General features: G+C 51.1%; 50 protein-coding genes (2 of these 50 cut by a window edge). 41 read left to right on the forward strand and 9 right to left on the reverse strand.

All coding sequences use genetic code 11. The annotated features are described in order from the left end of the window. The 4 genes from BLP63_RS06600 to BLP63_RS06615 form a co-directional block, all read left to right on the forward strand. Positions 1-754, forward strand: partial view of a BKACE family enzyme gene (locus BLP63_RS06600; RefSeq protein WP_092590121.1) — the 3' portion only. It extends 83 nt beyond the left edge of the window; the window shows 754 of its 837 coding nt (coding positions 84-837); its start codon lies off the left edge, out of view; it ends in the stop codon at positions 752-754. 132 nt (positions 755-886) lie between these two features. Then, positions 887-2,065, forward strand: coding sequence for an acetyl-CoA C-acetyltransferase (locus BLP63_RS06605; protein ID WP_092590122.1), 1,179 nt, complete (start codon positions 887-889; stop codon positions 2,063-2,065). A 53-nt stretch (positions 2,066-2,118) separates the two neighbouring features. Further along, positions 2,119-3,429 carry an MFS transporter gene (locus tag BLP63_RS06610; RefSeq protein WP_092590123.1) on the forward strand — a complete coding sequence of 437 codons (1,311 nt, stop codon included), beginning with the start codon at positions 2,119-2,121 and terminating at the stop codon, positions 3,427-3,429. A gap of 66 nt (positions 3,430-3,495) precedes the next feature. Next, complete coding sequence (locus BLP63_RS06615; RefSeq protein WP_092590124.1) at positions 3,496-3,732, forward strand: hypothetical protein; 237 nt, start codon at positions 3,496-3,498, stop codon at positions 3,730-3,732. Positions 3,733-4,015: 283 nt separating this feature from the next. On the opposite strand, the gene katG is transcribed toward BLP63_RS06615, so the two are convergent. After that, positions 4,016-6,211: a catalase/peroxidase HPI gene (gene katG / locus BLP63_RS06620; RefSeq protein ID WP_092590125.1), complete on the reverse strand. Its 2,196-nt coding sequence runs from the start codon at positions 6,209-6,211 to the stop codon at positions 4,016-4,018. 274 nt (positions 6,212-6,485) lie between these two features. Between katG and BLP63_RS06625 the strand changes: the two genes are divergently transcribed. The 8 genes from BLP63_RS06625 (at position 6,486) to BLP63_RS06660 (ending at position 15,279) form a co-directional block, all read left to right on the forward strand. Next, positions 6,486-6,824: a hypothetical protein gene (locus tag BLP63_RS06625; protein ID WP_139159792.1), complete on the forward strand. Its 339-nt coding sequence runs from the start codon at positions 6,486-6,488 to the stop codon at positions 6,822-6,824. A 119-nt stretch (positions 6,825-6,943) separates the two neighbouring features. Continuing rightward, positions 6,944-7,498, forward strand: coding sequence for a hypothetical protein (locus BLP63_RS06630; protein WP_092590127.1), 555 nt, complete (start codon positions 6,944-6,946; stop codon positions 7,496-7,498). A gap of 12 nt (positions 7,499-7,510) precedes the next feature. After that, positions 7,511-8,065 carry a hypothetical protein gene (locus BLP63_RS06635; protein ID WP_092590128.1) on the forward strand — a complete coding sequence of 185 codons (555 nt, stop codon included), beginning with the start codon at positions 7,511-7,513 and terminating at the stop codon, positions 8,063-8,065. Next, entirely contained in the window at positions 8,062-10,932 is a 2,871-nt protein-coding gene (locus BLP63_RS06640; protein WP_092590129.1) for a hypothetical protein, read from the forward strand. The genes BLP63_RS06635 and BLP63_RS06640 overlap by 4 nt, the downstream gene beginning before the upstream one ends. A gap of 10 nt (positions 10,933-10,942) precedes the next feature. Next, positions 10,943-11,872: a hypothetical protein gene (locus BLP63_RS06645; RefSeq protein ID WP_092590130.1), complete on the forward strand. Its 930-nt coding sequence runs from the start codon at positions 10,943-10,945 to the stop codon at positions 11,870-11,872. A 457-nt stretch (positions 11,873-12,329) separates the two neighbouring features. After that, positions 12,330-13,673 (forward strand): branched-chain amino acid transport system II carrier protein, encoded by a 1,344-nt coding sequence (brnQ, locus tag BLP63_RS06650; RefSeq protein WP_092590131.1) that lies wholly within the window; start codon positions 12,330-12,332, stop codon positions 13,671-13,673. A 272-nt stretch (positions 13,674-13,945) separates the two neighbouring features. Further along, positions 13,946-14,233, forward strand: coding sequence for a hypothetical protein (locus tag BLP63_RS06655; RefSeq protein WP_207646427.1), 288 nt, complete (start codon positions 13,946-13,948; stop codon positions 14,231-14,233). Positions 14,234-14,346: 113 nt separating this feature from the next. Continuing rightward, positions 14,347-15,279, forward strand: a complete 933-nt coding sequence (locus tag BLP63_RS06660) for an ArsA family ATPase (RefSeq protein WP_092590132.1) — start codon at positions 14,347-14,349, stop codon at positions 15,277-15,279. A 145-nt stretch (positions 15,280-15,424) separates the two neighbouring features. Here BLP63_RS06660 and BLP63_RS06665 read toward each other — a convergent pair whose 3' ends face one another. Further along, positions 15,425-17,050: an amidohydrolase gene (locus tag BLP63_RS06665; protein ID WP_092590133.1), complete on the reverse strand. Its 1,626-nt coding sequence runs from the start codon at positions 17,048-17,050 to the stop codon at positions 15,425-15,427. A gap of 410 nt (positions 17,051-17,460) precedes the next feature. On the opposite strand from BLP63_RS06665, the gene BLP63_RS06670 reads away from it, so the two are divergent. The 4 genes from BLP63_RS06670 to BLP63_RS06685 all read left to right on the forward strand — a co-directional run bounded on the left by BLP63_RS06670 (position 17,461) and on the right by BLP63_RS06685 (position 21,954). Next, on the forward strand, positions 17,461-18,174 hold the full coding sequence (locus tag BLP63_RS06670) for an ABC transporter ATP-binding protein (RefSeq protein WP_092590285.1): 714 nt from the start codon (positions 17,461-17,463) through the stop codon (positions 18,172-18,174). Beyond that, positions 18,167-19,777, forward strand: a complete 1,611-nt coding sequence (locus BLP63_RS06675) for a hypothetical protein (protein ID WP_092590134.1) — start codon at positions 18,167-18,169, stop codon at positions 19,775-19,777. Before BLP63_RS06670 ends, BLP63_RS06675 begins: the two co-directional genes overlap by 8 nt. Positions 19,778-19,912: 135 nt before the next feature. Beyond that, the gene (locus BLP63_RS06680) at positions 19,913-20,974 is read left to right on the forward strand and encodes a diguanylate cyclase (RefSeq protein ID WP_092590135.1); all 1,062 of its coding nucleotides are present in this window, start codon (positions 19,913-19,915) and stop codon (positions 20,972-20,974) included. A 59-nt stretch (positions 20,975-21,033) separates the two neighbouring features. Beyond that, entirely contained in the window at positions 21,034-21,954 is a 921-nt protein-coding gene (locus tag BLP63_RS06685; protein ID WP_242870827.1) for a DMT family transporter, read from the forward strand. A 194-nt stretch (positions 21,955-22,148) separates the two neighbouring features. Here BLP63_RS06685 and BLP63_RS06690 read toward each other — a convergent pair whose 3' ends face one another. The 3 genes from BLP63_RS06690 to BLP63_RS16695 all read right to left on the reverse strand — a co-directional run bounded on the left by BLP63_RS06690 (position 22,149) and on the right by BLP63_RS16695 (position 26,665). Continuing rightward, positions 22,149-22,538 carry a secondary thiamine-phosphate synthase enzyme YjbQ gene (locus tag BLP63_RS06690; RefSeq protein WP_092590136.1) on the reverse strand — a complete coding sequence of 130 codons (390 nt, stop codon included), beginning with the start codon at positions 22,536-22,538 and terminating at the stop codon, positions 22,149-22,151. Between the two features lie 99 nt (positions 22,539-22,637). Continuing rightward, positions 22,638-24,734, reverse strand: a complete 2,097-nt coding sequence (locus BLP63_RS06695) for an ABC transporter ATP-binding protein (RefSeq protein ID WP_092590137.1) — start codon at positions 24,732-24,734, stop codon at positions 22,638-22,640. Next, positions 24,731-26,665, reverse strand: coding sequence for an ABC transporter ATP-binding protein (locus BLP63_RS16695; protein WP_139159793.1), 1,935 nt, complete (start codon positions 26,663-26,665; stop codon positions 24,731-24,733). Before BLP63_RS16695 ends, BLP63_RS06695 begins: the two co-directional genes overlap by 4 nt. A 404-nt stretch (positions 26,666-27,069) precedes the next feature. Here BLP63_RS16695 and BLP63_RS06705 point away from each other — a divergent pair, with 404 nt between their 5' ends. The 8 genes from BLP63_RS06705 to BLP63_RS06740 all read left to right on the forward strand — a co-directional run bounded on the left by BLP63_RS06705 (position 27,070) and on the right by BLP63_RS06740 (position 35,326). Continuing rightward, positions 27,070-27,255 carry a hypothetical protein gene (locus BLP63_RS06705; protein WP_092590138.1) on the forward strand — a complete coding sequence of 62 codons (186 nt, stop codon included), beginning with the start codon at positions 27,070-27,072 and terminating at the stop codon, positions 27,253-27,255. A 362-nt stretch (positions 27,256-27,617) separates the two neighbouring features. Then, positions 27,618-27,932 (forward strand): hypothetical protein, encoded by a 315-nt coding sequence (locus tag BLP63_RS06710; protein WP_092590139.1) that lies wholly within the window; start codon positions 27,618-27,620, stop codon positions 27,930-27,932. A gap of 171 nt (positions 27,933-28,103) precedes the next feature. Then, entirely contained in the window at positions 28,104-30,059 is a 1,956-nt protein-coding gene (locus BLP63_RS06715; RefSeq protein WP_092590140.1) for a fructose-1,6-bisphosphatase, read from the forward strand. A gap of 403 nt (positions 30,060-30,462) precedes the next feature. After that, positions 30,463-30,969 carry an acetyl-CoA carboxylase biotin carboxyl carrier protein gene (gene accB / locus BLP63_RS06720; protein ID WP_092590141.1) on the forward strand — a complete coding sequence of 169 codons (507 nt, stop codon included), beginning with the start codon at positions 30,463-30,465 and terminating at the stop codon, positions 30,967-30,969. Beyond that, positions 30,966-32,345, forward strand: coding sequence for an acetyl-CoA carboxylase biotin carboxylase subunit (gene accC, locus BLP63_RS06725; protein ID WP_092590142.1), 1,380 nt, complete (start codon positions 30,966-30,968; stop codon positions 32,343-32,345). Before accB ends, accC begins: the two co-directional genes overlap by 4 nt. A gap of 2 nt (positions 32,346-32,347) precedes the next feature. After that, complete coding sequence (accD, locus tag BLP63_RS06730) at positions 32,348-33,376, forward strand: acetyl-CoA carboxylase, carboxyltransferase subunit beta (RefSeq protein ID WP_092590143.1); 1,029 nt, start codon at positions 32,348-32,350, stop codon at positions 33,374-33,376. After that, positions 33,366-34,319: an acetyl-CoA carboxylase carboxyltransferase subunit alpha gene (locus BLP63_RS06735; protein ID WP_092590144.1), complete on the forward strand. Its 954-nt coding sequence runs from the start codon at positions 33,366-33,368 to the stop codon at positions 34,317-34,319. The genes accD and BLP63_RS06735 overlap by 11 nt, the downstream gene beginning before the upstream one ends. Before the next feature lie 515 nt (positions 34,320-34,834). After that, positions 34,835-35,326, forward strand: coding sequence for a hypothetical protein (locus BLP63_RS06740; protein WP_092590145.1), 492 nt, complete (start codon positions 34,835-34,837; stop codon positions 35,324-35,326). A gap of 237 nt (positions 35,327-35,563) precedes the next feature. Here BLP63_RS06740 and hcp read toward each other — a convergent pair whose 3' ends face one another. From hcp to BLP63_RS06755, 3 genes are all read right to left on the reverse strand, one after another. Then, a complete protein-coding gene (gene hcp / locus BLP63_RS06745) occupies positions 35,564-37,273 on the reverse strand; it encodes a hydroxylamine reductase (protein WP_092590146.1) in 1,710 nt (569 codons plus the stop codon). 281 nt (positions 37,274-37,554) lie between these two features. Then, a complete protein-coding gene (locus BLP63_RS06750) occupies positions 37,555-38,658 on the reverse strand; it encodes a GerMN domain-containing protein (protein WP_092590147.1) in 1,104 nt (367 codons plus the stop codon). A gap of 262 nt (positions 38,659-38,920) precedes the next feature. Beyond that, complete coding sequence (locus BLP63_RS06755; RefSeq protein WP_092590148.1) at positions 38,921-39,466, reverse strand: hypothetical protein; 546 nt, start codon at positions 39,464-39,466, stop codon at positions 38,921-38,923. Between the two features lie 479 nt (positions 39,467-39,945). Here BLP63_RS06755 and BLP63_RS06760 point away from each other — a divergent pair, with 479 nt between their 5' ends. From BLP63_RS06760 to BLP63_RS06785, 6 genes are all read left to right on the forward strand, one after another. Continuing rightward, complete coding sequence (locus BLP63_RS06760; RefSeq protein WP_092590149.1) at positions 39,946-40,938, forward strand: SGNH/GDSL hydrolase family protein; 993 nt, start codon at positions 39,946-39,948, stop codon at positions 40,936-40,938. 162 nt (positions 40,939-41,100) lie between these two features. After that, positions 41,101-42,219, forward strand: a complete 1,119-nt coding sequence (gene ald / locus BLP63_RS06765; RefSeq protein WP_092590150.1) for an alanine dehydrogenase — start codon at positions 41,101-41,103, stop codon at positions 42,217-42,219. Positions 42,220-42,632: 413 nt separating this feature from the next. Further along, a complete protein-coding gene (locus BLP63_RS06770) occupies positions 42,633-42,854 on the forward strand; it encodes a sulfurtransferase TusA family protein (RefSeq protein WP_092590151.1) in 222 nt (73 codons plus the stop codon). Positions 42,855-42,894: 40 nt separating this feature from the next. After that, entirely contained in the window at positions 42,895-43,314 is a 420-nt protein-coding gene (locus BLP63_RS06775; protein ID WP_092590152.1) for a DsrE/DsrF/DrsH-like family protein, read from the forward strand. Positions 43,315-43,325: 11 nt separating this feature from the next. Beyond that, the gene (locus BLP63_RS06780) at positions 43,326-44,501 is read left to right on the forward strand and encodes a cysteine desulfurase family protein (protein WP_092590153.1); all 1,176 of its coding nucleotides are present in this window, start codon (positions 43,326-43,328) and stop codon (positions 44,499-44,501) included. Between the two features lies 1 nt (position 44,502). After that, positions 44,503-45,141, forward strand: coding sequence for an iron-sulfur cluster assembly scaffold protein (locus BLP63_RS06785; protein ID WP_092590154.1), 639 nt, complete (start codon positions 44,503-44,505; stop codon positions 45,139-45,141). 220 nt (positions 45,142-45,361) lie between these two features. On the opposite strand, the gene BLP63_RS06790 is transcribed toward BLP63_RS06785, so the two are convergent. After that, the gene (locus BLP63_RS06790; RefSeq protein ID WP_092590155.1) at positions 45,362-46,087 is read right to left on the reverse strand and encodes an IclR family transcriptional regulator; all 726 of its coding nucleotides are present in this window, start codon (positions 46,085-46,087) and stop codon (positions 45,362-45,364) included. A 471-nt stretch (positions 46,088-46,558) separates the two neighbouring features. On the opposite strand from BLP63_RS06790, the gene BLP63_RS06795 reads away from it, so the two are divergent. The 11 genes from BLP63_RS06795 to BLP63_RS06845 all read left to right on the forward strand — a co-directional run. Beyond that, positions 46,559-47,707 (forward strand): 2-methylaconitate cis-trans isomerase PrpF family protein, encoded by a 1,149-nt coding sequence (locus BLP63_RS06795; protein ID WP_092590156.1) that lies wholly within the window; start codon positions 46,559-46,561, stop codon positions 47,705-47,707. A gap of 24 nt (positions 47,708-47,731) precedes the next feature. Further along, complete coding sequence (locus BLP63_RS06800; protein WP_092590157.1) at positions 47,732-48,208, forward strand: tripartite tricarboxylate transporter TctB family protein; 477 nt, start codon at positions 47,732-47,734, stop codon at positions 48,206-48,208. Between the two features lie 10 nt (positions 48,209-48,218). Continuing rightward, positions 48,219-49,703, forward strand: a complete 1,485-nt coding sequence (locus BLP63_RS06805) for a tripartite tricarboxylate transporter permease (protein ID WP_092590158.1) — start codon at positions 48,219-48,221, stop codon at positions 49,701-49,703. A gap of 68 nt (positions 49,704-49,771) precedes the next feature. Beyond that, positions 49,772-50,770, forward strand: coding sequence for a tripartite tricarboxylate transporter substrate binding protein (locus tag BLP63_RS06810; RefSeq protein ID WP_092590159.1), 999 nt, complete (start codon positions 49,772-49,774; stop codon positions 50,768-50,770). A 135-nt stretch (positions 50,771-50,905) separates the two neighbouring features. Beyond that, a complete protein-coding gene (locus tag BLP63_RS06815; RefSeq protein ID WP_092590160.1) occupies positions 50,906-52,072 on the forward strand; it encodes a 2-methylaconitate cis-trans isomerase PrpF family protein in 1,167 nt (388 codons plus the stop codon). A gap of 63 nt (positions 52,073-52,135) precedes the next feature. After that, positions 52,136-53,179 carry a [citrate (pro-3S)-lyase] ligase gene (citC, locus tag BLP63_RS06820; RefSeq protein ID WP_092590161.1) on the forward strand — a complete coding sequence of 348 codons (1,044 nt, stop codon included), beginning with the start codon at positions 52,136-52,138 and terminating at the stop codon, positions 53,177-53,179. 23 nt (positions 53,180-53,202) lie between these two features. Beyond that, positions 53,203-53,496, forward strand: coding sequence for a citrate lyase acyl carrier protein (gene citD / locus BLP63_RS06825; protein WP_092590162.1), 294 nt, complete (start codon positions 53,203-53,205; stop codon positions 53,494-53,496). A 2-nt stretch (positions 53,497-53,498) separates the two neighbouring features. After that, positions 53,499-54,395, forward strand: a complete 897-nt coding sequence (locus BLP63_RS06830; protein WP_092590163.1) for an HpcH/HpaI aldolase/citrate lyase family protein — start codon at positions 53,499-53,501, stop codon at positions 54,393-54,395. Then, entirely contained in the window at positions 54,395-55,957 is a 1,563-nt protein-coding gene (gene citF, locus BLP63_RS06835; protein WP_330387107.1) for a citrate lyase subunit alpha, read from the forward strand. The genes BLP63_RS06830 and citF overlap by 1 nt, the downstream gene beginning before the upstream one ends. A gap of 180 nt (positions 55,958-56,137) precedes the next feature. Continuing rightward, positions 56,138-56,698, forward strand: coding sequence for an HD domain-containing protein (locus BLP63_RS06840; protein WP_092590164.1), 561 nt, complete (start codon positions 56,138-56,140; stop codon positions 56,696-56,698). A gap of 19 nt (positions 56,699-56,717) precedes the next feature. Continuing rightward, positions 56,718-57,671 carry the 5' portion of a 3-isopropylmalate dehydratase large subunit gene (locus BLP63_RS06845; RefSeq protein ID WP_092590165.1) on the forward strand. 330 nt of this gene lie beyond the right edge of the window, so 954 of the gene's 1,284 nt are visible here — the first part of the coding sequence; its start codon is at positions 56,718-56,720; its stop codon lies beyond the right edge, outside the window.

A 57,671-nucleotide genomic window follows, 5' to 3' on the forward strand; every position in this document is an offset into this window, starting at 1 on the left:
CCTTCAGCCCCGCGAAATTGCGGATGAAGTTTACGCATGCTGGAAGGCCGGTGCCTCGATAGCACATATCCATGTCAGGGATGATAACGATAAATCTTCCATGAGTCTGGAGAAATTCAGGGAAACCGTTAAATACATCCGGGAGACGGACTGTGATATTGTCATCAACCTGACTACCTCCGGGCAGCTTGGCTTGACGGATGAAGAGCGCATGCAGCATCTGATTGAGCTGAAACCTGAACTGGCCTCTTATGACTGCGGCTCAATGAACTGGCAGCACAGCTCTGTTTTCGAAAACAGCCCAAGGTTTTTGGAAAAGCTGGGCACTGTCATGCAGGATCAGGGCATTAAACCAGAAATAGAAATCTTTGATGCCGGAATGATGGCGAACGCGAAATACTATTTGAAAAAAGGCGTGCTGAAAGCACCGCTCCACTTCCAGTTTGTGCTCGGCGCAGCAGGCGGGATGGAAGCGACGGTCGAAAACCTTGTCTTTTTGAAAAGCCAGCTGCCGGAAAACTGCACTTGGGGTGCTCTGGGGATTGGCAAAGGCCATCTGCCAATCATGTATGCTGCGTTGGCACTCGAAGGCCATGTGCGTGTCGGTATGGAAGACAATATTCTCTATTCTAAAGGCGTGCTTGCAAAATCCAATGTTGAGTTTATTGAAAGAACCAAGCGCATTGTTAAAGAAATGAACAAGGAGATCGCGACGCCGGATGAAGCGCGTCAGATTCTTAGCATTGCGAAGTAAGAAGCGGTGATGAACGGTACGTTCGTCTAAGGTGCTATAAGCAGGGGAGGCAGTTGTGGCTTGGCGCTTTGGCACCAGTCCCTGACCTTCTGATAATAACGTTTTCACGGAGAAAGAGAGGACTATTACATAATGAAAAAAGCAGTGATTGTCAGTGCGGCGCGGACGCCTATAGGCAGTTTTGGCGGAAGTTTAGCCACTGTTTCGGCGGCTGAGCTCGGCGCTTTAGTCATAAGGGAATCCATTCTGCGGGCAGGGATTAACCCTGAGCAAGTGGATGAAACTATCATGGGCTGTGTACTTCAAGCGGGGCTTGGACAGGGTGTCGCCAGACAAGCGGCGGTCAAAGCGGGTATTCCCGTCGAAAAGCCGGCCTACACAGTCAATATGATCTGCGGTTCAGGTTTGAAGACAATTCAGCTGGCTGCTCAGGCCATAGCATCCGGGGACGCGGACATAGTCGTGGCGGGTGGAACAGAGAGCATGAGCCAAGCCCCCTATGTTTTAATGAATGCGAGAACAGGTTATAGAATGGGCAATGGCAGTCTGGTGGACAGCATGGTCAACGATGCTTTGACGGATGCCTTCACTGGGGTCCATATGGGGATTACAGCGGAAAATCTTGCAGAGCAGTTTAATATCAGCCGTGCGGAGCAGGACGCTTTTGCGGCTGCCAGTCAGCAGAAGGCTGTTGCCGCAGTGTCAGCAGGTATTTTCGATGAAGAAATTGTTCCTGTTGTCATCAAGACCCGAAAAGGGGAAGTCGTCATTGATAAAGACGAATATCCCAAGGCTGGCGTAACGGTTGAGAGCCTGAGCGCATTGAAGCCTGCGTTTAAGAAAGATGGCACGGTGACGGCGGGAAATGCATCTGGCATTAATGACGGCGCTGCGGCTATGGTGCTGATGTCTGCTGAAAAAGCTTTGGAGCTCGGCGTTGAGCCGCTTGCAGAGATTATTGGCTATGGTTCAGCTGGCGTAGATCCTCAGACCATGGGCTTCGGTCCGGTCCCTGCTGTCAGGAAAGCACTGGAAAAAGCGGGCATCCCTCTGGATAAGGTCGAGCTGATTGAAGCCAATGAAGCCTTTGCCTCTCAGGCGCTTTCAGTGGCGCGAGCATTGGAGTTTGACATGGAGAAAGTCAATGTTCATGGGGGTGCCATTGCGCTTGGACACCCGGTGGGCGCTTCAGGCGCGAGGATTCTGACGACGCTCCTGTATGAAATGAAACGGCGGGATTCCAAGTTGGGCCTCGCGACGCTGTGTATAGGCGGCGGGATGGGAACTGCGGTTGTTGTAGAGCGAAAATAGGGACATTCAATAGACTGAGACGAAAATTCCAAAGGAAGATGGAGGACGATTTAATGACGTCAAGCAAGAAGAATAGCCTCATTGCTGGATTCGGCCGGGAAGGCTGGGGTGTGATTATTTACTGCGCTGCAATGTTTTGGTTTTATGTCGGTATGGTCAATGACGGTTCCAATATCACAGCACCTGCATTTGCCGCGAACACAGGCATTGATTATTCCATGGTATTGAGTATGGGCTCAGTGGCAGGCTTTGTTGGATTTTTGTTCTTTATAATTTTTGGTCAGATCAACATCAGACTCGGGGCGAAAAACACGTCTGCGATCTGCATGCTGATTGCCGGTTTGGCGTATATTGGAATTGGTTTTTCAAGCTCTTTGATTGGATATGCGGTTTGCCTGTGCCTGGTCACGGGATCAGTTATGTCCGGTGGCTACATAGCGGGGGGCACGTTAGTCGCGAAGTGGTTTCCCAAGAAAAAAGGCATCGTCATGGGCTACACCACAATGGGGCATAACCTCGCTTCAGCGCTTTACGTCCCTATGATTGCATTCCTTGTTAATTCACTGGGCCTTCGGACGGGCGTTTTGGTGCCCAGTGTTCTCGTCATGATTTTGGGCTTGATTGGTTTGTTGATGATTAAAAACACACCTGAAGAAATAGGGATTCTTCCAGACAACGTTTCAAAGGAAACCTATATGAAGGAATATGATACCAGTGATCTGGTAAAGGACAGCACTGGCGGATGGACCGTTAAAAGTCTGTTGTCTGAGCGTGAAACGTGGCTGGCTGCGTCCACCACCGGGATCTATCAACTTGTCACGGTAGGTGTTATGACTCAGCTGGTGGTTCGAAATATGCAGCTTGGTTTTACACAGGGGCAGGCCATAACCATTATGTCGATTCTTGCGGCCATTGGCGTCATTGGCTCCTGGTTGTTTGGTGTGCTGGATTCAAAGTATGGGACTAAACCCACAATGATCTTCTTTGGCTTTTGGTATATGGCAGCGTTGGTGTTTAACGTTCTTGAAACCAGAACGTCGATTTTCCTCTCGGTGTTTATGATTGGTATGGCTATTGGAGGTTCAGCGAACTTCACGACGTCACTTCCAGCCGCGATTTTTGGAAGACATGGCTTTGAAAAGGTTAACAGTGTGATTTTTCCGATCCAAGGTTTGATCACCTCCCTGAATTTCCTGCTGAGCGGCATTTCCATTGCGCTTACAGGAAGCCTGAGAGGTGTGTACATGTTGTTTATTGGAATTTTGGCAGTCAATATTCTTTTAATCCTGCTTGTGAATGAACATAAGTTTAACCGCGATTACCAGGCGGAAGAGGGGCTTGAAGCCAATAAGGCTGTGTCTTAGTTCTGAGGCTAAAGCTGAGTTGGGTGAGAAGATGCTATTACAATAAATTTTGGAAGGAGATTATGTATGAGGAAAAAGGAAGCAATCAAAAATGCACTGATTGGTGGCATCATTTCAGCAATTCTCAGTTTTGTGGTGAATTATTTCCTGATCCCAATGCCAACGGATGTTTTTTCTAACGGCATTGGCAATGGGATCAGCGGACTGCTCAGCGGGGGACTCTCAGCTTTCGCTACAGTGATGGTTCTGACCTCCGAAAAAGGCAGAACTACACTGAAGAAGATTATGGTTGAAGCAAAGTAACAATCATGGTCATCAATGCCGTATTAACAAAGGTGGGCAAATGCCGCGTGGCGGCATTTGCCTTTTCTTTTAAGTGCGTCAAGTCGTACCTGTGTAGGGATGGCGTAAGTTGTTCAGGCGGGGACAGGGACATATGGCGGGGGACTGTCCCCCACCAAAAACAAGTTGTCCAGCACTTCAAAAAAAGAGAAGCGTGAAGAGGGTGCGTCAGCACGCTCTTTACGCTTCTTTCCTTTTATCGCTTTTTCTTTGGTCTTTAAATCTCTAATCCTTCAGTGCATTATCACTTAAGCTCAAACCTGTCCGCATCCATGACCTTATGCCATGCAGCGACGAAATCACTGACGAATTTCTCTTTGCCATCTTCGCTGGCGTAAACCTCTGAAATAGCCCTCAGCTCTGAATTGGAGCCAAAGACCAGATCCACACGGCTGGCGGTCCATTTGGTTTCGCCGGTTTTTCTGTCTGAGCCTACGAAGAGGTCTGCGTCCTCGGTCATAGGCTTCCACTGGGTGCCCATATCGAGGAGGTTCACGAAGAAGTCGTTGGTCAGCTGCTCTGGGCGCTTGGTGAAGACGCCGTGAGGGGCTTTTTTGAAATTGGCGTTCAGGGCACGCATGCCGCCTACGAGAACGGTCATTTCAGGTGCCGTGAGACCTAAAAGCTGGGCTTTGTCCACCAGCATTTCCTCGGCAGAGACCGCATATTTGGCTTTGGTGAAGTTGCGAAAACCATCGGCTAATGGCTCGAGGACGGAGAAGGAAGGGACGTCGGTTTGCTCGAGGGTCGAGTCGGTGCGGCCTGGTGTGAATGGTACAGAAATCACAAAGCCCGCGTCCTTGGCGGCTTTCTCAATAGCCGCGCATCCGCCCAGGACTATGAGGTCAGCGAGGGAGACTTTCTTGCCGCCAGCTGCTTTTTCGTTAAAGTCTGCCTGGACTTTTTCAAGGGCGGTGAGAACTTTTTCGAGCTGCTCAGGCTGATTGGCGAGCCAGGACTTCTGAGGCTCAAACCGGATTCGAGCTCCGTTGGCGCCGCCCCGTCTATCTGAGCCGCGGTAGGTGGAGGCGGAGGACCAGGCGGTGTAGACCAGCTCGGATACCGACAGGCCGGTGGCCAGCATAGCTTCTTTTAATGAAGCAACATCCGCTTCGTCAATCAGCTCAAAATCCACAGGAGGCACAGGATCCTGCCAGATCAGATCTTCTGCAGGGACTTCCGTGCCAAGATAACATGCTTTTGGACCCATATCTCTGTGAGTCAGCTTGAACCAGGCTCGTGCGAAGGCGTCCTCAAATTCTTTAGGATTTTCCATGAAGTGGCGGGCAATTTTGGAATATTCCGGATCCATGCGCAGGGCAAGGTCCGCGGTGGTCATCATAGGCGCGTGGCGCTTGTTTGGATCGTGGGCGTCCGGAACGGTCGTTTTAGCCTCCGGATCCGTTGGGATCCACTGCCATGCGCCGGCCGGGCTCTTCACAAGATCCCAGTCATACTTGAACAGCGTTTCCAGATAGCTGTTGTCCCAGGTGATAGGCGTAGGCGTCCAGGCACCTTCAATGCCGCTGGTGATGGTGTCGCCGCCTTTGCCGGTACCAAGGCTGTTTTTCCAGCCTAAGCCCATTTCTTCGATAGGCGCTGCCTCTGGCTCTGGGCCTACATTTGTAGGGCTGCCAGCGCCATGACACTTGCCAAAGGTATGGCCGCCAGCCACAAGCGCGACGGTTTCTTCATCATTCATGGCCATGCGCGCAAAGGTTTCGCGGATGTCTTTTGCGGAAGCGAGGGCGCTTGGCTGACCGTTAGGGCCCTCTGGATTGACGTAAATCAGGCCCATCTGGACAGCGGCCAGAGGGTTTTCGAGATTTCGACCATCGGAATAGCGCTTGTCTCCGAGCCATTCGCTTTCTGTGCCCCAATAGATGTCTTCCTCAGGCTCCCAAATGTCTTCCCGGCCGCCGCCAAAGCCAAAGGTTTTAAAGCCCATGGATTCGAGGGCGCAGTTGCCGGCCAGGATCATGAGATCCGCCCAGGAAATGCTCTTGCCATACTTTTGCTTAATAGGCCAAAGCAGGCGTCTGGCTTTGTCGAGGTTGCCGTTGTCCGGCCAGCTGTTCAGCGGTGCGAAACGCTGATTGCCGGTGGACGCGCCACCCCGGCCGTCCCCCATGCGGTATGTACCGGCGCTGTGCCATGCCATGCGGATCATCAGCGGGCCGTAGTGACCGTAGTCTGCCGGCCACCAGTCCTGGGAATCCGTCATCAGGTTGACCAGGTCTTTTTTAACGGCGTCGAGGTCGAGCGCTTTAAAGGCCTGCGCGTAGTTAAAGTCTTCGCCTAAAGGATTTCTGACTTTACAGTTCTGATGCAGGATTTTAAGGTTCAGCTGGTTGGGCCACCAGTCTCGGTTAGCGGTGCCGCCGCCGGCAGTAGAGTGCTTAGTCATGCCCGTGACTGGGCATTTTCCTTGTTCGCTCATAGAAAAATCCTCCTTAGACAAATGATCACAAATTAAGTCGGAAGTTAATTTGAATTGCTCTATTTTTATACCCAAAACAATCGCGGATAAGCCAAGGAAATATCTTCGCAAAATTTGTCACAATTCGTGCCTGATTTACAAAAAAGTGATAGCAAGTTAACGTAAAAAAAGCTATTATAAATCCAAGAGGTTAAAAGGAGCGGAGAAAAGCCTTTAAAACGGCTTGCTGAACGCTCTCTGGCGTTTTCATCTGAAAGAGAAAGGGGAAGTTAAAATGTGGAAAAAATTATTGGCGTTGAGTTTGGTACTGATTCTGGCGCTGTCTTTTGCGGCCTGCGGCGGTGATGGTGATATTGCTGAGGAAGCTTCTGCAGCCTGGAGCGAGGCCACTGGAGATCAGGTAAAGAGCGCCAAGGCTGAGAAGTACGGCTCGGGCATGAGTGAGAGCCACCAGATCATGGCAGCGTTCATCCTGAAACGCAACGATAGGGACAGCAATCTTGAGGCGTATAAAGAGGTATTTCTGGTAACCATAGTCCTTGAAACCGGTGAGGAATATGGCATGGTGGTGGCGGATGGAGAAATGATTTTTCCTGAAAACATTGGGGGCTGATGGAAGCCCCCCTTGCGGCAAAGTCACATTAGCAGCGTTGCAGATTCAAGAGTCACCGGTATCACTGCAACAACGGCTGTCACAGTAAAAATCCGCATCACACAGGAGGCGTAAAATCTATGGAGAAAACAAAAACCAGGCCGTTCTCGACCATCTTTGGCATGATGATCAGCCCTGGTCCCACCGTGAAACGGGCCTTATCCGGCAAGCAATGGTATCTGGGCCTCATAGTCTCCACCCTCGCATTTATGCTGTTCTTCCTTCAGACAGGTCTCGACCTGTATAAAACCGGTCAGAAAGGTCTTGGCTTCGTGACCCTGAGCGCGGCGACAGGCGCCCTGTACGGTCTTCTCGTGATCCCGGCGCTGGCCGTCGTGGTCTGGGTTATTTTGAAAATGACCAAGAATGAAAAGAGCTTAAAGTGGGCCATTTCGTCGTTCTGCCTGAGCTACAGCGGCGCGCTGATCTACGGTCTGGCCGGCATTGTCTTCTCCCTGGTACTGGGCTGGAAGACTTCCATGGCCTTTGGCGTTACCGGCGTTTTGTGGGCAATTGGTCCCATGATGATTGGCCTGCGGGAAATGAGCGGCGGCAAGACCGGTCTTGGCGTCATCCTTGCGACCCTGGTGGGCAGCCTCGTGCTGCTGAGCTGGGCGTTCCTTGGCAACTATTAGGGGGTGGATGTGTTGAAAAGTATTGATGATGGCAGATTTCTAAAAGCTCTCTCCCGGCGCCTTTGCTTTATGACCTTTGGCATCTGCGCCTTTACCAACCCGCTGGAGCCGCTGTCCGTCTACAATATGGCCTTTGGCGCCGTATTCGGGCTGTTTTTTGGCTGGCTATTCAAAAGATTTCTTTACATATTTCTCGCTGCGCTGAATAGCAATATCAAAAAGGAATGGGGCAAGAAAGTCATGCGGTATCCGGTGGAGACAGGGATGCTCTTTATGATCCCATTTGCGGTGATGCTTGCTCTTGCGACCTTTGTCTTGAAATGGAATAACGCGTCCGCCTTTATCAGCACGGGCATGATGGCGGCTGGAACGTCTACGGCCATTGAAATCAGCCGGATTCGCGGCAAGTCCATGATCCGCAATGCCATTGCGACCTCGGGCGTCTCCTTTATGTTCAGCTTCCTTTGGACTTATGCTCAGCCTATTCTTTTTCGCGCGCCGGGCCTGATCGAAGGCGGCGTTACCTTTGTCCGTTCACTGATTCTTGGGGGAGGTGGCCTGTCGTGAAGCGTAGGTTTGCTAAGCTTTTGATTTCCTTCGTTATAGCTGCACAGGCTCTGCCGATAGTCGCCTTCGCCGGCATCCTCTCCAGCGCTCCATCCACCGTCCTGCCAAGCGCGCCTTATGAGAAGGTCCTGGCCAGTGAGGGCGATTGGTTTGCCGGCCGTCCGGCTTCTGGCACGACTGAGTCTTTGACGGTGGCCTATACGGGTGAAAGAGACGTCATGTCCTCAGGCAGCACTGAGCCCATCACTTTCACGACCCGTGAGGAAGCGCTGGTCAGCGAGATTTACGTCAGCGAAGCCGCTTCCGAGAGCATTACCCTCGTGGATGAGCAGGGTAACCTGTATCCAGGCTTTGAAGCTGTTCGCATCAGTGAGGATACCCAGGTGTATCAAGCGGCCGGAGATGTCCGCCTTCCGGCGGGAAGCTATACGGCGCAGGGGGCCAGCGGGGATTTCGCCGTCAAAGGCGTGAATGCCGACGGTCAGTCACGCTACACCTCCGAAGTCGCCCAGTTAGCCTCCGAGGTCCTTGGCGCACCTTCTGCGAGTGTTGGTGCGGGACAGGCACTTACCAAAACTGAGCCAGCGGCAACGTCTGGCGTCGAGGGCAAGAAGCCTGCCATGTTTGTTTTTGATGACATTTATTTGGTTGATGAAATTATTCTAAATACGTACAACAACGGCATGGGGGCGGCGCCGGGCCTCATTGCGATCCTGGACGAATCCAACCAGGTCATCTACACGCAGCAGGCCTTTGGGGGCGCACTCGGCAACCTGGCCAATGGCCTCTGGATTGTCAAGCCAGAGATCCTGCTACCGGCGGGGACTTATTACATTGGATCTTCAGATCCAAGTGTCATAGGCTACGACCCGGCGGGAGAGCCGCTCTTTTATCTGACGGCGTATCCTACCCTCCCGGAAGAGCCGGATTTCACCGGAACGTATCTCATTAATGTGGACACGACCAAGACTTCAAATATTATGGGGCCGGTGGCGGGGACACCATCGGCATTCCTGAGGGATTTTGAGATGACTGTGCTGCACAAAGACGGCTACGTCGAGCTGATTGGGGAATACGAGGGCATGCCGGTGTCTCAGAACTGTGTTATCACGGAGCAGACGGAAAACGGGCTCTCGGCCATCTTTGATTTCGCCGTGGACTTGACGGGGCTGCCGTACAAGGCCGAGGTGGGCACAACGGTGACGGTGACGTTCGTCCAGGATGAAGCGGGCGGGGTCCAGGTCTCTTTTGCGGGGGACGCGTTTTACAACCGTCAGGCCAGCGCGTCAAAAGGCGCGGATCAGAACACTTACACTGTCAGCGGCAGCGGCAGCCGGGTGTCCGAACAGCTTCCCCCATTTGTCATAGCGGCCTTGGGGGCGGCAAACAGCGTTGGCAACATTCCGGGGGCAGACACACCGTTCCAGAACGCGACGGGCATCCTGTTCCCACCACTGGTGGGTCTGGTGGCCAGCGTGATGCAGGAAGCGCTGAAGAAGAAGGAAGCCGAGGCACAGGCGCGTCGGAACAAGGGTGGCCCTCGGGACAGAGCCTGGTACAAGAACAAGTATCCGGAGGCTACAGACGAGCAGCTTGCTATGATCATGTTGGCAGATGCCATGGGTAATACCGACGAACCAGATGAGGGGGATGCCGTGTCGGTGGGAGACAATGAGGGCTCCGGAGATGCGGGTGATTCCGGGGATTTTGGCGGTTCAGAGGAAGACTGGGCTGAGGAAGAAGCTGAGGCTGAACCAGAAGCAGAAGCAGAGCCAGAGCCAGAACCAGAGCCAGAGCCTGAAGCAAAACCAGAGGTGGCTCAGGACGCGGATAAAGCGACAGCAGAGGCAGAAGCGGCGGCTGCGGCCGAAGCAGAAAGACAATTGGCTGAGAAGGCCGCTGCGGAGCCGGAGACTATGGTGCTCAAGACCTCGGCCCGTGGCGCAGAAAGCTTGTATGTCAAGGACCCTGAGACTGGGGAGTGGATCGACGCAGAAACGGGCAGTGTTTTAGATTATGAAAAATATAAGGCCACGGCGGAGGATAAGTTTGCGCAGGAGCTGGCGGTGCTTGAGAAGCATTCTGCAGACAACGCGAAGCCGGATGAGGAATTTGCCAAGGCTATGGAGGAAATTGACAGAGAGTTTGCCCACGACCAGCATATGCAAAAGATGGAGAAGAAGTTCGGTACTTCCAAGGTAGGGCTCATGAAGGCCATAATTACACAGCGTGCCGAGCAGGAGCGGGAGAGCTTCGAAACCTGGCAGCGGATTGGGGATGTTGCCCAGGTCGGCGAGGTTGGATCCAAGGTGGTGCTGGCTGGCGCGGACGCGGCAATTGATGTCATGGGCGCGACGGTGCCAGGAGGCCACTACGTGCGCGCGGGCTATAAGGTCATCAAGGGCGCGGCGGGCACGGCTGCAGATCATCATTCCAAAGGCCAGGACTGGACGGCCGGGGCTACGGAAGGCTTCATAAAAGGCGCAGGTGACGCAGCGGGGGATTATATCAAGAACCCTTATGCGAAGGCCGTGGTCACAGCAGCGGCGGAATCCGGCGGCTCTGCGGCAGGGGCTTATATACGCGGCGAGGATTACATTCAGGCGGCGCAAAACGGCTATGTGGACGGGGTTTACAAAGTGACGGTGGGTGCTGTGTCGGACAAAATCTTTGGAGAAGCGCCAGATGTGGATCTTCCGGATGTGCCTATACGGGTGGATTCGACGCTGAAGAAAGTGTTTACGAACCAGGGCGCCAAAGACAAGATCAAAACGGCCTTGACGGATGAATTTGTCCTCAAGCCGGGCGCGCTGGAGCCTGCCAAGAATCTCATTCAGGTCGATCGTCCTGAATTTGCTAAAAAATAGGAGGGGTATCATGCATATCGATTTTAACGCTTTAGCCTATTTGGCTGGTCAGTACAAAACGGAGAACCGTATGAGCCTCTTGAAGAACGCAGGTAAAGGTGATCCGGCGGAAGGCGAGAAGTTGCTGAAGGCAGAGGGATGGTTTTCTGGTGATTCTTTGCGGCCTGACGGCGAGGCACTTCTCGAGGTTTTGGCGGCACCGGAGCGCTCCGGACGGGTTGCGATTCGCGAAGGCAATGTCCTGATAGAGAAGCTGGGCTATAAAAAAGGCGAATCTTATGTTTTAGCGGAGCATACGGAAAGCGGCTTTGAGGTCTCGAGGTCTGAGTCCTTGCAGCCGGTGCTGATGGCGCTGTCCCAGGTTACGGGGATGTCCAGGGTGGTCGCTTATGACCTGGAGCTTGAGCTTTCTTCTGAGGACGCGTTGATTTATCTGGGGCTTGTTGACTTATACAGGAAGACGGCCATGCTTGGGCTCTGGTCTGTCCCTGTCCCGGATGTCAACGTGGAGGCTTTGGCGGCGCATTTAGCGGCGCCGGTGGCGGGCTCTTTGGTGGCTATGGTCAAGGATCGCCGGGATTTTGAGGTGACTTTAAAGCCTGCTGATCTGAAGGCACGGCTTGTGTCGGGGCTGGGCGCAGCGTCTGAGGCGACCTCTGGCTTGGTCAAAATGCTCGACAGCGGGGACTTAAGGCTGGCGGGGGACCACGGCAAATTTGCCATGGAGTTCCTGGTACCGCGGGCGGTGACGACACTGGAAGTCTTCAACCAGGTTGGGGACAAGCTTGCGGGCAGCGAGGCCATGGTGGTCAGCGCCGGGCTGAACGAGCACCTCCTCATTAAGTTTGGGGGCGGACAGTGCGCGCTGTCGCTGATTTCTGGGAGCTATTTGCTTAAACTCATTGAAAATGTGCTGAAAGCGCCGGCGCTTGAGGTGTAGGAAGAAAGTGACCTGAGAGGAAAATAAGCCTGAAAGTGCGCCCTTTTCCTCTATAGACAGTTGGATCCATTATGGACCCAGCTGTCTTTTTTTGTTGGGTTTGAATTGGGGGTGAGGGGGCTGGGCGGGGGACCATCGGCATAAGCACTGGTGTTTTGCCGATGGTGATCCCAGCCAACACCAAGGGGATCATGAGGTGTTAGTCGCTGACTGTTGAGAATTTTTACGATCGTACACAAATTTTTACGAAAAGTCCGTTGTTTCTGAATATATTCGGTTTGATGGCGCAAAAGTACCCAAGGTACACTGTGGCAATCCGCCCCAAAGCGGGTTAAACGGGCGCGTGGGGGATACCTTTGTATAAATAATCATTGGATTGGAAAACTTGGCATCTGTCTTGCTTATTATACCTTGCGTCGTCATACTACATACATATTACAACGAAAGTAGGGGAATTATGGAAAACAGAAACATGCTACGAGACGCAATAGTAGTAGGCTTTGCAATGTTTGCCATTTACTTTGGCGCCGGCAATCTCATCTTCCCGCCGTTTATTGGTTTTGAAACGGGCACCAATTGGGTCTCGGGGTTGGTTGGTCTCGTCGCGACAGGCATCGCGCTCCCAATCCTCGCTGTTGCGGCAGTCGCCAACGCGGGCGGCACCTTCAAGGACCTCACGCGTCCGATCACCCCGTGGTTCTATCAGGTCTATAACGTCCTCGTTATGATTGGTGTCGGGATGCTCATCACGATTCCGCGGACGGCGGCGGTGGCCTATGAAACAGGCTTCAGCGTAATGCTGCCGATGGTCAACCAAGGGCTCCTGAAGCCTATCGCCATCATTGGATTCTTCGCATTGACGTATTACTTCGCCAATGACCGTTCGAAGGTCATTGACAAGGTGGGCAAGGTGCTGACACCTGTGCTCTTGATCATCCTCGTTGGCATTGTCATCATTGCGATTGTCAATCCGCTGGGGACGCCGGTCGCAACAGAGCTTGCGAATCCGTTCTACTTTGCCTTCACACAAGCGTATCAGACGGGCGACGTCTTGACGGGGCTCCTCTGCGCGGTCATCTTCGTTGAAGCGCTCCGCGGCAAGGGCTACACGGATAAGGCCAGCAATGTCAAGATGATTTTGATCTCCTGCGTCGTCGCTTTTGTAGGTCTGTTTGTGGTCTACGGCGGCCTCGAATATCTTGGCGCAACTGGCAACAGCCTTTTCCCGGCTGGCACGGACCATACGGAGCTTCTCAAGAGTCTCGTTCTCAGACTATCTGGCAGTGTAGGTCTGACGGCGCTTGCGGTCGCGGTTGCTCTGGCTTGTTTAACTACTTCCGTTGGCTTGACGGCGGTTCTCGGAGATTTTCTAAATGGTTTTACAAAGCAAAAAGTCAGCTACAAGCTCGGCGTCGCGTTGACCTGCGGCGTAGGCATCATCCAGGCAATGGGCGGCGTCGCGAAAATTATTGTCATTGCTGGACCTATCTTCATGGGCATCTACCCAATCTCCATTTTGCTGGTTTTGCTCGGACTCTTCAGCAAATTCATTCCAAACGATGGGGTTTGGAAGGGTGCAGCACTTTTGGTTATCCTGGTCAGCCTCTATGATTCCTTCTCGGTCATTGGCGCGATTGCTGGCTTCCAGCTGCCTGCGGCGCTGACGAACCTCTACATGGCGATTCCTCTGGCGGGCCAGGGGTTTGCCTGGATCGTGCCAGCAGTTGTTGGCGGGGTTGCAGGGGGGGTCATTTACCGAAATAAGAAAAAGGTACCTGAAGCTGAAGTTAAAGCAGCGTAGGTTGGGTATGCAGTTGGAAATGTTGTTGGAAAGTTAGTTGGAAATGGACAATTTTTATGGAGATGGTGCACAGCAGGCCTGAGAGGCCTGCTGTGTTTTTTTGTTTGGTTGGGGACAGGGCCGGGCCAGACTCTGGCCCGGCCCTGTCCCCAACCAAACAACTTTATCCGCGTTCAACCACCAAAAAAAGGGTAAAGGACCGCCAAGTGGTGTATTATAAACTTGAGGGTTTTTGTTCACATTTTACGCAGATAAAGAAAGAAGGGGTTCTGTTGAAAGCTGACGCATTGAAAGCGGCTTTTGAAAACTTCAAGCTGCTGCTTGCCGGCACTTTTGATTTTAAGGACAATGCCACTAAGCGCATCAAGAAGGAAGCCATGGATGAAATGGACAACTTTATGCTGTTGTGCTATGGGGACCTGCTGGGCATTCCGCTGCCTACCACCTATTACACCCTGGAGCTTCTGCCCTACCTGGCAGAGGATCTTGAGGGCTGGGAGCGCAGGATCATGGCGAGGAAGAGTATCTATGGCGACCGCTGGGGCGACTTTTGCTGTTAGGTGATGACGTTAACCAATGTTGTTGGCTATTTTCGCTAACCATTGCCGTTAGCTGTTATCGTAATTCATTGTCGCAAACCATTGTCGTCAGCAGTTGAAGGAGAGGACGAGGCTTGAATAAGATTGTGTTTTTTGGAGGCAAGGGCGGCGTTGGAAAAACCACGGTATCCTCCGCTTACGCCAGTGCCTGCGCGGAAAAAGGGGAGCGAACGCTGCTGGTTTCAACGGACCCGGCCCACTCCCTCTGTGACATATTCGAGAGAACCATAGGCGCCAAGGTTACCGCGCTGGGTTCCAATCTGGACGGGCTCGAAATTGACCCGGAGGAGGAGAGTCAGAAGTACATCAATGCCATCAAGAAGAACATGAAAAGCATTGTCAGTCCAGTCATTGTCAAAGAGATCGAGAAGCAACTGGATGCAGCAGCGGTGACACCGGGCTCGGATGAGTCTGCGGTCTTTGACAAGCTGATGGAGGTGCTTCTGGAGCTCAGCGGCGACTATGACAGGATTGTCATTGACACAGCGCCAACGGGACATACCGTCCGTCTCCTTTCCCTGCCCGAGCTCATGGGCGGCTGGATGGACCGGCTTATAGAAAAGCGTAAGGCCGCCATGGCCCTTTATGAAATGGCCAACCGGGACAAAAGGAAAATGGAAGAGCTGATCATGTCGGATCCTGTCATCTCGACCCTGAGCACCAGAAAAGCAAAAATGGAGAGTGCCCGGGAGCTGCTTACAGATCATGAGCAGGTCTCCTTCGTCTTCGTCCTGAACCCGGAAAAGCTGCCTATTGAGGAAACCAAAAAGGCCATTCAGATTCTGGCCAAATACAGGATTCAGGTGCGCGACCTGGTCGTGAACCGCATCCTGCCTGAGGGGCTCACGGATCCCTTCTGGAACCGCCGGCGTGAGATCGAGAAGAAGTACCTTGAGGACATTGAGACTGTCTTCGCGAAGCAGCGCCGCATCCTGATCCCGCTGATTGAGACTGAGGTCAGGGCAGAGGATCTGGGGCGGATTGGCGCCTATTTTGAGAGGTTGTAAGCCGCTAAGGCCACACCGTCTCACATTTTTCGACAACAAAAAAGAGGCAATTGGCGCCAAGTGTCATAGGCGCCAGCTGCCTCTTTCGTTCGTTTGACTTTGTGCTTTATTTTTGTACTTTATTTTGTGCTGCGCTACTTGTTTATTACTCCTCAGTTGCGTTATAAACGCGCTCTCCGCTCATGTAAGTCTCCAGCACCTGTGTTTTGCCAATGGTCTCAGGCGCCACTTCCATAATATCGCGATCGAGGAGGATAAAATCAGCCGCATAGCCTGTCGCGAGCTGGCCAACGCCTGGGAATCCGACGACCTTAGAGGCTTCACGGGTATAGAGCGACACGGCAGTGGCGGGATCTACACGGTGCTGCTGGCCATGGTCCGTGCCGTCGTAGCTGGTACGGGTGACAGCGGCCTGAATGCCTACAAAGGGGTTTGACGGGTCTGCCCAGGAAGTTGCAGGGGCATCTGAGGAGAAGGCTAATTGGATACCCGCATCGAGGACGGAGCGAACCGGGTAGGTGTTCTTGGTGCGCTTGTGGCCGAGATTGTTGAGGTAGCTCTCGATTTCAGCGAAAAGGAACACAGGCTGGTTGACATAGGCCACGCCCATTTCAGCGCTCTGCTCCAGGGCCTTTGGCGTTGGCATGGCGGCGTGCTCTATGCGGAGCTTGGGCGCATTCTCTTGCTTGTAAAAGGTGTCGACGATCATATCAATGGCGCGTTCGCCCATGGCATGGGTGAGGAGCTGAAGGTCGTGGGTTTTGGCATAGGCGCCGGCGGCTCTGAGTTCGTCAGGGGTGATGGTGGCCATGCCGTCAGAGGTTTCGCCGCCGCTTTGGTCGTTTGCCAGGAAAGGGGGGTTGACCCAGGCGGTTCGGCCGGAAACGCTGCCATCGGCTAAAGTCTTGACACCGCCTACGAAGATGGGCTGACTGTGGTCGCGGCGTTCAGGGGCAAAAGGTGGGGCGGTCTTGAGGTCATCCCAGATATAATAGAGGGCGGCGCGCTGGCGGAAACCGGCCTGGCTGGCGGCGGTGTAGAGGTCGTAGTAGTCCGTGGGGCCTGTGCGGGCGAACATTTCCGTGACGCCGGTGATGCCCTGGGAAAGGAGGGTGCGGCTGAGGTCTGCCAGGCTGGCAGCGGTTTCTGCGAGTTTTTTCTCGGGGAGGGCCTTGAAGAGCAGTTCCCGGGCGGTCTCGTAGAGGATGCCGTTGGGCTCGCCGTCCGCGTCTCGGCCTATGGCGCCACCAGCGGGATCCGCGGTGCTGCGGTCAATGCCGGCGAGCTTCAGGGCCAGGCTGTTGACGGTATAGATGTGGGCGCAAGTGCGCATCATGCTGACGGGGGCGTCGGTGGTTGCCCGGTCCAAGTCGTGGCGGGTTGGGGTGCGGCCTTCTTTCAGCTTGCCCTCGTCGTAGCCCCAGCCCTCGATCCAGACGCCGGGGCCCTGGGCCTCCCGCTTTTCGCGGATTTGGCCAATCATTTCTTCAATGGAATATAAAGCGGGTGGGGTGCAGGCGATCTGCTTCGCGGCGCTGGCCAGGTAGACCGGGTGCATGTGGGCGTCGATCAGCCCCGGGAGGACTCTGCGGTCTTGAAGGTCTGTTTTTTCAATATTGGTTTCAGGGGAGAGTAAGGCGGCGTCTAAACTAGCCTCATCGCCAATCCATTCAATTTTTCCGTTCTGGATGAGCATAGCACTCGCATAGGGCTGTTCGGGGTTGGCCGTGAAGATCCGGCCGTTGACAAACAGTTTTTTCGCTTGTTGCATTCAAATCGCCTCCTGGAAGTTGTGTGAAGCTTTATTTTATCTTTTTGTTGTTTTGAATTATAAAGAAGCAATTTTTGTGCCAATGGGCGGATTGTCTGTACTTTGCCGCGGTTGAACTCCTGGAATGCAGTAATTTCAGGCGGTTTAAGGTCTTGTGGGAAGGGGTTTGTGAGGCATAAGAGCCTGTGGGAAAACAGGCAAGCGGCGTTTGAAGGCGACATAGGGTAAAAATTGTTTTACTTGTGGTTGGGGACTGGGCCGCGTGGTGCGGCCCAGTCCCCAACCAAAACTCCGGTGTGTCCCTGTCCCCCACCACGCGCCCCCGTCCCCCACCAAAAAATTCGTGGCCTTTAGGCGGCAAAGGGTATAGATATCTTTGGAATCACCAAGAAACCGGAGGGCTGAACATGATGCTTGAAATCCGAAACTTTTCGAAGACCTATAAGGGCGGCAAGAAAGCCGTCTCAAACCTGTCCCTGAGCATTGAGCCAGGCGACCTCTACGGCTTCGCCGGCCACAACGGCGCCGGCAAGACCACGACCATTAAAGCCATCGCAGGCGTGCTGGACTTTGAAGAAGGGGACATCCTCGTGGACGGAAGCTCCATCCTGAAAGACCCTGTCGCCTGCAAGAAGAAGCTGGCCTACATACCGGACAACCCGGACCTCTACGACTACCTGACCGGGATCCAGTACCTCAACTTTATTGCAGACATCTTCGACATCCCATCTACCACCAGAGAGGCCCGTATCCGAAAGTACGCAGAAGACTTCGAGCTTTTAAACGATCTTGGCGACCTGATTGGCGCCTACTCCCACGGCATGAAACAGAAGCTCGCCATCATTGCCGCCCTCATCCACGAGCCCAAGCTGATGATCCTGGACGAGCCCTTTGTGGGCCTGGACCCCAAAGCCGCCAAGACCCTCAAAAACATATTCGCCCAGCTATGTCAAAACGGCGGCGCCATCTTTTTCTCCACTCACGTGCTGGACGTGGCGGAGAAGCTCTGCAATAAAATCGCAATCATCCGCCAGGGCGAGCTGGTTGCCACGGGCCTGATGGACGACATTGTGGGCGACTCAAGCCTGGAAGAAGTCTTCCTGGAGCTGACGGACCATGCGTAGCCTGTGGTCGCTCACGAAACTCCAGCTGCTGGGATGGTTCGGCCTCAACAAAGCCCTCCATACCAGGGTGCCTGGCCAGCGGCGCAAGAACCTGCTCGCGGCTGCAGGCGGCCTGTTCCTCGTGGTCTACTTCACCGGCATCTCCTACGTGTACAGCGACCAGGTGGGCCGTGCCTTCGAAACCGTGGACGCACTGCCGCTCCTGCCTGGCCTCATGATGGCCACCGCCTCCCTGGTGACCTTGATGACGACCATTTATAAGGTCAACGGTGCCCTCTTCAATTTCAGGGACTACGACATGATCATGGCCCTGCCGGTCAAGACCGGCGTGGTGGTGGCGAGCCGCATGATGGCCCTGTACCTTCTGAACATGGCCTTTGTCCTGATGGTCATGCTCCCCGCCGCCGTGGTCTATGGCCTGCGCGCCCAACCGGAGCCCCTGTTCTACGCCCGGTTTGCCGCCTCTCTCGTCACACTTCCTTTTGTGCCGATAGTCGCGGCAACCGCCATAGGCATCCTGATCCACCTGGTCTCAGCCAAATTTCGCTACAAAAACCTGCTCAACATCCTTCTCTCCGCCGCGGCCGTACTGGCCTTCATGGTAGGCTCCAGCACCTTAAGCACCGAAGGCGTCAACCTCATGGACATCACGGAGACGCTGACAAACGTCATCAACCAAATCTATCCGCTGGCGGGCTTCTACGTGAACGGCGTCGTCCTGGGCGAGACCACAGCTTTTCTGGCCTATGTGCTGTTGTCCCTCGGGATATTCGGAGCCTTTGCGGCCTTGGTGGGGGCTCGCTTCAAGCGGATCCACACAAGGCTCACCACAGCCTCCGTCCGCCGTCGGTTCGTCATGGGCGAAAACACCCAGGCGGGCTCAACGCCACTGCGCGCTTTTTATCAGAAGGAGATCAGGCGCTATTTCGCGTCACCCATCTATGTCCTCAACACGGCATTTGGGGTAGTGCTCTACACCGCCATGTCCATTGCCCTCATGTTCTTCAGGCCGGCGTCCATAGGCCAGCTGCTGGAAATGCCGTACTTCGCGGATTACATCAGCCGCATGGCGCCGCTGATGGCCTCAACCTTCATGGCCCTCTCCTCTACGACCGCCTGTTCTATTTCGCTGGAAGGCAAGTCCCTGTGGCTCGCGAAGTCCGCTCCGGTCAAAGCCATGACAATCTTCCACAGCAAGCTGGGCGTCAACTTGACCATGACCCTGCCAGCGGTGCTCGTCAATGGCCTGCTCCTAATGGGTGCTTTAAAAACGAGTTTTGCCGATAGTCTCCTCCTCCTCACCCTTCCCGCCGCCTACGCCCTCTTCGTCTCCCTGGCAGGGCTCGTGGTCAATCTGCGTTATCCGTTTCTGGACTGGATGACAGAAACCCAGCCTGTCAAGCAAAGCGCCGCTACACTGATCACCCTGCTGATTGGCATAGGCAGTGTGGCCGGGCCGCTGACCCTGGTCATCAAATACCCCGGGCTGAACGCCCACTGGGTGTCCTTTGGGGTGCTTGGCATGCTGCTTTTGTTAAGCGCAGGGCTGTACACTTATTTGTCCGCGCGGGGTGAAAAGCTATTGAAGTCGCTGGAGGGATGAGTTAAGTTTGACCAAATACTTTTCTATGTTGAGAAAATTTAGTATTATGTAAGGAATGGTATTGGGATACAAGAAAGGAAGAGGGGCGACAGGCGCCAGCCGCTCGAAAATTATTTTGAAAAGGGTGGAAATTTTGTGACCTCAGGAATGGAACCTAACTACGAGCGCATGCTCCTTGAAGAAATTGAGGCCAAGAATCAGCTGATAGAACAGTTGCGTGCGTCTGAAGCAGGCCTTCTTGAGCTTTCAAAAGAGCTGAAGCTCAAGAATGAGGCCCTTGAAAAGGTGGCCATCACGGATCAGCTGACAGGGGTGTATAACCGCTTCTATTTTGAAAAGCGTGCCCAGGAGGAAATTGAGCGCGCTCGCCGTTATGGGTCGCCGGTGTCCTTGGTGATTTATGACCTCGACTTTTTCAAGAAGATCAACGACCAGTGGGGGCACGGCTTTGGCGATGAGGTGTTGAAGCGTATGGCCAGTGAAGTCATGAAGTCCATTCGTGCCACGGACCTCTTTGCCCGGTGGGGCGGGGAGGAGTTTGTGGTGCTGATGCCTGGGACGGATCAGAGACATGCGGTGATGGCGGCGGAGAAGCTGAGGCAGAGGCTGGGACGGGTGCTGCATCCGACCATCGGCAGAGTCACTGCGAGCTTTGGGGTGGCAGAGCACCGGTACGGGGAGCAGCTGGAAAATTGGTTCACGAGGGCGGACCGGGCCATGTACCGGTCGAAGAGCCAGGGACGCAACCTGGTCTCAGAATGGCAGGATCAGGAGTTTTTGACGGAGGCCACCGAGCTGGCATGGAACCCGGAGTGGTCGTGCGGCAACGCGGTGATCGACGGGGGGCACATACAGTTGCTGACGCTGGCGAATAGCGTAATGGCCGTGATTCAGCGGGATGAGGATCTGACGCAAATCTCTGAGGTCTTTGATCAGCTGCTGTCTCATGTTGAAAAGCATTTTGATGAAGAGGAAGAAGTTCTGAGGGCGATCGGTTATCCGTCCGCGGCGTTTCACGAAAGGTTTCATCAGCACCTGGTGATGAAGGGACTTCAGATGAAGAAGCGGCTTTCTGAGGGGCATGTGGTTAAGGCGGACATGATTCTATTTTTGGTGGACGAAATCATTGTGGGGCATCTGCTGACGGAGGACGTGAAGTTTTTTCCGTGGCTTCAGAGGAGCGGTGCTGAGGGATAGAGAGGCTGGTTCAATAGTCGGCAGCTCAGTGCTTCGCTGGCAAAGGAGGTGGCAGGCGCGTGAAAAATACGGAAATTGAAGTAACACCGGTTGAGCCGGTGGAAGCTGCAGCGGCGGATCGCAGCAGTTCAAACAAGCGGGGCCTATTGGAAGCCCATTTTGCCGTGCTGCTCTTTGGCCTTGCGGGACTCTTCGGTAAGTGGCTGACCCTGCATCCCATGGCGATTTCTCTGGGGCGGGTCAGCTTTGCGGTGCCGTTCCTGCTGGCGGTCATGGGCATTAGGCGGGAGCGGATCCGGCTGAAGCAGCGGCGGGATTACGTCGTTTTTTTAATGCTGGGGGTTGTTCTGGCAGTCCACTGGACCGCGTTTTTCATGGCGATCCAGCTGTCTACCGTGGCGGTGGGCCTTTTGACGTTTTCGACGTTCCCGGTATTTGTGACGTTCCTGGAGCCGTGGCTGCTTAAGAGTGCCTTCAGGATGCAGGATGTGGTGGTCGCCCTGATCACCATGCTGGGGGTCAGCCTGGTGGTGCCTGACTTCAGCCTGTCCAATCAAGTGACTTTGGGGGCGCTGTGGGGCGTCCTCTCGGGACTGACCTTTGCGCTGCTGTCCGTCCTGAATAAGAAATATGTGGCGGAGTACCCAAGCCGCCAGGTGTCGCTCTATCAGTTTGCCGCGGCTGCACTGGTGCTTGCGCCTGTGGTGATCCCGCTAAAGCCGGTTCTGGATTTTCCTGCTTTGATGCTGCTGGCAATTTTGGGCATTATCTTCACCGGGATTGCGCATACACTCTTCATCAGCAGCATGAAGCGGATCAAGGCCCAGACCGCCAGTGTCATTGCAAGTCTTGAGCCGGTGTATGGGATTCTCGCGACGGTGGTGCTGCTGGGCGAGGTGCCGGGGCTCAGGGAGATTATGGGGGGCGCCGTCATCCTGTCCATGGCGTACTGGGTGTCCCGGAGGGATCTGGCAGCGTGATGGGGGAAGGGTGTTTGGGGCGGTGACCATTGGCAGGTACTGTCTCTGGCACTGTCTCTGACACTGGTGCTGATAGCAGGTAAAGGGTTGGGGGGAAATAGTCCCAATTAAATAGACAGAGGGTTTTCATGCGTGATGACCCTCTGTCTTTTATATTTCAGTGATTCTGTTGTGCTTAAAGGTTGCTCTGAGCACTAAACGCCCAGAAGCGTCAGCTCGACGCGGCGTGTCCTTGGGCCGTCGAATTCGCACAGATAGATGCCCTGCCACGTGCCCAGACTGAGTCTCCCGCCTTTGACCGGCACCGTCACCGAGGCGCCCATGAGCGACGCTTTTATATGGGCGTGGCTGTTGCCTTCAAAATGGCGGTAGGGGCCGGTTGTGGGGAAGGCTCGCTCCAGTGTGGAGAGGATGTCGTGGACCACATCCGGGTCTGCGTTTTCGTTGATGGTGACGCCGGCGGTGGTGTGGGGGACGAAGACGGTGACGAGGCCGTTCTTCAGGCCCTGGCTTTGAACCTCCTGGCGGACCAGGTGCGTGATGTCGAGCATTTGCTGAGGGGCGGTGGTTTTGATTTCGATCATGGTGGGGGCCTCCTTATTTTTGGTGCGGCCCAGTCCCCGCCTGTGCAGGTGGGGACGTTCAGGTGGGCCCAGTCCCGCGCCACGCGTCCCTGTCCCGCACTACGCGTCCCTGTCCCCAACCCACTGCAGCCGGTAGAGGTCGTAGTAGAGGCCGCCTTTGTTCAGGAGCGCTTCGTGGGTGCCGGTTTCACGGATTTGGCCGTCGTGGAGGACTAAGATGCGGTCGGCGTGCTGAATGGTGGAGAGGCGGTGGGCAATGACAATGGTGGTGCGGCCCTGGGTCAGCTTGCCTATGGCGTCCTGGATCAGCTGCTCGGTCTCGGTGTCAATGCTGGAGGTCGCCTCGTCCAGGATAAGAATCCTCGGATCATAGGCCAGGGCTCTTGCAAAGGAAAGGAGCTGGCGCTGTCCGGTGGACAGGGTGGCGCCCCGCTCATAGACCCGCTCGTGGTACTGGTCCGGCAGCCTGGAAATGAAGCGGTCCGCGTTGACCCGGCGGGCCGCGGCCACAGCCTGCGTTTCGCTGATGGACGGATCGCCCAGCGTGATATTTTCGAGGACATCCCCCGAAAACAGGAAGACGTCCTGAAGCACGACGCCAATGCGGCGGCGCAGGAAAGCTTTGTCGAAGTCCCGCAGGTCAGTGCCGTCAACCAGGATGCGGCCGGCAGAGACATCATAGAGCCTCGACAAAAGGCTGATGATGGTCGTCTTTCCGGAGCCGGTTGCCCCAACAATAGCCAGGGTTTCGCCGGGCTTCACTTCGAAGGAGACGTCCTTCAGCACGGGTTCCCCGGGCTGATACTGGAACGAGACGTTGTCGAAGACAACGTGACCTTTGAAGTCTTCTTTCAGGCGGTGCCTGTCCCCGCCTGAAAGTTCCATGTCTGAGAGCTTTCCTTCCGGCAGCCTGGTGTCCTCCTCCAGCAGCAGGAAGATCCGCTCGGAAGAGGCCATGGCGGACTGCAGGATGTTGAACTTTTCGCTGAGGTCAAAGATAGGCCGGAAGAACTGCTCCGTATAAGAAATAAAAGCGATCAAGGTCCCCAGCTCAATGGCGCCCTGCAGCACCCGGCCGCCGCTGTACCAGATCAGGAGGGCCAGAGCTACGGTGTAGAGCAGGTTCATGCTTGGCCGGAAGATGCCAAAGACCTTGACCTCGGACATAGAGGCGTTCAGGTGGTCCCGGTTGATGGCCTCGAACTCGTTCATGAGCTCTTTTTCTTTACGGAACTGCTGGATGATCCGGATGCCGCTGAGGTTTTCGCTGAGCGTCGCGTTGATGCGGGCAATCTTCACCTTGACCGCCCTATGGGCTTCCCGGGCCTTCAGCCGGAAGAGGTAGGAGGCCAGGATGACCAGAGGCACCGTGGAAAGAGAGATCAGCGCCAGCTTCCAGTTCAGGGACAGCATGATGACCAGGGTTCCGAGCAGGAGCAGCAGGTCGTTGACCAGGTGGATCAGGACGTCGGTGTACATCTCGCTGATGTTCTTCATATCGCTGGTGACCCGGGTGACCAGGCGACCTACGGGGTTGCGGTCATAGAAGGACAGGGACTGCCCTAATAAGTGGTCGTAGAGGTGGGCCCGCATGTCGTAGACCAGGCGCTGGCCCACGTGGTTCAGGAGCAGCGTCTGGGCGTAGCTGATGGCCAGGGCGGCCACCAGGAGCACCATGAAGATTGTGGAGAGGCGGAGGATGGCGGCTTTGCTGGGGGCGAGGAAACCATCGGCAGCTGCTTTTGGAAGGAGGGCGCCGCTGCGCTGGCTAATGGCTTCTGCGGCCTGGCCCATTTCCTCAGGCGGGACGTAGCCGGGCAGCAGGTAGTAGTCGCCCTCAAGCTTTACGAGCTGGGCGGAAGGCGCGTTTTTACCAGCTTCCGCATCAGGGGATTTCTCAAGGGCCGCCGCGAGGACGTAATAACGGCCCTGATATTCGGTGAAATTGAGGGCGCCAGAGGCCGGCGCCGCGTCCAGCGACTTCCACTCCCGGGTATAGCCGGAGATGTGGTCGTCTATGACGACCTTGATCAGGTAGGGGCGGACCAGGTCCACGGCGGTGACGAAGAGGAGCAGGACGCCGCTCAGCAGGAGAAGCCTCACATATGGCTTGGTGAAGCTGGCAAGGCGCCTGAAAATGGCGAGGTCAAAGGACTTCTCGATCTGCTGCTCTTCAAAATGGGTGTCGCGGCTCATGGTCTCACCTCCTCGGCAGTGGTTATCCCGGTGTCGCCAGCCGCAGCTCCGGTCCCGCTGCCCAGCTTGTCTTCCAGCTGCTGGCGGTTGTAGAGATCCCGGTAGTAGCCGCCCAGGTCCAAGAGCTCGGCGTGGGTGCCGCTTTCGGTGATTTCCCCGTCCGTCAGGACGTAGATGCAGTCGCAGTCCTTGACGGTGGAGATGCGGTGAGACACGATCAGGGCGGTCTTGTCCGCGAGTGCCTCGTTCAGGTGGCGCAGGATGGTTTCCTCCGTCTTGGTGTCCACAGCGGACAGGGCGTCATCCAGGATGAGGATGTCCGCGTCCCGAAATAACGCACGGGCAATGGAGACCCGCTGCTTCTGGCCGCCGCTGAGGTTGACGCCCCGCTCTCCCAGCAGGGTGTCGTAGCCCTCCGGAAAGCTTAGGATTTCGTCGTGGACGCAGGCTGCCTGGGCTGCACTTTGGATCGAAAGCGTCGGCTTTGTGATGCCGTTTTTGCCGATGGTCTCGGGGTGTACAATTTCAGGGGTGGTGGTGACGGTGACCGTCGGCAGAGTCCTTTGGGTGCTGGAGGCCTTCTCGCCGGCGGTGTTCTCGCTCGGGGTATGGTAGAAGCGGATGTTGTCCTCAATGGTTTTTGAGAAGAGGAAGTTGTCCTGGGGGACGACGGCGAAGCGGTCCTTGATGGCGCGGGCGCTGAGCTGGTTGAGGTCGTAGCCGTCCAGGTAGATTTGGCCGTTCGCGGAGGCCCAGGCTTTGGTGAGCAGTTGGAGCAGGGTGGTCTTGCCGGCGCCGGTGCGGCCAATCAGGGCGACTTTTTCGCCTTTTTGGATAGTGAGGGTAAGGTGCTTCAGGGCTGGGGTCTTTTGGCCGGGGTAGGTGAAGGTGAGGTCACGGAGCTCTATGAGGGGGGCGTGGTCGTGGGTTGCTTTTGGGGGCTCCAGGGTGCCGTAGGTATAGCTTGGCTTCAGGTCGAAGACTTCATTGAGTCTGGAAAGTGAGGCGGAGCCCCGCTGCAGGACGTTGACCACCCAGCCCAGGGCCATCATGGGCCAGCTCAGCATGCCCACGTAGGAGATGAACGCCACGAAGGCGCCTACGCTGATGCGGCCGTCAATGACTGCCCGGCCACCAAAGAGCAATGTCAGAACCAGACTGACGGAGCCAATGGTTCTGACCAGTGGGAACAGCCCACCCCACAGCTTCACCAGGCTCATGTTTTCTTTGTAGTTCAGGTCGTTGGAGGTTTTAAAGCGTTCTCTTTGGAAGGGCTCCCGGGTGTAGGTCTTGACGATCCGGATGCCGGAGAAGGTCTCCTGGGTCAGGTCCGTCATGTCCGAGAAGGCTTCCTGGACGCGCTTGAAGCGTTTGCGCATTAACCGGCCGCCATAGAGGACCAGGGTGGCAATGACGGGCATGGGCAGCAGGGCGATGAGGGTCAGCTGCAGGTCCGCGGTGAACAGCATGAAGATTAGGGTCATGATGGTGATGAAGACTGCGTCCACCAGCATGACGGTGCCAATGCCCATGGCGTGGCTCACTGAGACCACGTCGTTGGTGGCAAGGGCCATGACGTCGCCGACCTTGTTCACGTTGAAATAGTCAGTCCGCAGGGTCTGGACGTGGGCGTACAGGCGATTTCGCAGCCAGTACTCTGCTTCCCGGGCGGTGCCGATGATCAGGATACGCCAAAAATAACGACCCGTCGCGACCAGGACCGCAATGCCTAAGATCAGGCCTATGGTTTCGAGGATGTCTGATCTCGTTGCCGTTTTTTGCGCGAGCAGATCCGCAAGAGCGCCAATCAACCGGGGGGTGATGAGCTGGAGCAGATCGATTATGATCAGGATTATGACGCCGCCGAGGAGGTGCCAGCGTTTTCTCTTAAGGAAGGGCTTGAGGTGCTTGAGTAGGGCGCCTGAAGGCATGGGGAAATGACCCCCCTTTCAATTTGATAGGTTGATTTCATTCTAACATAAGGGTTTAAGGGTGTGAATGGGCAGGGGGGGTCAAAAAATGAATCGAAAAAAATCATTAAAATTCGATAAAAATCAACTGAAAACTGTTTTCATTTCATAGTATGTGTTGTATAATGACTTTGGACATAGACAATTTTGATGCATTCCGGTATGATCATAGAAAAGTTCAATAGCTTTATGAGAATGACATCTCGGTCAGCATTCGAACATGAAATGGAGGATTAATAATGAAGATTCAAACGAACCAGGAGACGATCACTGAGATCAAAAAAGTCCTGGATTCTCAGCAAGGCGCTCCAAACAATGTGCGCATCTTCGTCGCAGGCTACGGCTGAGGCGGCCCGTCACTCGGTTTGGCTCTGGATGAGCTGAAGGATACAGATGTTGTGGACAACAGCAACGCAGTAAATTTTGTAATGGAAAAAGATCTTTTCGAAACGTTTGGCGACATCAAGGTTGAGTTTGTAGGCAATGGCTACCACGTGGCGCCTGCAAATCAGGATGAGTCAGATTGCAGCAGCTGCAGTGGCTGTAACTAGGCTTGAAAAAAGCAAAGCTTTAAAAGGTAAACTGTCTGAAGGTCTCTGACGAGCCCTTCGGACAGTTTTTTTTTGAAGTTTTTGGGACGGGACTGGGCCGGCCTGGAGAGTTGGTTGGGGACAGGGACGAACCATAGGGGACTGGGCCGCACCAGAAACTAGTCAGTGGCTGTCGGCGCAGTGTTGCCTCAAGATACCCTCATAAGAAAATTTTATCCAAGTAAGTGATACAGCAAAAACTTCAATCGATGACAACGGTTCTCAATAAAACCATCATAGTATATAATAGACTTGTAAACAAATCATATTACAACGCTTGACCAGGCAGACTGCCTGTCGGGCTATAGAATAGGAGGCACCTTATGTTAAGAGTTGAAACCAATCCCGAAACGCTCGTTGAAATTGCTAAAGTGGTTGAAGCCCAGGAAGGCCCTAAAAATGTCAGGATCTTTGTGGCTGGCTACGCCTGCAGCGGACCATCTCTTGGTCTTGCCCTGGATGACGTAAAAGAAGCTGATTTCTCCCATAAGCAAGGGGAAATAAATTTTGTCATGGACAAAGAACTGTTTGAGAACCTTGGAGATATTAAGGTTGAATTTGTTGGCAACGGTTATCTTGTTCAACCGGTAGAACAGGCGGAAGGTGGCTGTGGAAGCTGCAGCGGCTGTGGGCATTAGAAGTCTTCGTGATCATCAAAGCAGAATATTGAAATGGGGGTCTGAGGCCAATGGTCTTATGGCCCTCATTTTGTGTTTTGGTTATAAAAGACCATCGGCAGGGTATTTATCACTGGAGAACACATAAATGAGAACGTGTAAAGTTGGCGTTATAAATTTCGGAGGTGCATCATGTCCTATGATTTGGAATATTTAAAGCTGCTATCCAAGCAATACCCGTCGGTGGATGCCGTAAGCACGGAAATTGTAAATTTGAGCGCGATCATCCTGCTGCCCAAGGGAACGGAGCATTTTTTAGCGGACATCCATGGGGAGGATGAGGCCTTCGATCATGTGCTGCGCAACGCTTCCGGGGTCGTCAAGCGGAAGATTGATGACGTTTTTATGGGAACGCTGTCGGAGGCGGAGAAGAAATCCCTGGCGACGCTGGTGTACTATCCAAGGGAGAAGCTGGAGCTGGAAAAGGCCGCAAGGTCAGACCAGTCGCTGGCGGCCTGGCATGAAGTCATGATGCTGCAGTTGGTGCAGCTGTGCCGGCAGGCGGCTTACAAATACACGCGTTCGAAAGTCAGAAAGGCGATTCCAGAGGGGTTTCAATACATCATAGAGGAGCTGCTCCACGAGAACGAGGACGATCCCATGAAGCAGGGGTACTATCAGGGGATCCTGGACAGCCTGCTGGACATTGGGCGGGCGGAGGATTTCATAGTGGCTATTGCGGAGCTGATCCGAAAGTTGGTGGTGGACCATTTACATATCATTGGGGACATCTACGACAGGGGAAAAGGCGCCCATCTGGTCATGGACACCCTGAGACGGCAGCATACGGTGGACATTCAGTGGGGGAACCATGATGTGCTGTGGATTGGGGCGGCCTGCGGGTCGGATGTCTGCATGGCAGACGCGATCCGGGTTTCGCTGCGCTACGGGAATCTGGAAACGCTGCAGGAGGGTTACGGCCTCAACCTGTCGCCCCTGGTGCGGCTGGCGCTGGACAAATATTCCGGCAGCTATGCGCCCACCTTTCAGGTGAAGAGCAAGGAAGAGGTTCTTGAGGAAAAGGATTTGGTACTGCTGTCCAGGATGCAGAAGGCTATAGCGATTATTCAGCTGAAGCTTGAAGGGCAGCTCGCCCTCAGGCGCCCAGAGCTGGGGCTTGGGCACAGACGGCTGCTGGAGCGGGTTGACCTCAGCCGTGGCGCGGTGGAGATTGAAGGGGCGTGGTACCCACTCCTCGACAAGGTGCTGCCGACCCTTGATCCGGCGAACCCATACGAGCTCACGGCGGAAGAAAGGGATGTGGTGGAGAAGCTGCGGACATCCTTTGATCACGCGACTGATCTCCAGAAGCACATCAGATTCCTGGTGGATAAGGGCGGGATGTACAAAGTCTTCAATGGGAACCTGCTCTATCACGGCGGCATCCCGATGACTGAGGCGGGGGCGTTTGAGACCTTCAAGCTCGCCGGAAAGGCCCTCAAAGGCAAGGCTCTGCTGGACAGGTTCGACGACTGCGTCCGCAGTGCCTATTATGCCCAAGACCCGGAGGAGAAGGCTCAGGCCCTGGACGTCGTCTGGTATTTGTGGTGCGGGGAGAAATCGCCGCTATTTGGTAAAAGCAAGATGGCGACCTTCGAGCGCTATTTTGTTGAGGCCGAGGAAACCCACAAAGAAGTCAAGAATCCCTATTATGCCTTGCGGGAAGATGAGGACGTCTGCGTGCGCATCCTGAGTGAGTTTGGGCTGAATGCAGAGACCAGCCATATCATCAATGGACACGTTCCCGTCAAGGTCGTGAAGGGCGAGATGCCCATCAAGGCAGGCGGCAAGCTGATCACCATTGACGGGGGCCTTTCGAAGGCTTACCAGAAGGTCACGGGGATTGCCGGTTATACGTTGATTTTCAATTCTCAGGGGATGCACCTCGTGTCCCACGAGCCTTTTGAGTCGAAAACACGGGCGGTGCAGGAGGATCTGGACATGCTGCCGACCAGTGTGTTTATTGAGAAACATCTAACGCGGATGCTGGTGGGGGATACGGATAATGGCGCGCTGCTCAAAAAGGATATAGAGGCCTTGAAGGCGCTGCTGCAGGCGTACCGGGACGGGCGGGTCCGGGAACGGTAGGCGGAAGCGGCGTTGGTGGGGATGTAAAAATCAGCTGAATTTATTTAAAAAAAGATTGGCCGATGGTCGCGAGAACTTCAAATTGAAGGGTCTCGCGACCATCGGCCATATTTTTTTGAATGATATTTTGGTTGGGGACAGGGACATGTGGTTGGGGACAGGGACATGTGGTTGGGGACAGGGACATGTGGTTGGGGACTGGGACATGTGGTGGGGGACTGGGCCGGACCGCGCACCTGCTCCTGACTTTCTCTTTTTCAGTTTTTGCCGATGGTCATCACAACCCCAAAACAAACCCCAACTTTCCACCAGGTGGTACTTCTATATAAATTGTCGTTGTCATCCCAGACGCTTCATGCTATATTGATTGGTAACAACATCAGATATTAGTAGGAGGTACTAAATGGAAACTCGTGAGATAGAAATATTGCTCCAAGCTTTTAACGCAACGGACTTAACCAGAATGGCCTACTCCAAAGAGGGCTTCAGCCTCGTGCTCGAGCGGCAGTCCGACAAACCTGTTTTCGCTGAAACCCACGGTATAAGCCAACCGTCCATAAGCGCTCCTGCATCATTGCCAGTCGCAGCGCTTAACTCAGCCCCAGTCCCAGCACCTGCTCCAGGGGCAGCAACCACAGCAGCCCCCACCGCCCCTGCAGCTTCCCCTGAAGACCTGATCAAAGCACCACTGGTGGGTGTCTTCTACAACGCCCCGGCGCCAGACGCAGCGCCGTTTGTCACATCAGGACAAACGGTCAAGAAAGGTCAAACCCTGTGCATCATTGAAGCCATGAAAGTCATGAATGAAATTCAGGCGGAGTGGGATGGCGTGGTAGATCAGATCCTGGCAAGGCCCGAGGACATTGTCGAATACGGCCAGCCGCTCTTCAGCATCCGGAGGCTGGGATGATCAAGAAAATCTTAATCGCCAACCGCGGAGAGATCGCGGTGAGAATCATTCGCGCCTGCCGAGAGCTGGGCATTCAGTCCGTGGCGGCGTATTCCGAGGCGGACCGGGAGTCCCTGCACGTCCTGCTGGCAGATGAAGACTTCTGCATTGGCCCCGCCAGCGCACGGCTCAGCTATCTTAACGCAAACGCTTTGATCCAGGCAGCCAAGGCCACCGGTGCGGACGCTATTCATCCGGGCTATGGCTTCCTCTCCGAAAACGCCGAGTTCGCCCACGCCTGCCGCGCCGCCGGCCTGAGCTTTATAGGTCCTGAGGCGGCGCACATCCGCATGATGGGCGACAAGGCGAAAGCCAGAGAAGTTATGCAGAAGGCCGGCGTCCCTGTAGTCCCTGGCACTGAAGGCGCCGTGGAGGATCTGGAGACCCTGCGCGCCGAAGCGGAGAGAATTGGCTACCCCCTGATGGTCAAAGCGGCCAGCGGCGGCGGCGGCCGGGGCATGCGGGTGGTGGAGTCGCCAGACACCCTTGAAAACGCCTGGCAGACCGCCAGATCCGAAGCCAAGGCCGCTTTCGGGGATGACCGCGTCTACCTCGAGCGCCGAATTGTGAAGCCCCGCCACGTCGAAGTTCAAATTTTAGCTGATGGTCACAGCAACATCCTCACCTTGGGTGAGCGGGACTGCAGTCTTCAGCGCCGCAACCAGAAAGTCGTTGAGGAATCTCCGTGTCCGGCGCTGACAGAAGCGCAGCGCCAAGGTCTCTACAAGGCCGCCGCAGACGCCGCCAGAGCCGTTCAGTACATAGGTGCCGGCACCATAGAATTCCTGCTCGACAGTACGGGCGAGTTTTACTTCATGGAAATGAACACCCGGATCCAGGTCGAGCACCCTGTGACGGAAATGGTCACGGGCATTGACCTCATTCAAGCCCAGATCCGCATTGCCGGCGGTGAAGCCCTAAGTCTCAAACAGGACGAAGTTCGCCTGAATGGACACGCCATTGAATGCCGCATCAACGCTGAAGATCCGGCGCAGAATTTCCGTCCTGCAGCCGGCACGGTCGAAGCGCTCCATCTTGCAGGCGGTTTTGGCGTCCGCAATGACTTTTTCATTTATCAGGACTACAAGGTGCCCCACTGCTATGATTCCATGCTGGGCAAAATCATTGTCTGGGGAGAAACCCGTTCAGAAGCCCTGAACCGCATGAAGCGGGTCCTGGATGAGACCATCATATCCGGTATGAAGACCAACCTTGAATTTCAAAAGCACCTCATTGAGCTGGAAGACTTCCAGTCCGGCGACTTTCATACAGGCACCCTGGAAGCCAGGCTGGATGAGTTGATTCTCACCATGAACCAGAATTCGAAAGGAGCTTAACCATGAAGCTCGATTTTCTTAAAAGAAAGAAATGGGTCAAACTGGAGCTGTCAAACCAAGCATGGACATCTGGTGGGGGACAGTCCCCAACCGCGCATGTGGCCCAGACACCGGCTGTAACAACAAATGCTGGCGGGGCCCAGTCCCCCACCGGAAAGTCAGACGCTGGTGTGTCCCTGTCCCCCACCAAAAACCCGCCAGGCCCGGATGAAGTTGCATGCCCCGGCTGCGGCACTCTCCATTCAAAGCAGGGCTGGGCACGGAACTTAAGAGTCTGTCCAGCCTGCGGCAAGCACGGCAGAATCACCAGCGTGGAACGCGTGGCGCAGATCCTCGATCTGGAGACCTTCAGTCCCATAGCCCAGGAAGTCACTTCAAAAAACCCTCTGAAGTTCCCTGACTACCAGGAAAAACTGGACAAAGCCAGCTTGCAGTCCGAAGCTGGTGACGCCGTCCTGACCGGCACGGGCCGCATCCACAACATCCCCGCAGCGCTTTTCATCATGGAGCCCGACTTCATGATGGGCAGCCTGGGCAGCGCCGCCGGAGAGCGCATTACGCGCCTTGTTGAGACCGCCATAGAGAACCGTCTGCCCGTCATAGGCTTCTGTGCCTCTGGTGGCGCCCGCATGCAGGAAGGCATCCTTTCCCTGATGCAGATGGCGAAGACCTCGGCAGCCCTTGGGAGACTCTCTTCAGCAGGCCTGCCCTATATTGCCGTGCTCACGGACCCCACCACCGGCGGCGTGACCGCCAGCTACGCCATGCTGGGAGACGTGATTCTGGCAGAGCCGGGGGCCCTCATTGGCTTCGCCGGCCAGCGCGTGATCGAGCAGACCATCCGCCAAAGCCTCCCCGATGGTTTCCAGCGCGCAGAATTCCTCGTCGACAAGGGCTTCGTCGACCGAATTGTCCACAGAACAGAAATGAAAGCGGCCCTCGAGCAGCTTCTGAAGCTTCACGGATTCGCGTCAGTGTCAGTCGCGGCCGTAACCATAGAATCGAAGGGCGGTGACACCCATGTCTCATAAGCTCGATTTTGAAAAGCCCATCTTTGAACTGGAGGAGAAGATCCAGGGACTGCGCCAGTTTTCTGAGGACAATGACCTGGACCTCGGCGCGGAAATCCGTAAGCTGGAAGACAAGGTATCTGAACTCAGACGCGAGACCTTCAGCGGCCTCTCCGCCTGGGACTGCGTCCGTCTCGCCCGCCATCCGGGAAGGCCTACCACCCTGGACTTCATAGATGGCATCTTCGACGACTTCATTGAGCTCAAAGGCGACCGGGCGTACAGCGATGATCCCGCCATGGTTGGCGGCCTGGCCATGCTTGAAGGCATTCCGGTCACGGTTTTAGGACATCAAAAAGGCCGGGACACCGCAGAGAACATACGAAGAAACTTTGGCATGCCCCATCCTGAGGGATACCGGAAAGCTCTTCGACTCATGCAGCAGGCAGAGAAGTTTGGGCGACCGGTAATCACCTTCATTGACACCGCCGGCGCTTACTGCGGCCTGGGTGCCGAGGAGCGGGGACAGGGCCATGCTATTGCCAACAACCTCATCACTATGGCAGGTCTCAAAGTCCCGGTCATCTCCGTGGTCATTGGCGAAGGCGGCAGCGGCGGCGCCCTTGGCATAGGCGTGGCCGACCGGGTCGCCATGCTGTCCAGCGCAGTTTACTCCGTGATCTCGCCGGAGGGCCTATCCAGCATTTTGTGGAAGGATGCCACAAAAGCCAGCGAGGCGGCAGCCGTTATGAAAATGACCGCCAGGGACATTGAGGCCCTGGGCGTCATTGATGCCATTATTGAGGAACCCCTGGGCGGCGCCCACCGCCATCAGGCTCAGACCGTTGAGGCGGCTGGCAAGTGGATCAAACAAACACTAAGTGAGTTGAGAGCGATGCCTCTGGAAGCTCTCCTCGAAGCCAGGTACGGCAAGTACCGAGGAATGGGGCAGTACGAGGACTAAACGACTCAGTAAGAGTTAGTGTGAATTTACACTAAGCTTTGGCAACGAAGTTGAGTTGGTGACAGGCACCATGTTTGTTTTTGTCCGCGTCACCAAACCCTCAAAACAGATTTTATACAGTAAACGAGACAAAAAACACGACCATCAGCAGGATTAAAGCAATCAAAAGCTTTAAATCTCTTGCCGATGGTCGTTTAATTTTTGCTGACATCAAATTTCCCACACAAACACTTAAATTTACAATGTGATATAATTGAGGAAGAATTTGTGTATTCGACGTGGTAATTTCCTTCAAGGAGCAATTTGGCCCAGCAAAGGTTGGATGATGCTATTGTTTGTGAAATAGGACGACCATCGGTAAAATGCTCAAGGCATTAAGTGCAAAACTCTGCCGATGGTCTCGCCACCGCCCACCACCGCCCAATATGGCAGAATCTTTGATCGCGGGAAATCCACTTCTTTAAAAGCGAATTTGATCGATTATCAAACCGAAAAAATTGTCTGGAGGGATTTAAGTGAACCGTCGCAGCACGTTAAACCATTTATTCCAGAAAAAGCTGCTTATTTTAGTCTGCATTGCGTTACTTACGATATTCGCAGCTTCCTGCTATTGGTATCCAAAGGGGGATCCGATTCCTGATGATGATTATGATCCCACGAACCCGTCGGACGTAGTTCGAATGGACTATATGCTTTGGCTTGAAGAGGAATATACCGATTATACCCTGAGCATGAAAGTGATCAAATCCGAGGTGGATGAGCTTGAGACGCAGCGTCAAATTGAGCATTATAAAGGCAGCGAGTTCGCAAAAAGCCGCGGCTGGACGGATGACTACCTCGACGAGCATTTTGCTGTCGTTAAAGTCAGGTACGAATGCGAACTCGATCACAGCAAAACAGCTATACCGGATGGTTTACTGGAATCCTATGTGATTTTGGAGCGAAACCCCAAGGATGGCATTTGGTTCATTGTGGACCGCACAAATCCTGTTGTGGTTTTAGAGTAAGCGTGCGTGGTGGGGATGGGTGACCATCGGCAAAGCACTTTAAGGCGTTAAGTGCAAAGCTCTGCCGATGGTCGCGCCTTCCACCCAACACCGCAAAAAGCACAATAAAAACAGCCTCTTCCCGCAATTTGCCGGAAGAGGCTGTTCAACTTCTGTGTCATTTTGCTGCCTGTGTGCGCATGCTTTGCGCAACCATTGGCCAACTACTCTTTTAAACTCTTTTAATCTCTTTAGAAACTAAGCACCCATAAACATCTTAATGTCTTCGTCCGCCGTGCCTATGCCGCCAATACCAAAGGTCTCGACGAGTACTTTTGCCACGTTTGGAGAAAGGAATGCCGGAAGCGTTGGTCCAAGGTGGATGTTTTTAACGCCCAGGTGAAGCAGTGCGAGGAGAACGATGACAGCCTTTTGCTCGTACCACGCAATGTTGTAGGCAATCGGAAGCTCGTTGATGTCGCCCAGCTCAAAGACTTCCTTGAGCTTCAGCGCGATGAGCGCAAGAGAGTAGGAGTCGTTGCACTGACCGGCGTCGAGGACTCTCGGAATGCCGCCAATGTCACCAAGCGGCAGCTTGTTGTAACGGTACTTCGCGCAGCCTGCTGTAAGAATAACAGTATCCTTTGGAAGCTTCTCAGCGAATTCCGTATAGTAGTCGCGGCCCTTCATGCGGCCATCGCAGCCCGCCATGACGAAGAACTTCTTGATCGCGCCGGACTTGACCGCGTCGACCACTTTGTCTGCCAGAGCAAAGACCTGCTCGTGAGCAAAGCCGCCAACAATAGTGCCAGTCTCGATCTCAGTCGGAGATGGAAGCGTTTTAGCCATAGCAATAATCGCTGAGAAATCCTTCTTGCCATTTGCGTCCGCTTCAATATGCGTGCAGCCTGGGAAGCCGGAAGCGCCTGTGGTGAAGATGCGGTCTCTGACCTTGTCGCTCTTAGGCGGCACAATGCAGTTGGTCGTGAAGAGGACCGGGCCGTTGAAGCTCTCGAACTCTTCGAGCTGCTTCCACCACGCGTTGCCGTAGTTGCCCGCGAAGTTGTCGTATTTCTTGAACGCCGGGTAGTAGTGCGCCGGCAGCATTTCGCTGTGGGTGTAGACGTCCACGCCTGTGCCTTTAGTTTGCTCCAGGAGCTGCTCCAGGTCTGCCAGGTCGTGGCCGGAAATCAGGATCGCAGGGTTCTTTTTAACGCCAATGTTAACCTGGGTAATTTCAGGATTGCCATATTTGGAAGTGTTTGCGCCGTCCAGGAGGGCCATTGCTTTAACGCCGTATTCGCCGGTTTTGAGGGTCAGCGCTACAAGCTCGTCCGCGCCGAGGCCGTCGTTCAAAGTCGCTGCCAATGCCTCATAAACAAAAGCATAGATCTCGTCACTCTCTTTGCCAAGGTTCAGAGCATGGTGCGCATAAGCCGCGTAGCCCTTGAGGCCGTAAATGATCAGCTCACGGAGGGAGCGGATATCTTCATTTTCAGTTGCGAGGACGCCAACGCCAGCCGCTTTTGTCAACATCTCCTCTTTTGAGCCAACGACGAAGACCGCTGCGTCATGAAGGCTGGAAACCGGGATACCCTTGGAAGGCGTCTCTTTAGCGAGGCCCAGGAGCTTCTTGAAGAAGCCAGCTTCCGCTGGAGGGCCAGCGACGACCATAGCTCTCAGGTTATCTCTGAGGGTAATCATCTTGTTGATGTCTTTGACAAACGCCGCGTCGTCAAAGTTGGCGTTGGTGATGGTCATGAACAGGCTCTTCAGAACCTCGTGGTTGACTTCGCCCAGGTCCTTCGCGTCAAGGCCGCCCTTGACCACAATATCGGAAACCCCTTTGACCGTGTAGATGAGCAGGTCCTGAAGGTTCGCGGTCTCCGGCTGCTTGCCGCAGATGCCGACAACATTACAGCCTGTACCCTTCGAAGCTTCCTGGCATTGATAACAAAACATTGACATTTTTTTATACCCCTTTCGGTTTGTGCGCTGAGTGCGCTTGGATTTGTGCATCAGAACTTATGGACTCATTGTGTCATGTTTTGAGGGCAAAGGATGTAACGCAGGTTACGGCGGTGAAAATTCTTTGATAAATTTTCGTCATAAAACTTAAGATTAGGACTTTTGCCGATGGTCACCTGTCCACCACAGTTTCAAAACAGCCATCTCGAGCTATGACAACAAAAATGCCGGACCAAGCGTAACGCCCCGTCCGGCACAAATGTCAACTTTCTATCTCTTTTTTACTGCAGCGGCTCATCCAGCATGACGTGTCCCAGGGTTTCGCCTATGCGGCCCTCCACCAGGATCTGGACCCTGTCAATGCCGTCAAATTGCTTGAGGGTCTGAACAATGGAGCCCAAGGTCATCAGCTCCCCAGCGCTGCCGCCGGAGTGGTTGTCGAGGAATTCCTGGGAGAAGTCAACGGTGCAAGTGCCGTCTGCTATGCTGATGTCGAGAAGGCGCGTGCCCTCTGGAATAGTTGGGTAGAGGTCAGGACTCTGTGGTCCCCACAGAAGTGCTTCGACTGCGGCTCTGGCGACAGCGCCGTCAGAAACAAGGAGGGTGCGGGATTCGGGCAGGACACCATCGGCATTCGGGGCTCCGAAATAGAGGTCAACGGTCACTTCCGCCAGCATGCCGCTCATGTAGAGGCTGTAGGAGGCTGGGAAGTCGCTTTCGCTGAGCTGCAGCAGCTTCTCGACGGAGAGGACGCCAACGCCTTCGCGAAGGACGCGGAGCTCGTAGTAATTGGAAGCGGTGTCTTCATAGCGGACAGTGTACTGCATGGCGCCGTCCACCATTTCAGCGGCTTCTATGGTGCTGTTCAGGGTGACTGCTTCGCCGGTTTCAGGGTCGATCACGCTGTCCTCCCAGGTGGTGCCGGCTTCAAAAGGCAGTTGAATAAGGGTGAGCCGGTCGAACTTCGAGTCCAGCATCATTTCCTCGGTCTTTTCCTGGATGAGGGTGTTGCCGCTGAGGATGTACTTAATGGTCAGGGCGGTGTCGAGGCTACCCTCGCCGCCGGACATGTCCGCCACGTCGCCGGAGATTTCGTAGACGCTTTCGTTTTCGGACTCAATGAGCGCGTCCAGGGTCATGGTGTGGCCGTACTCCGCGAAGCCGTTGTAGATCCAGGTGTAGCCAGTCTCGGAGGGCAGCAGGGCAGAGAGGGCTTCTTTTTCGAAGACCTCTGTCTCGGAAGGCCGCTCCGCAGGCGGATTTGCAGGCTCAGCGGGCGGTTCGGGCTTGGTGCAGCCGGTGAAGGCCAGGAGGAAGAGGAGGAGTGCGGCAATGAGGAGGGTGCTGGCTTTCAAGCCTTTAAAAACAAATTTATTGGACGTCATGGGAAACGCTCCTTTCTGTGTTGTATGGCATTGGGAACAGGGTGCTATGTATTAGACGAGTGGGCGCTGCTGGTGGTTCCCATCAGTTGCCCTTCTGGAAAGTTGGCAAAACATCAGCCTCTATCTGACAACGCTGTCCGGCAGAGGCTGAGGGCTGACATTTGGTTGTGTTTTCTTAAGTGGAGCGGGGTGGTGAAGGTGGTGGGGGTTATGGGACCATCGGCTAAAAAAAAGTCTTTAGGGTTTTAAGTCGCGTGAATGTTTATACATCCCCAGGCTTGGTCTGGTCGTCCGAGCCCTTGCGGATGACTTTGTATTCGCCGGTCTCGGTGTTCAGGTCGTAAATGCTGAAGTTGGTGTCTATGTCGAAGCCTTCGAAATGCTCCGCAATGTTGATGGACGCTGAGCCCTCCTCGCCGCTGACAATCCTGTGGAACACGTACTGCGGCCAGACCAGCAGGGCGCCGCCCTCGTAGACCAGCTCCCCGTTTTTATAAACGGCGTGAGGTGTTACCGTGAAGCTTTCGACCTTCCCGTGGGCCGGCGTGAAGATTTCAACATGCCGGGTGCCGCTTAGGACAATGAGATTGTCCCCCTGGCAAGGGTGCATATACCATGGCCGTTCCACGTCACCGACTGGGCCAGGGGAAACGGCGGCTTTTTCGTGGAGCACCCGGTCAATGGAACCTATCTTGGAATCGATGATGTCCAGCGGGAACAGGTCGAACACCACGCCGGGGGTCTGCCTCAAGAGATTGAGTTTATAAATGCTGTATAAACCAGGGACTTGCTCGATTAATGTGCTCATGTGTAGGCCTCCTTTGTCAAATTAAAATGGATTGGATTTTGAGCCTTTGAAACCATTGATACCCATAAGTGGCCGGGGGAAACGCGGAAATGTGTGGTGGGGGACTGGGACGGACCGCGAGAGGAAAATGGGGCAACAGGTATCGGCCGAAGGCGCCTTTTCCTCAGGCCACTCCCCATCAAATACTATTTCTGCCGATGGTCACATCATTCCCACTGCTTCCCGCCGTCGCAGATGTTTAAAGTTATGCTATAAGGGGAATAAATACTTAAAAGATATTGTTTTAACACATACGGGAGTGATGATCTCAAGGGGGCAGACTGGACGCCAATACTCTTGAGCGAGCTGGGGCGTAACCGACCGAAGATGGTCGGTTTTATTTTTGCGAGCGTTTTTATGGTGTATGAGAGGCGGATGGTGCGAATGGATCAAAGGTGGACACTCTCACGATTGTAGATAATTGGAGGTGGCATTTTATCATGAAAAAGAGATTACTTACCATTCTGATGATTTTGATGTTGCTGTTTTCATTGATGCCGGCGCAGGCGTTTGCTGAGAAGGCGGAAGCTGAAGCAGGGCTCAAGTACCTGAATATTGGGGATTCGATTGCGGCGGGGCTGAGTGCGCTGCCAAATGAAGAGGACTACTTTGCGCAGTACGCAGGGTATTTGGGGGAGGAAAATTTATTCAGATTTTATTCGCCAATTCCTGAATTGCCAATGCCGCCATATACCTGGGATGACGGAGCATATAATCTCGGATTTCCTGGTCTTGACAGCATAGAGTTGTTAAAGGCACTTAATAATGAATTTTTACCAAGCATGACAGATCCCCACTATGCATTACAAGTACAATTGTTAAATCTGATACCACAAGCGGACGTCATCACCATCAGCATTGGTGGGAACAATTTGCTGACCCCGGTTATTGCGTCAGTATTTGACATGTATGATCTGGAACCTGGCGTTGACGATGAGAATGATTTGATGGCTGCAATCATTGCGGGCGGAGAAGCGAATTGGAATGCAAATCTCCAGGCGTTTGTCATGTCCGCTTTAAGCTCTGATTATCCATCATTAGGATGGTTCCTCGAAACCAGAACCGCTCAATTCTTAGAGGATTGGCCAGCCATACTGGATCAGATTGAGCTGCTGAATCCTGAAGCCCATATCATTGCCATGACCCTCTACAATCCTATTGAGAAAGACGACTGCGAAGCGCTGTTCGAGCGCTATGAGGCACTGGTTCGCCCTATGAATATGGCCATGAGAATGACTCAAAACAGAGCCATGCTGGCCAATGTCGCCAATGCTTTCAGAAAAGAGCCGGATGCGGTGGCTTTCAGGTTGACCTGGATGGATGCAGGTATGATGATGCCGCCTGTTCTGATAGATCCGCATCCAACGACCATCGGCCATCAGCTGATCTTTGAAGAACTTATGAAGGTCAGGAATCCTAGAGCTTTCCAATGATAAGAAGAGTAAAGTTTGAATGACATTTATTGACCTTTCGGGACCAATTTTGGAAACTATCACGGTTAGGCGTGTGAAATGACATTGATGAAAGTTTGTAAACTCAGGTGTGATCTTTGAGCGTATGGTCAATGGTTGCCAAAATAATATGGAGGTGTATAGATGATAATAGGTGTACCAAAAGAAATCAAAAATAATGAAAACAGAGTTGGAATGACCCCTGGTGGCGCAAAAGCCTATATCCGCAGAGGACACAAGGTTATTGTGGAAACCCATGCGGGTGAAGGCAGCGGTTTCCGTGACGAAGAGTATGAGGCTGTCGGATGTGAAATCTACTCAGATGTCAAACAGCTTTTCGCGGATGCGGAAATGATCATCAAGGTTAAAGAGCCACTGCCTCCAGAATACGAGCTGTTCAAAGAAGGGCAGATCCTCTACACTTACTTGCACCTCGCGCCGGCTGCGGAACTTACCAAAGCGCTGCTGAAGGCGAAGATCAAAGGTATAGCCTTTGAAACCGTTCAGTTGGATAATGGTGCCCTTCCACTTTTGGCACCAATGAGCGAAGTCGCGGGAAGGATGTCAGTTCAAATTGGCGCGACGCTTCTTCAAAAATTAAATGGTGGTTTAGGTATTCTTCTAGGCGGTGTCCCTGGTACAGCGCCTGCTGAAGTTGTGATTATAGGCGGAGGCAATGTGGGCACAAACGCGGCGAAGATGGCAGTGGGACTAGGTGCCAGAGTGACCATATTGGATACAAACGCGGCCAGAATGGCTTATCTTGATGATGTATTCAACGGTCGCGTAACTACGCTGGCCTCTAATGAACATAATCTTGAGGAAGCGGTGGAAAAGGCGGACTTGCTGATTGGTGCCGTTTTGATTCCTGGTAAAGCAGCGCCGAAGCTGGTTAGTGAAGATATGGTAAAGAAAATGAAGGACGGCGCTGTTATCGTAGATGTGGCAATAGATCAGGGCGGTTCCATTGCGACGATCGACAGAGTAACGACTCACGACAATCCTTCCTATATAAAATATGGTGTGGTACATTATTCCGTTGCCAACATGCCAGGTGCGGTGCCGCGAACATCGACCATTGCTCTTGAAGCGGCCACGCTGCCGTATGGCTTGATGCTGGCGGACAAAGGCTTGGAACAGGCGGTTGAAGAAAACAAAGCATTGATGAAGGGCTTGAACGTCTACCTTGGGAACATTGTGTATCAAGGTGTCGCGGACAGCTTGGGCATGCCATATGTCGACTATGCTTCTGTAAAAAAATAGCATACCTTGGAAGTGTTTGTCTTGGGTGATTAATGAGCGTATTGGACTGGACCATTGGAAATGGTCAATAGACGCAATATTAACTATAGCTTTGTAAATTGCTAATCTATGTTTAAGAGTCACACCTGAAAAGCAATAAGGACGACCAAGCCCCCATTGCAAATGCAAGGGGGCTTCTTCCATCCCTGGTCACTTTAGAAGACACCATAAAAAGACGCCATAAAAAGAAGCTGGCAGCTTCTTTTTCCAGATAAATTTTAAAATTTAATTAAATCATACTAATTTATATGAATATAAATGGGTATAAATTAATGAGTAGTAAGTCAATTATAATCCCTTCAATGGGTTCAAATAAACTTTATGGATGTAACCACACCTGTTCAACACCCCACACAGAAAGGAGGGCCTGTTCAATGTCGGAATTAAAGGTCGATGTCAGAGGCGAAACGTGCCCAATTCCTTTGGTGGAAATGCGCAAAGCACTTAGAAAAGCCGCCGAAGGGGATATCATTGAAATCACTGGAACCCACCCGGCATCTCTGAAGGAAATTCCAATGGCGGCCGATGCCTTGAACGTGAAAATCATCAGCGAAGAACAGCAGGGAGAGGTTTGGACCATCAAGCTGCAAAAATAGAAAGGAATTTCAGCCGGTATAATGAAAAGGGGATGTCACTATGGCTGAAAAGGCGACTATTATTGTTCACAGCGGAGATCTCGATAAAATGTACAGCGCCTTAATCGTTGCAAACGGCGCTTTGTCTATGGGGATGGAAGTGTCCCTGTACTTTACGTTCTGGGGACTGCTGCGACTGAAAAAAGGCGGCTTAAGCAAAGGGCCGTTATCAAAAATGAATCTCTTTGGACTTGGACGGAGAATGATCAAAAACAGGATGCACAGAGCCAATGTCGCCTCTCTGGAACGGCTTATGGCGGACTATAAAGAGCTTGGCGGCAAAGTTATTGCCTGTGAAATGACTATGGAAATTATGGGTGTTAAGAAAAGTGACTTGAATGAAGACATTATTGACCAATATGGCGCTGTGGGAACCTATATCCAGGAAGCCAGAGAATCCGCCATTACGTTATTAATCTAAGGGTGAAAACTATGACTGAAAATAAAATTTATATGGATAACGCGGCTGCGACGAGACTGGATGAAGCCGTGTTTGAAGCTATGACACCGTGCTATTTTGAGAATTATGCGGTGGCAACATCGGAATTTGGCTATTCCCAGGGTCTTGAGGCAAGAGAGACGTTGGCGGAAGCCAGAGCCGCCATCGCGAGTGTTTTAGGCGCTGACCCTGAGGAATTTATCTTTACGTCAGGCAGTACAGAATCCAGCAATCTGGCGCTGAAAGGCGTTGCCAAGGCACTTGGGACCAAGAAAGGCAAGCACATCATTGTCTCGAAAATTGAAGATTTTCCTGTTCTGCAAAGCGCGAGAGCTCTTGAAAAACAAGGCTTTGAAGTGGATTATCTGAATGTGGACGACTATGGCTTTGTGAGGCTTGACCAGCTGGAGTCGCTTTTGAGACCGGATACCATTCTGGTGTCGGTTCAGCATGCCAATCATGAGATTGGTACGGTGCAGGATCTTGGGACCATCGGCAGGCTTTGCAGTGCTAAGAATGTGCTGTTTCACACGGATGCCACCCATACCTTTACCAGGCTGCCACTGGATGTCCGGCGCATCAAGGTGGATCTGATCACGGTCAGCGCCCATACCCTTCACGGTCCGAAGGGCATTGGCGGGCTTTATGTGCGGCGGGGAACGCCTCTTGAGAAAATTGCCGATGGTGGTTTTCAGGAATTCAACCTGAGGGCGGGCCTTGAGAATATTCCCGGCGCCGTGGGGTTTGCCAAAGCGGTTTCGCTGGTGACGGAAGAAGAAAACGCGCGTCTCAAAGACCTGCGCGACCAGCTCATTGAACAGGTTGTCGCTAAAATTCCTTTGGTGACGCTGAATGGGGATCCGCAGAAGAGAACCCCACAGAATGCCAACCTCTCCTTTCATCATGTGGAAGGCGAGTCCATTACCCTGCACCTGGACATGTATGGGATTGCGGTGAGTACGGGTTCAGCTTGTTTCAGCAGGTCGCTGGAAGCCAGCCATGTCATGATGGCGATAGGCGGGGATCACGAGCGAGCCCACGGGTCCATTCGCTTTACTTTTGGCAGATATAATACCATGGAGGAAGTTGACCTGGTGGTGGAGACTTTGGCAAAGATTGTTGAGAATTTGAGAAAGATCAGTCCTTTAGGGAAACAGGGAGGCGTGTAAAATGGCTTTTCCTTATAATGATATAGTTTTGGAACATTTCAAAAATCCGCGCAATGTCGGGAGAATTGAGGATGCGGATGGTAAAGCGTCTGAAGGCAGCCCGGCATGCGGGGACATGGTCTCGGTTTATATCAAGGTAGATGAGGCGACTGAAAAAATCACGGACATCAAGTTTGAGTCCTATGGCTGCGCCTCCAACATTGCGACGGGCTCGATTATCACGGAAATGGCCAAGGGCAAAACGCTGGAGGAAGCGAAAAGCATCACGTGGCAAGAGGCGTCACAGGCCCTGGGTGGACTGCCGTCCATCAAAGCGCATTGCTCGGTGCTGGCGGTGGAATGCTTAAGGAGTGCCATTTTGAATTACGAAGAAAAGCATGGCCTGGTCACAAATTTGGAACCGACAACGGAGGAAATTGTCAGAAAGAAATTGAGACGGGTCATGAACCCTATGAAGGGCTTGGATGTGGTGGCGACGAATCTGATCAGGGATATTGCGATCAGTGAGGGTGTAATTCGCGTGGTGGTGGATCTGCCTGAAGACCATCAATTCGCGGCAACGATCAAGGAGGAAGCGAAAGAGAGGCTTGAGAATTTGTGGGATGTGAAACAGGTGGTTATTGAGTTTGCTACGGCATAGAATGTTATAGCTAAGTGAAAATGGTCATGATCAGCAGTGTTTATTCTGCTGGTCATGACCATTTTGGATTTTTGTTGATTTTTGCGCATAAAGTACTACAATCAAGAACTTGTGACAAATGATTATAAACTATGCCCAGTGACAGAGAAAAACAGAACGGGGGTGTTGTGTTTTGTGTTTAGAAGCAGTGTATTTGTCAAATTAACCTATATAAACTAACTTAATAACCTAGCATAATAGATATTTCTCTTGCGGTTTCTTTCATTTTCATTGCAATTTCCTCAATCTTTTCTATACTCAATCTAAAGGATGGTCCGGAAATAAACAGGGCAGAAATGACTTCGTGCTCTGCGTTAAAGATTGGTGCTGCGATTGATGTCAAGTTTTGTTCCTGTTCGTTTATGCTCACTGAATAGCCAAGCTGCCTTATTTCTTCAAGCTGTTTAAGTGAGAGCGATGGATCTTCTAAAAGAAAGGTCTGAATAATGGAATCAGGCATATATGCAAGTAAAAGCTTTCCTGAAGCGCCGCGTGTCATAGACATTCTGGTACCAATGTCGATAACGCGATGCAGAGGTTGTGTACTTGGGACACAATCAATGCAAACCCTTTGATTTTTATTGACAACGTATAAACCTACACTCTCATTATACCTATTTCTTAAATTGATAAGGAACGGCCTTGCTATAGTTCTCAGATCTTCGCCGGATAAGCATATTGAGCCGAGGTTAGCTAATTTGTAACCTAAACTATATTCTAAAGATTTTTCATTGCGTTTTAGATACCCCATACTTTCAAGCGTAGAAATTATTCTTGAAGCTGTGCTAGGGTACATGTCAATCAATTTTGAAATTTCTACCAAGGAAAGACTTGGTCTTTGCTTAGTAAAACAATCCAAAATCATAAGTGCTCGCTCTATAGACTTAACAGTTGATTCATTCTTCATAGTCCTTTACTTCCTTTTTCTAATTTGTGTAAGCATTGTAACACAAATAGAAATACTCCGCAATTTTTATAGGCGTTGCGAATATTTAAAAATTAAACTCAAATGCAATTTTTGATTTAAAAAGTTATAGGAATTGAATCTATTTTCAATAGAATCGCCCAGCAGTAAGATAGAAGTTCTTTTAAAAAAATTCTGTTAGACGGAAATGATTTCTGTTTTTTAATGATTTTCTGTTAGTCTGTTATGAATCATAAAATCTTCAAATAAACAGAAACAAACGAAAACATAATGAAATAACTAAAAATAACGAAAAGAGCGAATGATTTAAACTAATAGGCGATGGTTTTGATATCTTAATTAACAAATCGTTTTCATTCTGCAGAAATGAAACCTTGACACTTTGCATAAATCATGGTACTTTTGAGCTACAAAAAGAAACGATTTCTATTTACGACGAATTAGGAGGGAAATATGATTAGAGATTCGATAACGTTGAATTGTTCGATAATTCGCGGAGGAACAAGCAAGGGCATCTTTTTTCTCGAAAGTTCAATACCACCTGCAGGCGCAATGCGTGATCAAATACTTCTATCAGTTTTTGGAAGTCCGGATTTACGACAGATTGACGGATTGGGCGGCGCGAATTCTCTGACAAGTAAAGTCTGTATTATAGGACCATCTATAAGAGAAGATGCGGATGTCGACTATACCTTTGGTCAAGTCAGTGTAGATAAGCCAATTATTGATTGGAAGGGAAATTGCGGCAATTTAACAGCTGGTGTAGGGATCTTTGCAATTGAGCAAAACCTTCTTAAAGTAACAGAACCGACAACAACCGTTAGGATTTTTAATACAAATTCGCAAAAGATCATCCACGCAACCTATCAAGTGAAAGATGGGAAAGTGATAGTGGATGGGGATTATAGTATACCAGGAGTTCCGGGTACTGGGCCGAAAATTAAAATTGAATTTTTCGATCCGGCAGGATCTATTACAGGAAAACTGCTTCCAACTGGAAATGTTAAGGATCGAATTGATTTAGGAGAAAAAGGCTTATATACCATTTCAATTGTTGATGCCGGTAATCCAGTTGTGTACATGATCGCGGAAGAACTCGGACTTAAAGGAACTGAACTGCCTGTAGAAGTAGAGGGTATGCCAAAAGTGCTTGCAATAATTGAAGAAGTCAGAAGTATTGCTGCTGAAATGATTGGCATTGTATCAGATCGTTCTGTTGCTACAGCTAAGAGCCCTGCGTATCCTAAAATTGGTTTCGTCAGTCCGCCTCAAGACTATATCAACCCAGAGGGAATCCTTATTGAAGCACACCAGGTAGATCTTGTATCGAGACTGGCATCCATGCAAAAGATGCATAGGGCTTATATGATAACAGGCGCCATCAGTACTGGTGCAGCAGCCAGCATACAGGGTACGGTTGTACATGATGCGATCAGTCAAAGAGCTAAAGATAGTAATACATTAATTATCGGACATCCATATGGTCCAATGGAGGTGTCAGTAGATAAGGAAAATGAAACAGTAATCAAAGAGGGGGTTTACCGAACAGCAAGAAAAATTCTGGACGGACAAGTGTATATACCGTATTCTCGGATTGGATGAAAAGTATTCTGAGGAGGTGAAATAATGAAAGACAGACAAGGCAATCTGTTGTTTTATGCTTTACTTATTATTCTTGGTATATTTATGGAATTCTTAATTATCCCAAATTTCATCAAACAACGAGCAAATGTAGACATAGGTCCGGAGGTATTCCCTCAACTGATAACTGGAATCCTTATTGTTCTCTCGATTGCGGGTTTTATAATGGAATATCGGGCGTTGAAGAAGGAAGGCGGCAGTTTTAAAGGATATAAGATCATGCTGAAATCATACTTTCCGCATTTTCTCTTTTTACTGTCGGGCCTAATTTTCTTGATTTTGGCTCCTAAATTGGGATTTGTTGTTGCTGCTATTCCGTTTATGTTCTTTACTTTATGGTTATTTGGCTCAGAAAAAAAACTATTAAATCTAATACTCTCCGTTACATATCCAGTAGTGCTGTTTTTAATATTTACTCAGGTTCTGCGGATCAATTTCCCTGCAGGAATCTTTGGAATTTAGGAGGGATAGTATGATTGCAGAAGTGTTGTCACAATTTTTGTCTATCCAGCCAATCATTGGTCTTTTCCTGGGCGTTTTCGCAGGAATTGTTGGAGGCTCAATGCCTGGAATAAGCCCTAGTATGACTATTGCGCTTCTATTGCCAATAACACTATATATGCCAACGGTAACATCAATCTCTGTATTGATGGGCGCTTATCAAGGGGCAATGATGGGGGGGTCAATTTCAGCGATTCTGATCAATACACCAGGTACTGCGAGTGCGGCTGCGACGATGCTGGATGGTTATCCAATGAATCAAAAGGGACAGACCAAAAAGGCGCTTCAAGTTGCACTTTACGCCTCCTGCACAGGTGGGGTCGTCGGAATCTTTATTCTACTTCTCTCAGCTCAACCACTTGCAAAAGTAGCTTTGATGTTTGGCCCACCGGAATACTTTGGATTAATGACGTTGTCAATGGCGCTCATTGCAGGGATCTCAGGCAAATCTATGCTCAAAGGTTTGATTGCTGGTATGATTGGTTTACTCGTGTCGGTAATCGGGTTAGATCCAATATACGGCAGTCAGCGTTTAACTTTCAAACTGCTTGGATTAGCCGATGGTGTCGATACATTATCCGTGTTTATTGGAGCATTTGCAGTTTCTGAGCTGCTTGTTCAACTTGGTACAGGGAGAAGTCTGTTAAATCAGAAGGTAGAAGCTATAGGAAAGTTGCAGGAAAGTCTCACGCTAAAAGAGTACTTTGGTCAAATGTTTAACATGGTTCAATCGGGAGTCGTTGGAGCGCTGATTGGAATTCTTCCCGGTATAGGAGGCAGTACTGCCAGTTTTATGGCCTATGCTTCGGCTCAAAAAAGATCAAAACACCCTGAAGACTTTGGTACAGGCGTTATTGATGGCGTTGCAGCTGCCGAGGCAGCCAATAATGCGGTTTGTGGAGGCGCGCTGGTGCCAATGCTGACACTGGGTATTCCCGGCGATGTCGTTACAGCCATTCTAGTTGGCGCGCTTATCGCTCAAGGTATCAAACCGGGTCCGATGCTCTTTGTGGAGAATATGTTTGATGTTTATACCATCTACTTTGCGCTGCTATTTGCGATAGTAGCATTAGCGATTGTTGGTACTTTTGGTATTCCTGTATTTTCAAAGATAGTTACAGTTAGAAAATCAATCCTATTGCCAATGGTATTCTTAATCTGTTTTATTGGTACATATGCTTCGAGATCTGACTATTTTTCATGCTATGTCATGCTGATCTTTGGTGTCGTTGGTTATCTTCTTAGAAAATTCAGATATACTCTTTCGCCAATGATTATAGCATTCGTTATAGGCGGGCAGTTGGAGTCAAATTTTCGACGAAGTTTATTGCTTGATCCTGAAATAGGTTGGCAAATTTTCTTTACTCGTCCTTTGGCGGTATCTTTGATCATTATTTCAATTGTTGCGACAGCATTAATGATCCGAAGCAATTTAAAAAGCAATGCAACGACTTAGATCACTTTTTCTGATCTGTTATCAACACGGGAGTCACTCATTGAACAAAATTGAAAGGGGTACTCAACATGAAAAAATATTTTTCGATACTTTTTTTGATCTTTGCGCTAATCCTTACCGGATGTTCAACAGGAACTGATAATGCTCAAGGCAGTCAAGGGAGTGAAACTAAACTTGACTATCCCACTAAACCAATAGAATTGATAGTGCCTTATGCAGCAGGCGGGGGCACGCATTTGGCGGCAGAACTCCTTTCTCCGGACGCGCAGGAATATTTGGGCCAACCTCTAAGTATTGTCTGTAAACCTGGCGCTGGTGGCGCGATTGGAGCGAACTATGCTGCGATGGCTAAGCCGGATGGTTATACACTTCTTTATCATACATTTTCACTGCCTGCCACTGTTGCTATGGGTGATGTGGACTTTGCTGCAGAAGACTTGATTGGCATTGCTCAATGCAGTACAGTTGCACCGGTACTTGCCGTCAAAGCAGATGCACCTTATAGCAATGCTCAAGAGTTGGTTGATTGGGTAAAAGCAAATCCTGGCAAATTAACATGGAGTTTTCCGGGTATTGGCTCTTCTCTGCATATTTGCGGTGCGAACGCCTTTAATGCTATGGGCATTCAGGACCTTGTCGTTGAAGTGCCATATGATGGTACCGCAGAAGGTATTGCTGCAGTTCTTGGCGGTCACATTGATGTGGTAAGCTGTTTTACGACTTCCTTAGCAGAGCAGCTTAAGGCTGGTGAAATGAAACTGATTGGTGTTCAAGCGCCTGAAAGAGTAGCTGAATATCCTGATGAAATGACTTTCGTCGAACAAGGCTTTGATGCAGTGACTACAAGTTGGAGGGGTGTCTTCGCACCAAAAGGCACACCGCAGGAAATACTTGACTATTTGAATGTCAATCTCGAAAAACTAATCATGAGTGACAGCTATCTTGAAAGAGCGACGACTTTGGGAGAGGGAAGAGTTTACAAAAATATGGATGACTTCACCCAACAATACTTAAGCGATGTTGAAATGGTAGAGCCTTTGCTCAAGAAGATTGGACTTCTCGAATAATTATCGTATAAAAAGAGCTTCCTATGAGCCTGTCTCCCGGGAAGCTTTTTTAAAAATAGTTAATTTATCATTTAAATGAATACTAATCCCAAAGTAACATTTTCTGATAATTATTGTTTAAGGTGGGAATCACACATGTTTGAACCGAATAAAAAAATTCCTTGTGTCTACATGCGTGGAGGAACAAGTAAAGCATTGTTTTTTAACGACAAGGATCTGCCAACAAATGAAGAGGAAAGGGATAGGATTATCCTGAGTGCCTTTGGTACCCCTGACCGGCGTCAGATTGACGGTATGGGTGGTGCGAATACTTCTACAAGTAAATGCGCGATTATTAAAAAGAGTGACAGACCTGATGCGGACATAGAGTATGATTTTGGACAAGTCGACGTCAACAATCCAATCGTTGGAAAAACCATGAATTGCGGAAATATTTCTTCTGCGGTGGGGCCATATGCCATTGATGAAGGACTAGTTCCGGCGACAGAACCTATGACTACAGTACGCATCTTCAATACGAACACCCAGAAAATTATTGTGTCTCAAGTGCCGGTTAAAGATGGCAAAGCAATGACAGAGGGCGAATTTGCGATAGACGGCGTTCCTGGTACAGGGGCAAAAATTACATTAAAATTTATGAACCCTCAGGGTGCAGCTTCGGGTAAATTATTGCCCACGGGCAGCCCTAAAGACGAAATTGTAATAGATGGGAAGAAATATGAATTCAGTTTTGTCGATGCGGCTAATCCGGTCATTTTTGTTCATCCTGAGGATTTCGGATTGTCTGGCACAGAGACGCCAGCTCAATTTAATGCCTTGCCAAATTGCGGAGAAATTTGCCGGATTTTGGAGATTATCAGGGGCACAGGAGCGATCACTATAGGTTATGCGAAAGATCTTGAAGAAGCGCGCATACATAGCCAGACACTACCTAAAATTGCGTTTGTGACAAGTCCGGTGGCATACGAAGCAGGCAGTGGTGAGCAGATTAAGTCAGATCGAATTGATATTGTCGGCAGATTATTCTCGGTGGGCATGAAAATGATCGATGCCTATATGGGTACAGGCGCAATCTGCACAATAACGGCTGCAAATACTCCAGGAACTATAGTTAATGATATTGTCGGCAAACAAAAAAACTCACATCAGATAGATCATGTCCGTATAGGGCATCCGTGGGGTGTTATGGATGTATTCGCGGATTTGGCCATTCATGAGGATGGGTCATATGAGGTTTTAAGCGGCAATTTGGAACGTACAGCCAGAAGAATCATGGAAGGCTTCGTCTTTGTTCGAGCTTAATTTATAATGCTGAGGATTCTTTAATGAGTAAATTCGCTGAGACCGATAATTGGAGTGATCACTATGGATCGTGAATTAAGATTCAGAGAGTATTTGCCCAGACTGATAGACTTAGATCGGACAAAGCTTGAAATGTTTCTGAAAAGTCAAGGCCTTGAATATGAGGATGACATTATCTATGCATGTGGATATGCAGACGATCAAGATCATCTGCTGGCATGTGCGTGTTGCTCCTATAACACGTTGAAGTGTTTTGCGATTGACAGTGAACTAAGAGGAAGTAATTTGTCCGGACAGATGATTTCAAATCTGATCAGCAATCGAATCCAGGAAGGTGTGTCTCATCTGTTTGTCTTTACGAAACCAGAGAATGTGGCATTGTTTGAATCCAGCGGTTTTTACATAATCGCTGAAACTAACAATGTGGTGATGCTGGAAAACAAAGCCGCTGGAATCGAACAGTATATCAGGTCTTTAAGAGTGAACACCTGGGATTCAGATACTATTGGCGCCATAGTAATGAACTGCAATCCATTTACTTTAGGGCATCGTTACTTGATTGAGTATGCGTCGAAATTATGTGAGAAACTCTATATTTTTGTTGTAGAAGAAAATCAGTCGGCGTTTTCATATGATGTGCGCCTAACCCTGGTAAAGCAAGGTGTTTCAGACCTGGATAATGTGACGGTTTATCCAAGCGGGCCATACATTATTTCGAGCTCGACATTTCCAACTTATTTTCTTAAGAAAGATATCGATGTGACCTTGACTCAGGCGGAACTTGACATCGCAATTTTTGCACAGAGAATTGCGCCTGCCCTGAATATTAAGCTGCGTTTTGTAGGAGAAGAACCAAAGTGTCATACAACACAAAAATATAATAATGCTATGAAGAGAATATTGCCTGAATATGGTGTCGAGATCGTTGAAATACCTAGAAAAGAGACAGAATGCGGAAATGTAATCAGTGCGTCAACAGTGAGAGCGCGACTTTCTGCAGAGGGTGTTGGAGAATGGCTGCATGACTTCGTGCCGAGAACGACATATGAATTTCTGTGTAATCCAGAAGGGAAAACAATAATTGAAAAACTGAAACAACCAATTTAGGTCATTTGAGAAAGGAGCGTCTCATGAAGATCATAAAGACCGCGATTGCCGGAACGTTGGAGTCGGGCGATGTCCAGATCATGATTTCACCTAATGAGGAAATTGGACTTGAGATAAATCTCAACAGTATTGTAAAAGCGCAGTTTGGAAATGCGATCATGGCAACTGTAATGGATGTGCTAAAAGGATACGACATTGACAAGGCAACAGTTCAGATTCAAGATAAAGGTGCCTTTGACTGTGTGATACGGTCTCGGATGCAAACGGCGGTTTGTAGAGCCAGCGGGAATTTGTTCGACTGGAAGAGGGTGGAATAGACATGGATCAAACCATAACACTGAAAAGAACCTCTTTGTATGTAAGCGGGTCAAGTCCAGCTAATATGAATCAAGCAATATTTTATAATGAAGATTGTATTGTTTATGATTTGGAAGATTCGGTGCCGTTGACAGAAAAGGACGCAGCGCGCCTGCTCGTTTACAATACGGTCCGTTTTCACAGACCAAAAGATAAATATGTACTGATACGAGTTAATGGTATTTACTCTGAATTTTTCGATGAGGATTTGGAAGCATCAGTCCGCGCAAGGCCGGATGCTCTGAGAATTCCTAAAGTCGAATCCGCCGAGGAAGTCAGGCTGGTCTCAAAGAGGATTTCCGAAATTGAAGCACAGGCAGGGATTGAAGCTGGCAGCATTAGGATCTGGTGTAACATTGAATCTTATTTGGGGGTTCTCAGGGCAGAGGAAATTGCGAAAGCGGATTCAAGAGTGGGAGCGTTAAGTTTGGGCGCGGAGGATTATACGGCAAGCGTCAAAGCAACCCGAACAAAGAAAGGGATGGAAATCTTTTTTGCACGTAATGCCGTTCTCCTGGCTTGCCGCAGTGCCGGAATTGATGCGCTTGATGCAGTATATTCAGATATAAATGATGATGAAGGGTTGCGTGAAGACACTGCCCTTACAAAAAATTTGGGTTTTGATGGCAAAACTGTTGTACATCCCCGACAAATTGACATAGTCAACGCATTCTTTACGCCAAGTCAAAAGGAGATTCAGCAAGCGCTTCGGATTCTGGCTGTGGTAGATGAAGGAATAAAAATGAACAAGGGCGCTGTCACGTTGGATGGGAGCATGATTGATAAACCTATGGAGCTTCGTGCCAGGACTGTGTTGGCGCAAGCAGGCGCAGCTGGAATTGACATAGGAGGCCATTGATGATGTTGATAAATAAATATGGACGCGAATTACCGGAAAAGATAGGCAATTACGATGTGAGACCTTACAGAGGACCTTGGGAAGCTGAACCTGCTGACAGAACTGTTTATACAAACCGCAAAGCTCTAAGAACGCCAGGTGGTGGGAGCAAAGTAGTCAGATCTCTAAAAGAGGCAATTCTGAAAAGTGGTTTGACGGATGGCATGACGATTTCATTTCATCATAGCTTTAGAGAAGGTGATTTAATTGTCGGACAGGTGCTCACAATCATTCGTGAACTGGGCATAAAGAACTTAAAATTTGCCCCCAGTGCAGTCGTCAATATCAAAGAGCCTTCATTGGTGGATTTTATTCGTGAAGGCATTATCACAAGCATTGAAGCTAGTGGTATTCGTGGGGAACTTGGCGATGCCATTATGTCTGGGGTTATGGAAAAGCCTGTCATACTAAGGCCTCATGGCGCGCGTCCGAGAGCTATAGAAGCAGGGGAACTTTCCATTGACGTCGCTTTTATTGGAGCCTCTGCGGCAGATTTATATGGAAATGCAACCGGGCAGATTGGACCAAATGCCTGTGGCGCTTTGGGATATTCGTTTATAGACGCGTTCACTGCTCGCAAGGTAGTTGTAGTGACGGATCATCTGGTGGATTATCCTTGCACACCAATTAGCATCTCTCAGCAGTATGTTGATATCGTGGCCGTGGTGGAGAAGATTGGAATCAGCGAAAAAATAGGTGCGGGTGCTGCCCGTGTCACCAGGAATCCGCGCGATCTTCTGATTGCAGAACGGGCAGCAGAAATGATCGCTGCCTCTGGACGTTTTGTCGATGGATTTTCGTTTCAAACCGGTGCTGGCGTAATCAGTATAGCCTGCACGAATTATCTCTCAAAAAAAATGGAAGAGCACGGCATTAAGGCGAGTTTCGCGCTAGGCGGCATAACTTCCAATATTATTGATATGTATCAAAAAGGTCAGGTGCGAGTATTGGCGTGTTCGCAATCTTTTGATGACATCTCTGCCAGGGCGATGGCGAATGAAGTCAATATTATTGAGATCGACAATGCTGTTTATTCAAATCCACACTCTAAAGGGAGTATGCTGGACCAATTGAATTTCGGAATTCTGGCAGCGCTCGAAGTGGATATTAACTTTAATGTTAATATACTCACTGGTTCGAGTGGTGAAATGATGGGAGGACTAGGCGGCGGACCTGATGTGGCATCTGGCGCGGACTTCTCCATTGTCACGATTCCTATTGTAAGAGGGCGTACACCCTCAATAGTCAAAAAGGTATTTACTGTCTGCTCTCCGGGTGAAACCATCGCGGCGGTTGTTACAGAAGCCGGAATAGCGCTGAATCCGGCACATAAATTTTATAATGAGCTGAAAGAAGATCTTGAAAAAAGTAGTTTGAAACTTGTCACCATAGAAGAATTACAAAAGATCGCTGAGTCTATGACGGGTGTGCCAGAGCCAATTGAAGTGACCGATAAGATTGTATGTATTGTTGAATATAGAGATGGTACCGTTATTGATGTTATTAGGCAAATAAAGCGATGATAAACTAAGAAAAACTTCGGTCATCCTACCTGCTGGAGTGTCGGATAACGCAGTTTCGAATTTTATGATTGTGATTTTGACATTCTGATGGACTTAGTTTGTAGAATGTTAATGGGGTTCTTTACACCGAAATGTAAAAAAATGAATAATAAGTATAATAATTCAAAAGGAGTGAATCTAATGAAAGACAGAATAAAAGAACTTATTCCTGAAATTGATTGGATTATAGAAGATGAACTTAAGAGCAAAGTGGTCGCTACCTATCTCGATGCATTGAATATGGGGCATTGGGAACCTGATGACATGGATAAAATTCCTTTCACTTTATTAATTCAAAATTGTCCATTTTCATACCTCGATCATGTTCGCGGTGTCACGCGTGTTGCAAAGAAGGCTATGGAAGAATTCAATGCTATTTACGCCTCAAAGGATAGTAAGTACACCTTGAATCACGATCTATTGATAGCTGGCGCGTTGCTGCATGATATTGGAAAATTGGTTGAATATGAGAAAGACGAATCCGGAAAGACAGTAAAATCAAAAATGGGAAAAGATCTGCGCCATCCTTTCTCCGGTACAGTTCTTGCTCTGCGTAATGGTTGCTCGAGCGAAATTGGACATATCATCGCGAATCATGCAGCGGAAGGGGACGGGACACTTCGAGGTCCTGAAGCGGTTATGGTAAACAAAGCGGATTTTATTAATTTTGAAATCGTAAAATCATTTCTTGGAATGAAGTAGTCTATAGGAGGACAGCGTTATGGGAAAAACTGCAATAGTAAAGATCATGGAACGCGCAGCAAATAAATCCGTTCAAGTTGGAGAACGCGTATGGTGCAATATCGATTTAGCTTCAGCGAGAGATTTTGGTGGCGCAAATTGTGTTTTACAATTTGAAGAGGAAATGGGAATGGAAGCAAAAGTATGGGATCCGGACAAGGTCGCATTCACTTTTGATCTACAGGCGCCATCTCATTCGGAGAAAAATTCAAATAATCAGAAGATCATTCGAGAATTTGCTAAGAGACAAGGCATCAAGAATGTATTTGACATCAATTGCGGTATTGGCCAACACGTCATGCTCGAAAAGGGTCTTGTTAAACCTGGCGATGTCATTCTGGGAACGGACAGTCACATGAACCTGCTCGGAGCAGTAGGCGCGTTTGCCACGGGCGTAGGGAACTCGGATATCGCAGCAGCCTATATCAATGGAGTAAACTGGTTTAGGGTTCCTGAAACCATGAAAATTGAAGTTGTTGGCAATTTTCAAAAGGGTGTTTGTATGCGAGATTTAATAACTCACATTGTTGGAGATCTGGGTGCCGGCGGCATGGATTTTCTCGCCGTTGAATTTACCGGAGAAACAATCGAAAGAGCCACTTTGGCAGAACGAATTACACTTTGCTCGATGGTAACTGAAATGAGCGGAAAAGTGCCTTTGATCATGCCGAGTGGCGAAGTCTTAGACTGGCTGGTGTCGAGAGCTGGAGATGAAGTCATCGAACGCGTCAATATGCTTTCTGCAGATTCGGATGCTGAATACTGTAAAGTGATTCGCTATAACGTCAGCGAATTAGTGCCGATGGTATCCTGTCCGGACACACCTGATAATGTCAAGCCTGTAAATGAAGTTGCAGGGACCAAGATTGACCAGGTTCACATAGGGTCTTGTTCCAACGGAAGATTTGATGACATAAAGGAAGCGTTTGACGTT

Origin of the sequence: Acidaminobacter hydrogenoformans DSM 2784, from assembly GCF_900103005.1 — a bacterium.
In the GTDB taxonomy this organism is placed as follows: Bacteria; Bacillota; Clostridia; order Peptostreptococcales; family Acidaminobacteraceae; genus Acidaminobacter; species Acidaminobacter hydrogenoformans.

Coding starts and splice junctions, on each gene's coding strand:
- BLP63_RS06605 (WP_092590122.1), top strand. CDS start 887: ATGAAAAAAGCAGTGATTGTCAGTGCGGCGCGGACGCCTATAGGCAGT.
- BLP63_RS06610 (WP_092590123.1), top strand. CDS start 2,119: ATGACGTCAAGCAAGAAGAATAGCCTCATTGCTGGATTCGGCCGGGAA.
- BLP63_RS06615 (WP_092590124.1), top strand. CDS start 3,496: ATGAGGAAAAAGGAAGCAATCAAAAATGCACTGATTGGTGGCATCATT.
- katG (WP_092590125.1), bottom strand. CDS start 6,211: ATGAGCGAACAAGGAAAATGCCCAGTCACGGGCATGACTAAGCACTCT.
- BLP63_RS06625 (WP_139159792.1), top strand. CDS start 6,486: ATGTGGAAAAAATTATTGGCGTTGAGTTTGGTACTGATTCTGGCGCTG.
- BLP63_RS06630 (WP_092590127.1), top strand. CDS start 6,944: ATGGAGAAAACAAAAACCAGGCCGTTCTCGACCATCTTTGGCATGATG.
- BLP63_RS06645 (WP_092590130.1), top strand. CDS start 10,943: ATGCATATCGATTTTAACGCTTTAGCCTATTTGGCTGGTCAGTACAAA.
- brnQ (WP_092590131.1), top strand. CDS start 12,330: ATGGAAAACAGAAACATGCTACGAGACGCAATAGTAGTAGGCTTTGCA.
- BLP63_RS06665 (WP_092590133.1), bottom strand. CDS start 17,050: ATGCAACAAGCGAAAAAACTGTTTGTCAACGGCCGGATCTTCACGGCC.
- BLP63_RS06670 (WP_092590285.1), top strand. CDS start 17,461: ATGCTTGAAATCCGAAACTTTTCGAAGACCTATAAGGGCGGCAAGAAA.
- BLP63_RS06675 (WP_092590134.1), top strand. CDS start 18,167: ATGCGTAGCCTGTGGTCGCTCACGAAACTCCAGCTGCTGGGATGGTTC.
- BLP63_RS06690 (WP_092590136.1), bottom strand. CDS start 22,538: ATGATCGAAATCAAAACCACCGCCCCTCAGCAAATGCTCGACATCACG.
- BLP63_RS06695 (WP_092590137.1), bottom strand. CDS start 24,734: ATGAGCCGCGACACCCATTTTGAAGAGCAGCAGATCGAGAAGTCCTTT.
- BLP63_RS16695 (WP_139159793.1), bottom strand. CDS start 26,665: ATGCCTTCAGGCGCCCTACTCAAGCACCTCAAGCCCTTCCTTAAGAGA.
- BLP63_RS06710 (WP_092590139.1), top strand. CDS start 27,618: ATGTTAAGAGTTGAAACCAATCCCGAAACGCTCGTTGAAATTGCTAAA.
- BLP63_RS06715 (WP_092590140.1), top strand. CDS start 28,104: ATGTCCTATGATTTGGAATATTTAAAGCTGCTATCCAAGCAATACCCG.
- accB (WP_092590141.1), top strand. CDS start 30,463: ATGGAAACTCGTGAGATAGAAATATTGCTCCAAGCTTTTAACGCAACG.
- accC (WP_092590142.1), top strand. CDS start 30,966: ATGATCAAGAAAATCTTAATCGCCAACCGCGGAGAGATCGCGGTGAGA.
- accD (WP_092590143.1), top strand. CDS start 32,348: ATGAAGCTCGATTTTCTTAAAAGAAAGAAATGGGTCAAACTGGAGCTG.
- BLP63_RS06735 (WP_092590144.1), top strand. CDS start 33,366: ATGTCTCATAAGCTCGATTTTGAAAAGCCCATCTTTGAACTGGAGGAG.
- hcp (WP_092590146.1), bottom strand. CDS start 37,273: ATGTCAATGTTTTGTTATCAATGCCAGGAAGCTTCGAAGGGTACAGGC.
- BLP63_RS06750 (WP_092590147.1), bottom strand. CDS start 38,658: ATGACGTCCAATAAATTTGTTTTTAAAGGCTTGAAAGCCAGCACCCTC.
- BLP63_RS06755 (WP_092590148.1), bottom strand. CDS start 39,466: ATGAGCACATTAATCGAGCAAGTCCCTGGTTTATACAGCATTTATAAA.
- BLP63_RS06760 (WP_092590149.1), top strand. CDS start 39,946: ATGAAAAAGAGATTACTTACCATTCTGATGATTTTGATGTTGCTGTTT.
- ald (WP_092590150.1), top strand. CDS start 41,101: ATGATAATAGGTGTACCAAAAGAAATCAAAAATAATGAAAACAGAGTT.
- BLP63_RS06770 (WP_092590151.1), top strand. CDS start 42,633: ATGTCGGAATTAAAGGTCGATGTCAGAGGCGAAACGTGCCCAATTCCT.
- BLP63_RS06775 (WP_092590152.1), top strand. CDS start 42,895: ATGGCTGAAAAGGCGACTATTATTGTTCACAGCGGAGATCTCGATAAA.
- BLP63_RS06780 (WP_092590153.1), top strand. CDS start 43,326: ATGACTGAAAATAAAATTTATATGGATAACGCGGCTGCGACGAGACTG.
- BLP63_RS06785 (WP_092590154.1), top strand. CDS start 44,503: ATGGCTTTTCCTTATAATGATATAGTTTTGGAACATTTCAAAAATCCG.
- BLP63_RS06790 (WP_092590155.1), bottom strand. CDS start 46,087: ATGAAGAATGAATCAACTGTTAAGTCTATAGAGCGAGCACTTATGATT.
- BLP63_RS06795 (WP_092590156.1), top strand. CDS start 46,559: ATGATTAGAGATTCGATAACGTTGAATTGTTCGATAATTCGCGGAGGA.
- BLP63_RS06800 (WP_092590157.1), top strand. CDS start 47,732: ATGAAAGACAGACAAGGCAATCTGTTGTTTTATGCTTTACTTATTATT.
- BLP63_RS06805 (WP_092590158.1), top strand. CDS start 48,219: ATGATTGCAGAAGTGTTGTCACAATTTTTGTCTATCCAGCCAATCATT.
- BLP63_RS06810 (WP_092590159.1), top strand. CDS start 49,772: ATGAAAAAATATTTTTCGATACTTTTTTTGATCTTTGCGCTAATCCTT.
- BLP63_RS06815 (WP_092590160.1), top strand. CDS start 50,906: ATGTTTGAACCGAATAAAAAAATTCCTTGTGTCTACATGCGTGGAGGA.
- citC (WP_092590161.1), top strand. CDS start 52,136: ATGGATCGTGAATTAAGATTCAGAGAGTATTTGCCCAGACTGATAGAC.
- citD (WP_092590162.1), top strand. CDS start 53,203: ATGAAGATCATAAAGACCGCGATTGCCGGAACGTTGGAGTCGGGCGAT.
- BLP63_RS06830 (WP_092590163.1), top strand. CDS start 53,499: ATGGATCAAACCATAACACTGAAAAGAACCTCTTTGTATGTAAGCGGG.
- citF (WP_330387107.1), top strand. CDS start 54,395: ATGATGTTGATAAATAAATATGGACGCGAATTACCGGAAAAGATAGGC.
- BLP63_RS06840 (WP_092590164.1), top strand. CDS start 56,138: ATGAAAGACAGAATAAAAGAACTTATTCCTGAAATTGATTGGATTATA.